48 protein-coding genes (2 of these 48 only partly in view) are annotated in these 57,671 nt (G+C 62.2%); 40 read left to right on the forward strand and 8 right to left on the reverse strand.

The window, feature by feature from the left end; genetic code table 11:
* The 24 genes from BJ917_RS00505 to BJ917_RS00625 form a co-directional block, all read left to right on the forward strand.
* On the forward strand, positions 1–516 hold the 3' portion of the coding sequence (locus BJ917_RS00505; protein ID WP_096511644.1) for an enoyl-CoA hydratase/isomerase family protein. Its footprint begins 276 nt before the window's first position; 516 of the gene's 792 nt are visible here — the last part of the coding sequence; the start codon falls outside the window, past its left edge; its stop codon occupies positions 514–516.
* A gap of 85 nt (positions 517–601) precedes the next feature.
* Positions 602–1,762, forward strand: a complete 1,161-nt coding sequence (locus BJ917_RS00510) for an acyl-CoA dehydrogenase family protein (RefSeq protein WP_121100942.1) — start codon at positions 602–604, stop codon at positions 1,760–1,762.
* Positions 1,763–1,780: 18 nt separating this feature from the next.
* Entirely contained in the window at positions 1,781–3,880 is a 2,100-nt protein-coding gene (locus BJ917_RS00515) for an acetate--CoA ligase family protein (RefSeq protein WP_121100945.1), read from the forward strand.
* Positions 3,881–3,890: 10 nt separating this feature from the next.
* Positions 3,891–5,498, forward strand: a complete 1,608-nt coding sequence (locus BJ917_RS00520; protein ID WP_121103063.1) for a 5-guanidino-2-oxopentanoate decarboxylase — start codon at positions 3,891–3,893, stop codon at positions 5,496–5,498.
* 30 nt (positions 5,499–5,528) lie between these two features.
* Complete coding sequence (locus BJ917_RS00525; protein ID WP_121100948.1) at positions 5,529–6,719, forward strand: pyridoxal phosphate-dependent aminotransferase; 1,191 nt, start codon at positions 5,529–5,531, stop codon at positions 6,717–6,719.
* The gene (locus tag BJ917_RS00530) at positions 6,712–8,127 is read left to right on the forward strand and encodes an aldehyde dehydrogenase family protein (protein WP_121100951.1); all 1,416 of its coding nucleotides are present in this window, start codon (positions 6,712–6,714) and stop codon (positions 8,125–8,127) included. The genes BJ917_RS00525 and BJ917_RS00530 overlap by 8 nt, the downstream gene beginning before the upstream one ends.
* Before the next feature lie 97 nt (positions 8,128–8,224).
* Positions 8,225–9,826, forward strand: a complete 1,602-nt coding sequence (locus BJ917_RS00535) for an ABC transporter substrate-binding protein (RefSeq protein WP_121100954.1) — start codon at positions 8,225–8,227, stop codon at positions 9,824–9,826.
* 172 nt (positions 9,827–9,998) lie between these two features.
* Positions 9,999–10,958: an ABC transporter permease gene (locus BJ917_RS00540; RefSeq protein ID WP_096511638.1), complete on the forward strand. Its 960-nt coding sequence runs from the start codon at positions 9,999–10,001 to the stop codon at positions 10,956–10,958.
* Positions 10,959–10,961: 3 nt separating this feature from the next.
* Positions 10,962–11,789 carry an ABC transporter permease gene (locus BJ917_RS00545; protein ID WP_121100956.1) on the forward strand — a complete coding sequence of 276 codons (828 nt, stop codon included), beginning with the start codon at positions 10,962–10,964 and terminating at the stop codon, positions 11,787–11,789.
* A gap of 2 nt (positions 11,790–11,791) precedes the next feature.
* Positions 11,792–13,435 (forward strand): ABC transporter ATP-binding protein, encoded by a 1,644-nt coding sequence (locus tag BJ917_RS00550; protein WP_096511636.1) that lies wholly within the window; start codon positions 11,792–11,794, stop codon positions 13,433–13,435.
* A gap of 9 nt (positions 13,436–13,444) precedes the next feature.
* Positions 13,445–14,155 (forward strand): NAD(P)H-dependent oxidoreductase, encoded by a 711-nt coding sequence (locus BJ917_RS00555; protein ID WP_096511635.1) that lies wholly within the window; start codon positions 13,445–13,447, stop codon positions 14,153–14,155.
* Positions 14,156–14,517: 362 nt separating this feature from the next.
* Complete coding sequence (locus tag BJ917_RS00565; RefSeq protein WP_254007531.1) at positions 14,518–15,447, forward strand: transporter; 930 nt, start codon at positions 14,518–14,520, stop codon at positions 15,445–15,447.
* Between the two features lie 67 nt (positions 15,448–15,514).
* On the forward strand, positions 15,515–17,242 hold the full coding sequence (locus tag BJ917_RS00570; RefSeq protein WP_121100963.1) for an FAD-dependent oxidoreductase: 1,728 nt from the start codon (positions 15,515–15,517) through the stop codon (positions 17,240–17,242).
* A 63-nt stretch (positions 17,243–17,305) separates the two neighbouring features.
* Entirely contained in the window at positions 17,306–17,695 is a 390-nt protein-coding gene (locus BJ917_RS00575; RefSeq protein WP_121100966.1) for a cytochrome c family protein, read from the forward strand.
* A 27-nt stretch (positions 17,696–17,722) separates the two neighbouring features.
* Positions 17,723–18,184, forward strand: coding sequence for a nuclear transport factor 2 family protein (locus BJ917_RS00580; RefSeq protein WP_121100968.1), 462 nt, complete (start codon positions 17,723–17,725; stop codon positions 18,182–18,184).
* Positions 18,185–18,392: 208 nt separating this feature from the next.
* Positions 18,393–19,322, forward strand: coding sequence for a LysR family transcriptional regulator (locus BJ917_RS00585; protein WP_096511631.1), 930 nt, complete (start codon positions 18,393–18,395; stop codon positions 19,320–19,322).
* Positions 19,323–19,576: 254 nt separating this feature from the next.
* Positions 19,577–20,071: a hydroxyquinol 1,2-dioxygenase gene (locus BJ917_RS00590; protein WP_121100971.1), complete on the forward strand. Its 495-nt coding sequence runs from the start codon at positions 19,577–19,579 to the stop codon at positions 20,069–20,071.
* Positions 20,072–20,119: 48 nt separating this feature from the next.
* On the forward strand, positions 20,120–21,139 hold the full coding sequence (locus BJ917_RS00595) for a hydroxyquinol 1,2-dioxygenase (protein ID WP_121100974.1): 1,020 nt from the start codon (positions 20,120–20,122) through the stop codon (positions 21,137–21,139).
* 89 nt (positions 21,140–21,228) lie between these two features.
* Positions 21,229–22,692, forward strand: coding sequence for an aldehyde dehydrogenase family protein (locus BJ917_RS00600; protein WP_121100977.1), 1,464 nt, complete (start codon positions 21,229–21,231; stop codon positions 22,690–22,692).
* A gap of 8 nt (positions 22,693–22,700) precedes the next feature.
* A complete protein-coding gene (locus tag BJ917_RS00605; protein WP_096511627.1) occupies positions 22,701–23,768 on the forward strand; it encodes a maleylacetate reductase in 1,068 nt (355 codons plus the stop codon).
* A gap of 25 nt (positions 23,769–23,793) precedes the next feature.
* Positions 23,794–24,666 (forward strand): dioxygenase, encoded by an 873-nt coding sequence (locus tag BJ917_RS00610; protein WP_096511626.1) that lies wholly within the window; start codon positions 23,794–23,796, stop codon positions 24,664–24,666.
* A gap of 3 nt (positions 24,667–24,669) precedes the next feature.
* Complete coding sequence (locus BJ917_RS00615; RefSeq protein ID WP_096511625.1) at positions 24,670–24,981, forward strand: YciI family protein; 312 nt, start codon at positions 24,670–24,672, stop codon at positions 24,979–24,981.
* Positions 24,982–24,983: 2 nt separating this feature from the next.
* Positions 24,984–25,331, forward strand: a complete 348-nt coding sequence (locus tag BJ917_RS00620; protein WP_096511624.1) for a Rieske 2Fe-2S domain-containing protein — start codon at positions 24,984–24,986, stop codon at positions 25,329–25,331.
* A 43-nt stretch (positions 25,332–25,374) separates the two neighbouring features.
* On the forward strand, positions 25,375–25,830 hold the full coding sequence (locus BJ917_RS00625; protein WP_096511623.1) for a YMGG-like glycine zipper-containing protein: 456 nt from the start codon (positions 25,375–25,377) through the stop codon (positions 25,828–25,830).
* 109 nt (positions 25,831–25,939) lie between these two features.
* Here BJ917_RS00625 and BJ917_RS00630 read toward each other — a convergent pair whose 3' ends face one another.
* Genes BJ917_RS00630 through BJ917_RS00640 form a run of 3 tightly spaced genes read right to left on the reverse strand, consistent with a single transcriptional unit; the run spans position 25,940 to position 29,628 of the window.
* Entirely contained in the window at positions 25,940–26,968 is a 1,029-nt protein-coding gene (locus BJ917_RS00630) for a DUF2955 domain-containing protein (RefSeq protein WP_121100980.1), read from the reverse strand.
* Positions 26,969–26,972: 4 nt separating this feature from the next.
* Positions 26,973–28,106 carry an HlyD family secretion protein gene (locus tag BJ917_RS00635; RefSeq protein ID WP_121100983.1) on the reverse strand — a complete coding sequence of 378 codons (1,134 nt, stop codon included), beginning with the start codon at positions 28,104–28,106 and terminating at the stop codon, positions 26,973–26,975.
* Positions 28,099–29,628 (reverse strand): efflux transporter outer membrane subunit, encoded by a 1,530-nt coding sequence (locus tag BJ917_RS00640; protein ID WP_121100986.1) that lies wholly within the window; start codon positions 29,626–29,628, stop codon positions 28,099–28,101. Before BJ917_RS00640 ends, BJ917_RS00635 begins: the two co-directional genes overlap by 8 nt.
* A gap of 611 nt (positions 29,629–30,239) precedes the next feature.
* Between BJ917_RS00640 and BJ917_RS32500 the strand changes: the two genes are divergently transcribed.
* The 6 genes from BJ917_RS32500 to BJ917_RS00670 all read left to right on the forward strand — a co-directional run bounded on the left by BJ917_RS32500 (position 30,240) and on the right by BJ917_RS00670 (position 36,661).
* A complete protein-coding gene (locus tag BJ917_RS32500; RefSeq protein ID WP_096511618.1) occupies positions 30,240–32,243 on the forward strand; it encodes an aminotransferase class I/II-fold pyridoxal phosphate-dependent enzyme in 2,004 nt (667 codons plus the stop codon).
* A gap of 26 nt (positions 32,244–32,269) precedes the next feature.
* Positions 32,270–33,058: a transporter substrate-binding domain-containing protein gene (locus tag BJ917_RS00650; protein WP_096511617.1), complete on the forward strand. Its 789-nt coding sequence runs from the start codon at positions 32,270–32,272 to the stop codon at positions 33,056–33,058.
* A gap of 152 nt (positions 33,059–33,210) precedes the next feature.
* On the forward strand, positions 33,211–33,924 hold the full coding sequence (locus tag BJ917_RS00655; protein ID WP_121100989.1) for an ABC transporter permease: 714 nt from the start codon (positions 33,211–33,213) through the stop codon (positions 33,922–33,924).
* 18 nt (positions 33,925–33,942) lie between these two features.
* A complete protein-coding gene (locus BJ917_RS00660) occupies positions 33,943–34,641 on the forward strand; it encodes an ABC transporter permease subunit (protein WP_121100992.1) in 699 nt (232 codons plus the stop codon).
* On the forward strand, positions 34,641–35,630 hold the full coding sequence (locus BJ917_RS00665) for a DMT family transporter (RefSeq protein ID WP_121100994.1): 990 nt from the start codon (positions 34,641–34,643) through the stop codon (positions 35,628–35,630). Before BJ917_RS00660 ends, BJ917_RS00665 begins: the two co-directional genes overlap by 1 nt.
* A 14-nt stretch (positions 35,631–35,644) precedes the next feature.
* Entirely contained in the window at positions 35,645–36,661 is a 1,017-nt protein-coding gene (locus BJ917_RS00670; protein ID WP_121100997.1) for a succinylglutamate desuccinylase/aspartoacylase family protein, read from the forward strand.
* A 23-nt stretch (positions 36,662–36,684) separates the two neighbouring features.
* Here BJ917_RS00670 and BJ917_RS00675 read toward each other — a convergent pair whose 3' ends face one another.
* Positions 36,685–38,001, reverse strand: coding sequence for a hypothetical protein (locus BJ917_RS00675; RefSeq protein ID WP_121101000.1), 1,317 nt, complete (start codon positions 37,999–38,001; stop codon positions 36,685–36,687).
* Between the two features lie 276 nt (positions 38,002–38,277).
* Between BJ917_RS00675 and BJ917_RS00680 the strand changes: the two genes are divergently transcribed.
* Positions 38,278–38,901 carry an NIPSNAP family protein gene (locus BJ917_RS00680; protein ID WP_121101003.1) on the forward strand — a complete coding sequence of 208 codons (624 nt, stop codon included), beginning with the start codon at positions 38,278–38,280 and terminating at the stop codon, positions 38,899–38,901.
* 129 nt (positions 38,902–39,030) lie between these two features.
* Here BJ917_RS00680 and BJ917_RS00685 read toward each other — a convergent pair whose 3' ends face one another.
* Positions 39,031–39,948, reverse strand: a complete 918-nt coding sequence (locus BJ917_RS00685; RefSeq protein ID WP_121101006.1) for a LysR family transcriptional regulator — start codon at positions 39,946–39,948, stop codon at positions 39,031–39,033.
* Positions 39,949–40,026: 78 nt separating this feature from the next.
* On the opposite strand from BJ917_RS00685, the gene BJ917_RS00690 reads away from it, so the two are divergent.
* The 5 genes from BJ917_RS00690 to BJ917_RS00710 all read left to right on the forward strand — a co-directional run bounded on the left by BJ917_RS00690 (position 40,027) and on the right by BJ917_RS00710 (position 45,865).
* The gene (locus tag BJ917_RS00690; RefSeq protein WP_121101008.1) at positions 40,027–41,262 is read left to right on the forward strand and encodes a 3-hydroxyacyl-CoA dehydrogenase; all 1,236 of its coding nucleotides are present in this window, start codon (positions 40,027–40,029) and stop codon (positions 41,260–41,262) included.
* The gene (locus BJ917_RS00695; protein WP_121101011.1) at positions 41,259–43,040 is read left to right on the forward strand and encodes an acyl-CoA dehydrogenase C-terminal domain-containing protein; all 1,782 of its coding nucleotides are present in this window, start codon (positions 41,259–41,261) and stop codon (positions 43,038–43,040) included. Before BJ917_RS00690 ends, BJ917_RS00695 begins: the two co-directional genes overlap by 4 nt.
* Before the next feature lie 244 nt (positions 43,041–43,284).
* The gene (locus BJ917_RS00700) at positions 43,285–44,148 is read left to right on the forward strand and encodes an MBL fold metallo-hydrolase (protein ID WP_177435556.1); all 864 of its coding nucleotides are present in this window, start codon (positions 43,285–43,287) and stop codon (positions 44,146–44,148) included.
* Between the two features lie 26 nt (positions 44,149–44,174).
* On the forward strand, positions 44,175–44,924 hold the full coding sequence (locus BJ917_RS00705; RefSeq protein WP_121101013.1) for an electron transfer flavoprotein subunit beta/FixA family protein: 750 nt from the start codon (positions 44,175–44,177) through the stop codon (positions 44,922–44,924).
* A complete protein-coding gene (locus tag BJ917_RS00710; protein ID WP_096511606.1) occupies positions 44,924–45,865 on the forward strand; it encodes an electron transfer flavoprotein subunit alpha/FixB family protein in 942 nt (313 codons plus the stop codon). Before BJ917_RS00705 ends, BJ917_RS00710 begins: the two co-directional genes overlap by 1 nt.
* A 242-nt stretch (positions 45,866–46,107) precedes the next feature.
* Here the strand turns inward: BJ917_RS00710 and BJ917_RS00720 are convergent, their stop codons facing one another.
* Positions 46,108–47,262: an iron-containing alcohol dehydrogenase gene (locus BJ917_RS00720; RefSeq protein WP_121101018.1), complete on the reverse strand. Its 1,155-nt coding sequence runs from the start codon at positions 47,260–47,262 to the stop codon at positions 46,108–46,110.
* Positions 47,263–47,355: 93 nt separating this feature from the next.
* A complete protein-coding gene (locus BJ917_RS00725) occupies positions 47,356–50,052 on the reverse strand; it encodes a LuxR C-terminal-related transcriptional regulator (protein ID WP_121101021.1) in 2,697 nt (898 codons plus the stop codon).
* Positions 50,053–50,350: 298 nt separating this feature from the next.
* Here BJ917_RS00725 and BJ917_RS00730 point away from each other — a divergent pair, with 298 nt between their 5' ends.
* Positions 50,351–51,094 carry an SDR family NAD(P)-dependent oxidoreductase gene (locus BJ917_RS00730; RefSeq protein WP_121101024.1) on the forward strand — a complete coding sequence of 248 codons (744 nt, stop codon included), beginning with the start codon at positions 50,351–50,353 and terminating at the stop codon, positions 51,092–51,094.
* Positions 51,095–51,264: 170 nt separating this feature from the next.
* Here the strand turns inward: BJ917_RS00730 and BJ917_RS00740 are convergent, their stop codons facing one another.
* On the reverse strand, positions 51,265–52,326 hold the full coding sequence (locus BJ917_RS00740) for an MBL fold metallo-hydrolase (protein WP_256658477.1): 1,062 nt from the start codon (positions 52,324–52,326) through the stop codon (positions 51,265–51,267).
* Positions 52,327–52,548: 222 nt separating this feature from the next.
* On the opposite strand from BJ917_RS00740, the gene BJ917_RS00745 reads away from it, so the two are divergent.
* The 3 genes from BJ917_RS00745 to BJ917_RS00755 all read left to right on the forward strand — a co-directional run.
* On the forward strand, positions 52,549–54,243 hold the full coding sequence (locus tag BJ917_RS00745) for a DUF1302 domain-containing protein (protein WP_121101029.1): 1,695 nt from the start codon (positions 52,549–52,551) through the stop codon (positions 54,241–54,243).
* Positions 54,244–54,342: 99 nt separating this feature from the next.
* Entirely contained in the window at positions 54,343–55,428 is a 1,086-nt protein-coding gene (locus tag BJ917_RS00750; RefSeq protein ID WP_121101032.1) for a glycosyl hydrolase, read from the forward strand.
* Positions 55,428–57,671, forward strand: the 5' portion of a protein-coding gene (locus BJ917_RS00755; protein WP_121101035.1) for an RND family transporter. It continues 249 nt past the right edge of the window; only the first 2,244 of its 2,493 coding nucleotides appear in the window; the start codon lies at positions 55,428–55,430; its stop codon lies off the right edge, out of view. Before BJ917_RS00750 ends, BJ917_RS00755 begins: the two co-directional genes overlap by 1 nt.

Here is a 57,671-nt window from a genome sequence, read left to right on the forward strand (position 1 = left end):
ATGACCCGCCTGCACAGCCTGGAAAAACCCACCATCGCCGCCATCAACGGCACCGCCGTCGGCGCGGGCATGGACCTGACCCTGTGCTGTGACCTGCGCATCGCCGGGCAATCGGCACGGTTCAAGGCCGGTTACACCAGCATGGCTTACTCACCGGATGCCGGCGCCAGTTGGCACTTGCCACGGCTGATCGGTGTCGAGCAGGCCAAGCGCCTGCTGTTTCTCGACGAATTGTGGGGCGCCGACCGTGCCCTGGACGCCGGCTTGGTCAGTGATGTCTGCGCCGACGATCAGTTGCTGACCGCCGCCAGTGAGCTCGCCTCGCGCTTGGCCGCCGGTCCGACCTTTGCCTTTGCCCAGACCAAGAAACTCATGCGCGAAGGCGCCGACCGCAGCCTGCCCGAGCAACTGCAGGCGGAACTGGCTGCCGGCCTGTTGTGCGGTCGCAGCGAAGACGGCAACGAAGCCCTGCGCGCCGCCATGGAAAAACGCCCGGCACGCTTCATCGGTCGATAAGCCAACACGATCCGTAGGAGCTGGCTTGCCAGCGAATGTTTTCAGCTCCGCCCCGATTCTCAGATAACGAACAACAGGTAGCACCATGAATTTCCAACTGACCCAAGAACAAGAAATGTTGGTGGACGCGGTACGCAGTTTTGTCGAAAAGGAACTGCTGCCCTATGAAGATCAGGTCGATCGCGCCGATGAAGTTTCCCCGGAGCTGGCGGCGCAGATTCGCGGCAAGGCGATTGCCGCCGGTTTCTACGCCTTCAACATGCCGGAAGAGGTGGGCGGTGGCGGTCTGGATTACCTGTCCCAGGCGCTGATCGAGCGTGAACTGTCCAAGGTCTCCTGGGCGCTGCACGTGTTCGTCGCGCGGCCGTCGAAAATTCTCATGGCCTGCAAGGGCGAGCAGATCAACGACTACCTGCTGCCGTGCATCCAGGGCGAGAAAATCGACTGTTTCGCCCTCACCGAACCCGGCGCAGGTTCCGATGCCAACGCGATCAAGACCCGCGCCGTGCGTGACGGCGACGACTTCATCCTCAATGGCAGCAAGCACTTCATCAGCCACGCCGGCCACGCCGATTTCGCCATCGTCTTCGCTGTCACCGACACCTACGAGCACAACGGCAAGAAGCGCAACGCCGTGACCTCGTTCTTGGTCGACCGCAACACCCCCGGCATGACCATTCGCCGTGGCCCCAAGTGCGTGAGCAACCGTGGCTATCACACCTTCGAAATGTTCTTCGACGACTGCCGCGTACCGGCCTCCAAAGTGCTGGGCGAAGTCGGCAAGGGCTGGGACGTGGCCAACGCCTGGCTGACCGCAGGCCGGGTGATGGTCGCCGCCAACTGCGTCGGCCAGGCGCAACGGGCGCTGGACGTGTCGCTGCAATGGGCGGCGGACCGCAAGCAATTCGGCCAGCCGATCGGCACCTATCAGGGCGTGTCCTTCAAGCTGGCGGACATGGCCACGCAAATTCGCGCCGCCGAACTGCTGACTTTGCACACCGCGTGGAAGATGGACCAGGGCACCATGACCGATGGCGAGGCCGGCATGGCCAAGCTGTTCGCCAGTGAAGTGCTGGGGCGCGCGGCCGATGGGGCGGTGCAAATCTTTGGTGGCATGGGCCTGATGGACGAAGGTCCGGTGGAACGCATCTGGCGCAACGCGCGGATCGAGCGGATCTGGGAAGGCACTTCGGAAATCCAGCGCCATATCATTTCCCGTGAGCTGCTGCGGCCGCTGCTGCGCTGATCGGTCCGGAGAATTCCCATGTCGCAAACCATTCGTGACAACCTCAAGCGCATGCTTGCCCCACGCCACGTGGCCTTCGTCGGTGGCCGCAGCATGGCCCGCGCCCTCAAGCGCTGCGCCGATGGCGGCTACCCTGGGCAAATGTGGCTGGTCAACCCGCAGCACGACGTCCTTGAAGGCGTGCCCTGCGTGCGCAACATTGCCGATTTGCCGTGCGGACCGGACGCGGTGTTCATCGCCACCAACCGCGACCTGACCCTGACCTGCGTCGCCGAACTCGCCGCCATCGGCACCGGCGGCGCCATCTGCTACGCCTCGGGTTTTGCCGAAACCGGCGCCGAAGGGCAGGCGCTGCAACAGCAATTGCTTGAAGCCGCCGGCGACATGGCCTTGCTCGGCCCCAACTGCTACGGCCTGCTCGACTACCTGCACAGCTCCGCGCTGTGGCCGGTGGCCCACGGCGGCAAAGCGGTGGAGAAGGGCGTGGCAGTGCTGACCCAGAGCGGCAACTTCGCTTACAACCTGTCCATGAGCGACCGCTCGCTTCCGGTGGCCTACATGGCCTCGGTGGGCAATCAGGCGCAACTGGGCGTGGCCGAACTGATGGACGTGCTGCTCGACGAGCCACGGGTCACCGCCATCGGCCTGCACCTGGAAGGCCTGAAGAACGTACCGGGTTTCGCCCGCGCCGCGCACAAGGCGTTGGAGAAGGGCATTCCGATCATCGCGTTGAAAACCGGCGTGTCGCAGATCGGCGCCGAACTGGCCCTCAGTCACACAAGCTCGTTGTCCGGCTCCGACGCGTTGTACGACGCGCTGTTTGCGCGCCTCGGGGTGATCCGCGTCAGTGGCCCGGTGAGTTTTGTCGAGACCCTGAAAGCCGCGGCCTGCGGTAACTTGCCGGCGGGCAACAGTCTGATCGCGCTGGCCTGTTCCGGTGGCGATGCCGGTTTCATTGCCGACTACGCCGAACGCAATGACCTGAACCTGCCGAAACTCGATGAAGGACAAGTCGGCGAACTGGCCCAGGTGTTGCCGAGCTACGCCAACCTGGTCAACCCGCTGGACTTCACCACGGCGATCTGGGGCGACGGTGAGGCCTTGAACGCCATGCTCGACAGCGCCCTGCGCACCGAAGCGGACGCGGCGATGCTGGTACTCGACTATCCGGCGGAGTTTACCGGCGAGCGCAAGGAATGCGACCTGCTGCTGGACCTGTACTGCAAGGCGCTGGAGCGTCATGGCAAGACCGGTTTCGTCACCTCGGCCTTCCCTGAACTACTGCCGCCTCACGCCCGTGAGCGCCTGCATGCCCAGGGCGTGGCGGCGTTGCAGGGGGTCGAAGACGGATTGGCGGCGTGGGGCCGTATCGCCGGTTACCAGCGTAATCGCCAGGCCTTGCTGGCCCTCGGTGAATCAGCACTGGTACCGCTCAGCCCGCAGGCACTGGAAGGCGAAGGGCAGTTGCTCAATGAATGGGATTCCAAACAGGCCTTGCGTGCCTTTGGCCTGCCAACGCCCAACGGGGTGTTGAGTACGCCAGACAAAGCGCTCAAGGACGCTAACGCCTTGGGTTATCCGCTGGTGCTCAAGGCGGTCAGCGCGCAATTGCCGCACAAGACCGAAGCCGGTGCCGTGGCACTGAACCTCAAGGACGACGCAGCCCTGAGTGCCGCGCTGGACAAGATGCGCGCCAGCATCAAGGCGTACGCGCCGCACGTGCCCTTCGATCAACTGCTGCTGGAACCGATGGCCAAGCCACCATTGGCGGAGCTGATCGTCGGCATCAAGCGTGAAAACGATTTCGGCCTGGCCCTGGTGATTGGCGCCGGCGGCATTCTGGTGGAGCTGCTCAAGGACAGTCGCAACCTGTTGCTGCCGACCACCGACGGCGCGATTCGCCAGGCCTTGTTGAGCCTGCGCAGCGCCCCGTTGCTGCAAGGCTTCCGTGGTCGCGAGGCGGCGGATCTGGATTCGCTGGTAGCAGCGATACGAGCGGTCGCCGATTACGCCTGCGAAAACGCCGCGCAATTGCTGGAACTGGATGTGAACCCATTGTTGGTCGGTGCCGATGGCACGACCGCGGTCGATGCGTTGATTCGCATCGCCCATGCGTGAGGACCTGAACATGCAAAGCAAAACCTTGACCGGTGGCCAGGCGCTGGTGCGTCTGCTGGCCAACTACGGCGTAGACACCGTGTTCGGCATTCCCGGCGTGCACACCCTGGAGCTGTATCGCGGCCTTCCCGGCAGCGGCATTCGCCACGTGCTGACCCGGCATGAGCAGGGCGCCAGTTTCATGGCCGACGGCTATGCCCGGGTCAGCGGCAAGCCCGGCGTGTGCTTCGTCATCACCGGTCCCGGCGTGACCAACGCTGCCACCGGCATCGGCCAGGCCTACGCCGACTCGATTCCGATGCTGGTGATCTCCAGCGTCAACCACACCGCCAGCCTCGGCAAGGGCTGGGGCATCCTGCACGAGTGCCAGGATCAGCGCGCGATGACCGCGCCGATCACCGCATTCTCGGCGGTGGCCCTGACCGCCGAAGACCTGCCGGAGCTGATCGCCCGTGCCTACGCGGTATTCGACAGCGAGCGTCCGCGCCCGGTGCACATCTCGGTGCCGCTCGACGTGCTGTCGGCACCGGTCGCCCGTGACTGGAGCAACGAAGTGGTGCGTCGTCCGGGTCGCGGCACGCCAGCGTCCGATGTACTGGACGCAGCCGTCGCCAAGATGCAAGGCGCCAAGCAACCGATGATCATCGCCGGCGGCGGTGCCTTGAATGCCGCAGCGCAGTTGCAGGAACTGAGCACCCGCCTGGCCGCGCCGCTGTTCACCAGCGTCGCCGGCAAAGGCCTGCTGCCACCGGACGCACCGCTCAATGCCGGTTCATCGCTGTGCGTGGAACCGGGCTGGGAGCTGATCGCCGAGGCCGACGTGATCCTGGCGGTCGGCACGGAAATGGCCGACACCGATTTCTGGCGCGAACGCCTGCCGCTCACTGGTGAAGTGCTGCGCGTGGACATCGATCCGCGCAAGTTCAACGACTTTTACCCATGCGCCGTGGCGCTGCACGGGGATGCGCAACAGACGCTGACCGCCGTGCTGGAGCGCCTGCCAACGGATGTCCGCAATGCCGACGTTGCCATCGCCAAAGTCGCGGCACTGCGTGAAGCCATTCAGGCCGGTCATGGTCCGCTGCAATCGATCCATCAGGCGATTCTGCAACGCATCGCCGCCGAACTGCCGGCCAACGCCTTCATCAGCACCGACATGACCCAACTGGCCTACACCGGCAACTATGCCTATGCCAGCCAGGCCACCCGCAGCTGGTTGCACCCGACCGGCTACGGCACTTTGGGTTACGGCTTGCCGGCCGGGATCGGCGCCAAGTTCGGCGCGCCGCAACGGCCGGGGCTGGTGCTGGTGGGTGACGGTGGTTTCCTCTACACCGCACAGGAACTGGCGACGGCGGTCGAGGAGCTGGACAGCCCGCTGGTGGTGTTGCTGTGGAACAACGATGCCCTGGGGCAGATTCGCGACGACATGATCGGCCTCGATATCGAGCCCATCGGCGTGCTGCCACGCAATCCGGACTTCGCCGCCCTGGGTCGCGCCTTCGGTTGCACGGTGAGCCAGCCGCAGAATCTCGCGGAACTGCAAACCGACCTGCGCCATGGCTTCAATCGCAACGGCGTCACCCTGATCGAACTCAAGCATGCCTGCGTTCGCTGATATTCAACTTTTTGAAGAGGGGATAGTGCGATGCGCTTTTCCGATCTGACCCAACGTATCGCCGGTGACGGCGCCGCCGCCTGGGATATTCACTACCGTGCGCTGGCCATGATGGAGCAGGGCAAGGACATTCTGCTGTTGTCGGTGGGTGACCCTGACTTCGACACGCCGCAACCGATCGTGCAGGGCGCCATCGACAGCCTGTTGTCCGGCAACACCCACTACGCCGAGGTGCGCGGCAAGCGTGCCTTGCGCGAAGCCATCGCCAGACGCCACCGGCAACGCAGTGGTCAACCGGTGACAGCCGACGAGGTCACGGTACTGGCCGGGGCGCAATGTGCGCTGTTCAGCGTGGCCCAGTGCGTGCTCAATCCGGGCGATGAAGTGATCGTCGCCGAACCGATGTACGTCACCTACGAGGCCGTATTCGGTGCCTGCGGTGCGGTGGTGGTGCCCGTGCCGGTGCGTTCGGAGAACGGTTTCCGTGTGCAGGCCGAAGACGTCGCCGCACGCATCACCCCGCGCACCCGTGCGCTGGCGCTGAACAGCCCGCACAATCCGTCGGGGGCAAGCCTGCCGCGCAGCACCTGGCAAGCCTTGGCCGAACTGTGCATCGCCCACGACCTGTGGCTGATTTCCGACGAGGTCTATAGCGAGCTGCTGTTCGACGGCGAACACGTCAGCCCGGCCAGTTTACCGGGCATGGCCGAGCGCACCGCGACCCTCAACAGCCTGTCGAAATCCCACGCCATGACCGGTTGGCGCGTCGGCTGGGTGGTGGCGCCGCCATCCTTGTCCGCGCACCTGGAAAACCTCGCGTTGTGCATGCTCTACGGCTCGCCGGACTTCATTCAGGATGCAGCCGTGGTGGCGCTGGAAAGCCAGCTGCCGGAGCTGGACGCCATGCGCGAAGCCTATCGCCAGCGTCGCGACCTGGTCTGCGAAAACCTCGCCGGTTGCCCCGGCGTGCGTGCCTTGAAACCCGATGGCGGCATGTTCGTGATGGTCGACATCCGCGAAACCGGGCTCAGCGCCCAGGCGTTTGCCGACCGCCTGCTGGATCGCCATGGCGTCTCGGTATTGGCCGGCGAAGCCTTCGGCCCGAGCGCTGCCGGTCACATTCGCCTCGGATTGGTGGTGGGGGCCGCGCCCTTGCGCGATGCCTGCCAGCGCATTGCCCGTTGTGCACAGGAATTGATGGAGGCTCAGGTTCATGCTTGATCACAAGACACTGTTTATTGATGGGCGCTGGCAAACCCCGTCTGGCCAAGGCGTCGCCGAAGTCATCAACCCGGCCACCGAAGAAGTGGCCGGCAGCGTGCCGCTGGGCGATGAGCGCGATGTCGATAACGCCGTGGCGGCGGCGCGCAGGGCCTTTGGGCCATGGTCGCGTACGCCATCCAGCGTGCGCGCCGGGTACATCCACGCCTTGACTGAACAACTGAAAGCCCGCGCCGATGAAATGGCGGCGGTGATCACCACCGAACTGGGCATGCCGGTGCAGTGGAGTCGTTCGGTGCAGGTAGACGGGCCGATCCTGGGCCTGGAGCAGTACATCGAACTGGCCGGTTTGATGGACGAAGTGCGCGAAGTCGGCAACTCGCTGGTGATCCGCGAGGCGGTGGGCGTCTGCGCGTTCATCAACCCGTGGAATTACCCGCTGCACCAATTGATCGGCAAGCTTGCGCCGGCACTGGCCGCCGGTTGCACGGTGGTGGTCAAGCCGAGTCAGGAAACTCCGCTGCACGCGTTTTTACTGGCGCAGATGATCGAAGACATTGGCCTGCCGGCCGGCGTGTTCAACCTGGTCAGCGGACCGGGTTCCAAAGTCGGCGAAGCCCTGGCCAAACACCCGGACGTGGACATGGTGTCGTTCACCGGTTCCACCGGTGCGGGCGTGCGAGTCTCCCAGGCAGCGGCACCCTCGGTGAAGCGGGTGTGCCTGGAGCTGGGTGGCAAGTCGGCGCTGCTGATCGCCGAAGATGCCGATCTGGACGCCGCGGTTCGCTATGGCGTGCAGGACGTGATGATCAACTCCGGCCAGACCTGCACCGCGCTGACCCGCATGTTGCTGCCGGCCAGCCGTTATGCCGAAGCGGTTGCAATTGCGCTGGAGGAAACGCTGAGCCTGAAGATGGGCGATCCGCTCGATCCACAAAGCTTCCTCGGCCCGATGTGCTCCGCCGGGCAACGCCGCACCGTGCTCGATTACATCAAGATCGGCCAGGAGGAAGGCGCACGCCTGCTGTGCGGCGGCGATGCGGCACCGGACTTCGAGCGTGGCTACTACGTCAGCCCGACGCTGTTCGCCGATGTCGACAACAGCATGCGCATTGCCCAGGAAGAAATCTTCGGCCCGGTGTTGTGCCTGATTCCTTACGACGATGAGGCGCAGGCGATCCAGATCGCCAACGACTCGCCGTTCGGTTTGTCCAGCGGCGTGTGGGCCGGCAGTACCGGGCGGGCGTTGGAACTGGGGCGGCAACTGCGGGCAGGCCAGTGCTTCCTGAATGGCGCGGCATTCAATTATCAGGCGCCGTTCGGTGGCTACAAGCAGTCCGGTAATGGCCGTGAATGGGGGGAAGAGGGGCTCAACGAATTCGTCGAAGTGAAGGCGATTCAGGTGTGACCGTCAACGATTCAAGTGTTTTGCGCACCGGGCCCTGGCCCGGTGTCTTGCGTGGCTTTGAACGGGTATTTCATTAGTCTTTATCAGGGGCAATGCAATGAGCGATAACAACAACAAGATTACTCAAGCGAACCATGAATTCAGCTTCCCGCGTCGCGACTTTTTAAAGTACAGCGCAGCGGCAGCCGCGGTGGCCGGGGCGTTCTCCATGGGCCTGCCGTTGGGTGCCTTTGCCGCAGAGGCCACGCCAAAACCCGGTGGCGTGTTGCGCCTGGGCCTGGCCGGTGGCAGCACCACCGACTCGAAAGATCCGGGCTCCTGGAGCGACACCTTCACCTTCGTCGGTTTCTCGGCGGTCTATAACACCCTGACCGAAATTGCCGTGGACGGCACCGCGATTCCCGAGCTGGCCGAAAGCTGGACCTCGACCCCGGACGCCCGTGTCTGGACCTTCAAACTGCGCCAGGGCGTGACCTTCCACAACGGCAAGACCCTGACCGCCGATGACGTGGTGGCCTCGATCCAGCATCACCTCGGGGAAAAATCCACCTCGGCGGCCAAGACCGTATTGGGCGACGTGGCCAAGGTCAGCGCCAATGGCAGCGACAGCGTCGTGTTCGAACTGCATTCGGGCAACGCCGATTTCTCGTATGTGGTCGCCGACTATCACCTGGCGATCATGCCGAGCAAGGACGGGGTGGCGGACTGGCAGGCCGGCGTCGGCACCGGAGGCTATCGCCTCAAGGATTTCGAGCCGGGCGTGCGCATGACCCTGGAACGCAGCCCCGATTACTGGAAAGCCGGCCGCGCGCACTTCGCCAGTGCCGAACTGATTGCCATCGCCGACGGCGCGGCGCGGGTCAATGCGCTGGTCACCGGGCAAGTGGACGTGATCAACAAGGTCGATCTGAAAACCGTGGCGTTGCTCAAGCGCAACCCGAACCTGGTCATCGAAGAAACCAAGGGCGCCCAGCACTACACCTTCCCGATGCTCACCGACAGCCAGGTGTTCCAGAACAACGACGTGCGCCTGGCGATGAAGCACGCGATCAACCGCGAAACCCTATTGGCTTCGGTGCTGTACGGCTATGGCCTGGTGGGCAACGACCACCCGATCCAGCCCGGCAGCCGCTTCATCAACACCGCTTTGGAGCAACGCAGCTACGATCCGGACAAGTCGCGTTTCTACTTGAAGAAGGCCGGGCTGGATTCGCTGAAGGTGCGCCTGCAAGCCTCCGACGCGGCGTACACCGGCGCTGTCGACGCCTCGGTGCTGTTCAAGGAACAGGCGCGTGCGGCCGGGATCGACATAGACGTCGTACGCGAACCTGCCGACGGTTTTTTCTCCAACGTCTGGATGAAGCAGCCCTTCACCACCTCGTTCTGGTACAGCAGCCTGACCGCCGACCGCATGTTCAGCATCGGTTACGCCAAGGGCGCGGCGTGGAACGAAACCCATTGGGACAACCCGCGCTTCAATCAGCTGCTCAACGCCGCCCGCGGCGAAATGAACGACCCGCTGCGCCGCGAGATGTACAACGAAATGCAGGCGCTGTGCCGGGATGACGGCGGGGCCATCGTGCCGCTGTTCGCCAGCTCCGTGGCGGCGCGCTCCAACCGCGTCATGCACGGCGGCCAGACCGCGCCCTATGGCGAGCTGGATGGGTTGCGGGTGATTGAGCGGTGGTGGCAGGCGTAAGGCCGGTCGCGGTTTTCAGGACAATGAAGATCCCTGTGGGAGCTGGCTTGCCAGCGATGACGGACTTAGGGTCGATAGTTTTGTCGACTGACACACCGCTATCGCTGGCAAGCCAGCTCCCACAGGTTATGTGTGCGTCTTCGTGAGTGTGCCCATTTCAAGGAATTGCGCGGTGAATAGTATTTTAAAGTTGCTACTTCAGCGTTTGGCATTGGGGCTGTTATCGCTGTTGGCGGTGTCAGTGATCATTTTTCTCGCGGTCGGCATGCTCCCGGGCGATATCGCCCAGGCCATGCTCGGCCAGTCCGCCACCCCGGAAACCGTGGCGGCGTACCGGGCGCAACTGGGTCTGGACATGCCGCCGCTGACCCGCTTCGGGCACTGGATCTGGCACCTGCTGCAAGGTGACCTCGGCGTGTCGCTGGCCAACCAGCGGCCCATCGCCGAACTGGTGGGCACGCGTCTGGGCAACACCTTCAGCCTGGCGCTGCTGGCCGCACTGGTGTCAGTGCCGCTGGCCTTGCTGCTGGGGATGCTCGCGGCGTTGTATCGCAACAGCTGGTTCGACCGCTTGCTCAATACCTCGGCCCTGAGCGCGGTGTCGTTCCCGGAGTTCTTCGTCGCCTACATCCTGATCCTGGTGTTCGCGGTCAAGCTCAACTGGTTCCCCAGCATTTCCAACCTGTCGCCGAATGCCTCGCTGGGCGAAGTCCTTGAGCGCTCGGTACTGCCGGTCGCAACCCTGAGCCTGGTGGTGATCGCGCAGATGATGCGCATGACCCGCGCCTCCCTGATCAACCTGCTGGCCAGCCCGTACATCGAAATGGCCCGGCTCAAGGGCATCAGCCAGTCGCGGATCATCTTCCGCCATGCCTTGCCCAATGCCCTGGCGCCCATCGTCAACGTGGTGGCGCTGAACCTGGCGTACCTGGTGGTCGGCGTGGTGGTGGTCGAAGTGGTGTTCGTCTATCCCGGTCTTGGCCAGTTGCTGGTGGACTCGGTGGCCAAGCGTGACATCCCGGTGGTACAGGCCTGCAGCCTGATCTTCGCCGCGACCTACATCCTGCTCAATACCAGCGCCGATGTACTGTCGATTGCCAGTAACCCACGCCTGATGCATCCGAAGGGGTAAGCCATGAGCCTGTTCAAACAATTAGTGCAGGCGCCGCTGAGCGCCAAATTCGGACTGCTGGTGATCGTGCTGTACATCCTGGTGGCCGTGTTCGCGCCGGCATTGGCGCCGTTCGGCGAAACCCAGGTGGTGGGCGAGGGGTTCGCGCCGTGGGGCGGGCAGTTCCTGCTGGGCACCGACAACCTGGGGCGCGACATGTTCAGCCGCCTGGTCTACGGCGCGCGCAACACCCTGGGCATTGCCTTCCTGACCACGGTGCTGGCGTTCCTGCTCGGTGGATTGAGCGGTTTGATCGCGGCGATCAAGGGCGGCACGATCGATCAGGGCCTGTCACGGGTGGTGGACATCCTGATGGCGATTCCACAACTGATCTTCGCCTTGCTGATTCTCAGCGTGGTCGGCACCACGGCGACGTCCCTGGTGCTGGTGATCGCATTGCTGGACGCGACCCGGGTGTTTCGCCTCTCAAGGGCGGTGGCGATGAACGTGGTGGTGCAGGACTTCGTCGAAGCGGCGCGCCTGCGCGGTGAAGGCCTGTGGTGGCTGGTGACCCGCGAAGTGCTGCCGAACGCGGCGGCGCCGCTGATTGCCGAGTTCGGCCTGCGCTTCTGCTTCGTGTTCCTGTTCATCAGTGCGCTGTCGTTCCTCGGCCTGGGCATTCAACCGCCCACCGCCGACTGGGGCAGCATGGTGCGCGACAACGCCGTACTGATCACCTTTGGCGACATCAGCCCGTTGCTGCCCGCCCTGGCCGTGGCGTTGATCACGGTGAGCGTCAATTTCGTCGTCGACTGGATGCTGCACAAATCCAGCGGCCTCAAGGAGTGCTGAACATGACGACCTCCAAACCTTTGCTGGTTATCCGCGACCTGCACATTGAAGGCCATTACGAAGATGCCTGGCATCCACTGATCAAGGGCATCGACCTGACCCTGCAACGCGGTGAAGTACTGGGCTTGATCGGTGAGTCGGGGGCGGGCAAATCCACCCTAGGCCTGTCGGCCATGGGCTATACCCGCGACGGCTGCCGCATCACCGGCGGCTCGGTGCACTTTGACGGTATCGACCTGCTCAAGGCCAGGCCTGAAGCCCTGCGCAAGTTGCGTGGCTTGCGCATCGCCTACGTTGCGCAAAGTGCGGCAGCTTCGTTCAACCCGGCCCATCGCTTGATCGATCAGCACGTGGAAACGGCGGTGAAGAACGGCGGCATGAGCCGCGAACAGGCGATGAGCGAAGCGGTGGAGCTGTACCGTGTGCTGCACCTGCCCAACCCCGAGAAGATCGGCCAGCGCTATCCGCATCAGGTGTCCGGCGGCCAGTTGCAGCGGGTCATGACCGCCATGGCCATGGCCTGTCACCCGGACCTGATCATCTTCGACGAACCGACCACTGCGCTGGACGTCACCACCCAAATTGAAGTGCTGGCGGCGATCCGCGACGCCGTGAAGACCTACGGCAGTGCCGCGATCTACATCAGCCACGACCTGGCGGTGGTGGCGCAAATGGCCGACCGGATCATGGTGCTGCGTCACGGCAAACTGGTGGAAGAGGCCGAGACGCGCAAGATGCTCGGCGACCCGCAGGAGGACTACACCAAGTCGTTGTGGGCGGTGCGCAGCTTCCGCACCGAACCCAAGGCCTGTCCGCACGAGGAAAAGCCCTTGCTGGAATTGCGCAACAGCTGCGCCAGCTACGGCCATCAACCGGTGCTGCACGACGTTTCATTGAAGCTGTACAAAGGCCAGACGCTGGCCGTTATCGGTGAATCCGGCAGCGGCAAAAGCTCTACGGCGCGCCTGATCACCGGCTTGTTGCCGCCGACTTACGGCGAAGTGCTGTACGACGGCCAGCCACTACCAGCGGACTTCCGTCAGCGCAGCAAGGAACAATTGCGGCGCATCCAGATGATCTACCAGATCCCCGATACGGCCCTCAATCCACGCCAGCGTATCGTCGACATCATCGGCCGGCCGCTGACGTTCTATCTGGGGCTCAAGGGCAAGGCCATGCGTGCACGGGTGGCCGAGCTGCTGGAGATGATCGAACTGGACCCGGCGACCTTCATGGAGCGCCAACCCCGCGAACTGTCCGGTGGGCAGAAGCAACGGATCTGCATCGCCCGGGCACTGGCGGCCGATCCACAACTGATCATTTGCGACGAAGTCACCTCGGCCCTCGATCAACTGGTGGCCGAAGGCGTGCTCAAGTTGCTCAACCGTATTCAGCAACAGCTCGGTGTCGCCTACCTGTTCATCACCCACGATGTCGCCACCGTGCGCGCGATTGCCGATGAGGTGCTGGTGATGCAACGGGGCAGGGTGGTGGACCACGGTTCGCGCAGTGCAATATTCACTCCGCCACACCAGGATTACACCGGGCTGCTGTTCTCTTCGGAACCACAGATGGACCCTGACTGGCTCGACCGCCTGCTGGCCAGCCGTGCTTCGAATTCAAACCCTACGCTGGAAAAAGTCTAAGGAACCACCATGAAAGTACTGATCGTTCACGCTCATCCCGAGCCGAAATCCTTCACCGCGGCCCTGCGTGACCAGGCTGTCGCGACCCTTGAAGCCCAGGGCCATGAAGTGCAGGTCAGCGACCTGTACAAAATGAACTGGAACCCGGTGGCCAGCGATGCCGACTTCTCCTCCCGGGAAAACCCCGAATACCTGGTGTATGCGCTGGAGCAACGCCTGGGGGTGAAAAGCCAATCGCTGGCGGCGGACATCCAGGCTGAACTGGACAAGCTGTTGTGGGCCGACCTGCTGATCCTCAACTTCCCGATCTTCTGGTTCTCCACCCCGGCCATGCTCAAGGGCTGGATCGACCGCGTGCTGGTATCGGGCATCTGCTACGGCGGCAAGCGCTTCTACGATCAGGGCGGGCTCGCGGGCAAGAAAGCGTTGGTAACCGTGACCCTGGGCGGTCGCGAACACATGTTCGGTGAGGATGCGATCCACGGCCCGTTGCAGGACATGCTGCGGCCGATCCTGCGCGGGACATTGGCGTACGTCGGTTTCGACGTGCTGGAGCCGTTCGTGGCCTGGCATGTGCCGTACATCAGCGACGAAGCGCGCCAGCAATTCCTCAAGGACTACGCCCTGCGCCTGCAACATCTGAGTGATGATCAGCCACTGGCGTTTCCGAAACTGTCGCAGTTCGACGAGCTGCTCTACCCACTGACCCAAAAGGCCTGATCAATACCGATACCTCCATTGTCTGACCCACCGCCTTCGCGAGCAGGCTCGCTCCCACAGGTTGAGTGTCGTGCACAGAAGCTGTGATCGACACAAAACCTGTGGGAGCGAGCCTGCTCGCGAAGAGGCCGGCAGCTTCAACATCTCCGTTACCTGCCCCACCGCTATCGCGAGCAAGCTCAGCGCCTACAAGTTGATACACCGTTCGCAAATCCCGCCCCCATTGTTCTGAATCCGCAAACACTGAAGTCGCCGAGATTGGAATTGTTGGCTGTCAGGGCGCGCCTTATCGTTCGCCCGTAGCCCGATGGCACTGTCGACCATCGAACACCCAAAACAATAACAATATCCGGAGTATTTCGATGAGAGCTGGACTCAGTCTCGCGATGAATGTGGCAGGTCTGGGCCTGCTTTTGGGTCTGTGCGCCCTGGGTGCTTCCCTGTATCCAAGCAGCGAGGCGCAAGCCTCGGGCATTCCCTATGCCAGCAACCGGCCGCAAAGCTTCCAATTCAGTTCGGACTTCACCGAACCCTACAACTCGGTGGGTCAGGAGTTTGAATACAACAACGACCGCCAGCGCTTCGACGATCATGGCAACAAGGTCGCCGGCCCCGGCACCGAAACCTGGGTCGGCCTGACGTCTTTACTGCACTACTGGAAGATGGACGGGCTGCCCAATACCGGTTTCATCGCCAGCATCACCCTCCCGGAGATTGCAGTTCGAGGCAACGGCACGCGGGTCAGCGGCCTTGGCGATCCACTGGTCGGCGGTTTGGTCTGGTACAACCCGACCCCGCTGCGCACCATCGGCATGCAGGCCTACGTGCAACTGCCGACCGGTGCGGACTCGGTCAGCAGCGACACCTACGCCCTGTGGCCTTCGCTGTTCTACAACGAGTGGCTGGGCAAGGTGAACATCGACCTGCTGGTCGGCGCGATCATTCGCGGCGAAGGCCCGCACCACACCGATCCCGGCGACACGGGCCACGCCAACCTGCGCGTGGGCTACAACATCGTCGATCGCCCGACGTACCAGGTCACGCCCTTCGTCAGTGCCGATTACCAGAAAACCTTCAGCTCTGAAGATCGCAACAACAACACCATCGAGTTCTCTGACTCCAACGAAACCGCGCTGGGTGCCGGTGTGCTGTTCCAGCTCAAGCCCGGTGTGCAAAAGGTGTTCAACCAGAAAATGTGGGACCAGGTGTCCATCCACTATTCCAAAGGCGTGGAAGGGCGCAACACCACGGTCACGGACGGCTTGTTTGTGCAGTTCTGGCACTACTGGTGAGTGATCGACCCCTGCCTGTGCCTTGTGATTTACCCGTGTGGCCGCTACCCGTTCCGGAGAATAAAAAATGAATGAAGAAAACGACAAACTTGCACTGTCACGCCGCAGCTTTATCAAGGCCGGCGCCGCCGGTACGGCTGTTGCCGCGCTGTCGGGCGTGGCTGGACGGGTGATGGCCAGCGACGAGCTGCCATTCGATAAAGAGCACGACATTGTCGTCGTCGGCGGTGGCGGCAGTGGTTTGCCGACGGCCTTGTTCGCCCGCTGGCTGGGCAACGACGTGGTCATCCTGGAAAAGGCCGGCAGCCCAGGCGGCACCGCGGCCAAGGCGGCGTTCTGGTACTGGGTGCCGAATAACAAGCCGATGCGTGACGCCGGCATCGTCGATGACAAGGCCGACTACATGCGCTATGTCGCCCGCCTGACGCGCCCGCAATCCTACGATGCCTCGTTGCCCAAGCTCGGTCTGTCGGATTGGGAATACGAGATGTGCGAAGCCATCTACGACAGCGCATCGCCTGCCGCCGAACTCCTGGCCGAGCGCGACGCACTGCCTTACCGTCACTGCCCGGACGTGCCGGACTACTGGTACGAGCTGCCCGAAGACAAGGCCAAGAAAGGTCGCGTCCTGCTACCCAAGGACGCTCGGCCGAGCATGTCCGACGGCGGTCGCGTGGCGATTCGCACGCTGACCGCGGCCGCCAAGCGTGACGGCATCCAGATCCGTACCGGCGAGCGTGTGGTCAAGGTCATCCAGAACGACAAGGGCGAAGCGGTCGGTGTCGAGGTCGAGACCGAAGAGGGCACCCGTGAACGGGTCAGGGCGCGCAAGGCGGTGATCTTCGCCACGGGTGGCTTCACCCATGACCCGGAGTTGCGTCGCAACTTCCTCAATGCCCCGGTCTACGGCGGCTGCGCGGCCCTGACCAACGAAGGCGATTTCATCCGTATTTCCAGTGACCTGGGGGTGCAGTTGCGCAACATGAACTACGCGTGGTCGTGCCCGATCCTGTTGGAGAAAGCCCTGGCCAAGGACGGTTCGATGTCCGGCATTTTCACCATGACCGGCGATTCGATGCTGATGGTGAACAAGTACGGCAAGCGCGTCGTCAACGAAAAAACCGTCTACAACGAAATGGTCCCGACCTTCTTCCAGTGGGATGGCGACAAAGCCGAATATCCGAACCTGGTGATGTTTTCGATCTGGGACCAGCAGGCCCAGGACAACTGTTTCAGCGACGAATACGGCTCACCCATCGTGCCCAAGGGCGGCAACGATCGCCATGTGGTCCGTGGCGAAACCCTGGAAGAGTTGGCGAAGAACATTGCCGAGCGGCTCGACAAACATGCCGCCGACATTGGTGGCATGAAGCTCAGCCCGGATTTCAACCTGAACCTGAAGGCCACGCTCAAGCGCTTCAACGAGCTGGCGAAGAAGGGCAAGGATCTGGACTTCCAGCGCGGCGAGCTGGTGATTCAGGGCGTGTTCACCGGTCCCGTCAAGACCGGCCGCAGCGGCAACCTGACGATGTATCCGCTGGCCGCGAAAGGCCCGTACTACGCGGCGCTGATCACCGGCGGCAACCTCGACACCAAGGGCGGGCCGAAAACCAACTCCCATGGCCAGGTGCTGAACAACACCAATGCGCCGATTCCGGGCCTGTACGGCGTCGGCAACTGCGTGTCGTCGGCTTCCGGTCGGGCCTATTGGGCCGGTGGTTCGACCCTCGGCCCGATCATCGCCTTTGCCTATCGGGCGGCGAATCAGGCGCATAAGGAACCGGTGCGCAGCTGAACCTGGCCGCAGCCGCGATCACCCGTGGCTGCGGGTAACCCGTGATTGCATGAGAACCAGACTATGAACCATTTCATCCCACGCACCGCGGCACTGTTACTGCTGACGGCAAGCATTGGTCTGGCGGGCAGCGCTCAGGCCGACGAGCTGGAAATCGCGCAGAAAATGGCGACCAACCACTGTTCGGTCTGTCACACCTTCGACAAGGGCGGGCCGCCGGGGCAGGGGCCCAACCTGTTCGGGTTGATCGGTCGCAAGGCCGCCAGCGAGAGCAACTTCACCTACAGCGATGGCTACCGCAAAGCCATGGACGGCAAGGTCTGGGACGAAAAAATGCTCGATGCCTGGCTGACCGATGCCCAGACCGTCGCGCCGGGCAGCGCCATGGTTTATTCCCAGGACGACCCGGCCAAACGCCAGAAGATCATCACCTACATCAAATCGCTGCATTGACAGACCTACAACGAATCGGAGACAGCCATGATCAGCACCCTGACAATGACCGACGAACAACGTAAATCAGTCGCCCTGGAATACCTCAAGGCCTTCGACAACGGTGGCGTCACCTCCACCGGTGGCAGCATTCTCGAGCTGTTCGCAGAGGACGCACAGGTGCTGTTTCCAAAGTGGGGCCTGGCCACCGGCCGCGAGCAGATCGGCCAGATGTTCGGTGACCTGGGCAGCCGCTTGAAGTCGATCACCCACGACTATGCGCACTTCAACTGGATACTCACCGGCACCGACACCCTGGTGTGTGAAGGCACCAGCTTCGGCGAACACATCGATGGACCCTGGCGCGCCGGCGTACCGACAGCGGCCGGCGCCGGTTACTGGGCCGATGTGTTCGAAATTCGTGATTTCAAGATCCAGCGCTGCTTTATCTATCTGGACCCCGACTATGGCAGCAAGGACACCGCACGCTACCCTTGGCTGAATCGCTGAATGGCTGTGTTTAACAGACACACATACCTGTAGGAGCGAGCCTGCTCGCGATGGACGTCAACGATAACGCGACCTGTCTGGATGATCGCGTTGTCCGGGCGTTTTTCGCGAGCAGGCTCGCTCCTACAGGGAAAAGCATTCACCTTGGGGCAGCAGCGGCTAATCTCGTTGTTCATATGAGAGCAAGAACCTCCAGAGTACCTGCCCCATGGATCGTTTACTCAGTGTCGAAGCCTTTGTGCGGGTGGCCGAAACCGGCAACTTCGCCAAGGCGGCCCAGCAACTGGGGGTGACCCGCTCGGTGATTACCCACCGCATCCAGCAGTTGGAGCAGTTCATCAATGCGCCCTTGTTCCACCGCAGTACGCGGCATGTGCGGCTCTCCGAGGTGGGGGAGACCTACTACAAGGAATGCGCGGACATGGTCGCGAGCTTCAACTCGCTGACCGAACACATGCGTGAACTGCGCGCCAAGCCCACCGGCAAGTTGCGCATCCAGATGCTGCCGGGGTTTGCCATCGGTCACTTCGGCCGGATGCTGGCCGAGTTCACGCGGCTGTACCCGGACATCGAGGTTGACGTCATCGTCAATGACCGGGTGGTGGACCCGATCGAAGAAGGCTTCGATGTCGCATTCCAGATGTTCCCGCCCATGGCCGAAACCCTGATCGAACGCAAGCTGTTCAGTGTTCGCCGGTTGTTCTGCATGTCGCCCGACTATGCCGAAGAGTTCGGCGTGCCCACGCATCCCCAGCAATTGCTGCAACACAAGATTGCCCTGTATGAGGGCTATCCGTCGCGCAACCGCTGGATATTCACCGGAAAGGACGAGCAAGTGGAGCTGAGTCTGCCGGGTCAGGTCCGCTCGAACTCTGTGCATTTGTTGCGTGATTACGCCTCCACCGGGGTTTGCATTGTCTGTCTGCCGACACTGGTGGCCAGCGAAGACCTGCTCAATGGCCGACTGATTCCGGTGCTGCCTGAGTACGCCTTGTCCTCCTTCAATTTCTCCGCGGTGTATCCCGCCACCCAGCGCCGGGCCTTGAAAGTGCGCACGTTGATCGATTTCCTGGTGGAAAACTTCGGTGAAGAACCGTGCTGGGACAAGCCGTTGCTGGCGCGTGGCTGGGTGCGCTGAGAGGACGGCGATCCAGTTGTGGGAGCGAGCCTGCTCGCGAAAAACGCCTGAACAATGCGGTCATTCAGGCAGGTCGCGTTTTCGTTGACGTCCTTCGCGAGCAGGCTCGCTCCCACAGTGGAACGGCGCAACAGTTAGGTACCGCAGTGTTTGCGTTTCGCGAACACTGTTGTCGCCGGCTCTCTAATTGTTCCGGCGGTAGACGCGTCGTACTGTTGGCTCACGGTTACTACAACAACAAAACGGTGAATTCCATGAGTAGCGCGGCAATCGAAACAGTCTTCGGCTCGCTGGAAAACTACAGCAAAGGCTCGGTTGAAATCGTCAGCGGCCAGGCCAGTCATTACGCCTTTTCGAACATTTTCGAAGTGGCACAAAAATCCCTTCCTTATGAAAAAGTCGTGGTCGGCCTGAATCTGGGCTACGTCGTGGAAACCCTGCGCGCCGAAGGGCAATCGCCCTGGTACACAGCGGCGCACGATGAATTCGCCATCGTCATGGACGGTGAGGTACGGGTGGATTTCCTCAAGCTCGATGCGCCTTTGACCGACGGCGAAGGCACTCGGCTGGCCGGTGAGGTGCCTGCCGGCAAACCGATGGGCTATGTGCTGCTCAAGCGCGGCCATCAATGCCTGTTGCCGGTCGGCAGTGCCTATCGATTCGAAGCCAGCCGTCCGGGCGTGATCCTGCAGCAGACGATCAAGGGGCCGTTGTCGGTCGAGAAGTGGGCAGACATCTGCTTCAAGTGATTTGTCCAGCCCGACCATCCAACCCACAACTACAAGAGGAATCCCGCCATGGCCATGCTTGAAACCGCTGCCCAAACCGCCCACTTTGCCGACGATGAAGTCCGGACCAGCGCTCCCCACGCCATCACCGGCTACCGCTCATTCAACCTTGGCGCCTTCGAACTGTCGCGCGACGAGTATTTCGCCCGCATCACCTGGCCGGCCAAAGGCCAGACCCGCTCGCACCTGATACCGGTGGATGCCTTTCTGCGTGCCCTGATGCGCGATGTGGCCTGGGGCTTTTTCTACGGCTGGGTCAACTTTGACCACGTCATCGGCACCCGCAATTACTACGGCAAAGTCGACCTGTATGCCGGCACCTTCAACGGCACGCTCAAGGCGGCCGGGGTCAACTACACCGAAAACTTTGAAACGCCGCTGATCATGGCCACCTTCAAGGCCATCCTGCGTGACTGGACCAATGCCACCTTCGACCCGTTCGCGGCACCGGAAGAAACCGGTTCGGCCTTCGGTCGCAAGAACGGCGACAACATCGAGGCCATCGAACGCTTCCGCATCGCCACCAAGCGTATGCCGGGCCTGCCGGATGACTCGCCGCTGCGCAACGATCTGCCGGTCAATCGCCAGTTCATCGACGTTCCCCAGGATGAGCCTGAAGTCCACGGGGCAGAAGGTTTCGAAGGCGAATTGCATGCCTTTAACCTGTTCAAGTACCTGTCGCGCTCCGACGTGACCTGGAACCCCTCGGTGACCTCGGTGTGCAAGGCGAGCCTGTTCTGCCCGACGACCGAAGAATTCATTTTGCCGGTGTTCCATGGCAATGACCGGGTCGAGTGGTTCTTGCAGCTGTCCGACGAGATCATCTGGGATGTCGGCGACAAGGACGACGGCAACCCTCGCGCCCGCATCACCATGCGCGCCGGTGATATTTGCGCCATGCCCGCCGACATTCGCCACCAGGGCTATTCCACCAAGCGCTCGATGCTCATGGTCTGGGAAAACGCCACGCCGAACCTGCCGCAACGCTACGAAAGCGGCGAGCTCAAGCCGTATCCCATCGAATTCTAAACCCTGGCGCCTGGCCCGGCCTGCGTCGGGCGAGGCACTCGAATCAAATCGTCAACACTGCGCCACAGGCGTGGTGCGAGGAAAATTTTATGCAAAATCAGCTCTATATCGATGGCCAATTCGTCGATGCAGTCGCCGGTGGCACCATCGACGTCGTCTCGCCCCATGACGGCTCCTTGATTACCCGCATCGCCGCCGCCGAAGCGGCTGACATCGATCTGGCGGTGGCTGCCGCCAAGCGCGCCTTCCCGGCCTGGGCGGCCCTGGGGGCTGCCGAGCGGGGGCGTCTGTTGCTCAAACTGGCGGACAAGATCGAGGCGTGCAGTGAGGAGCTGGCGCACCTCGAATCCCTGAACACCGGGCACCCGATCCGTGATTCCCGTGGCCTGGACGTGCCGCGCACGGCCGCTTGTTTCCGTTATTTCGGCGGGATGGCCGACAAGATCGAAGGTTCGGTGATCCCGGTCGAAGCCGGCTTTCTCAATTACGTGCAGCGCAAGCCGATTGGCGTGGTGGGGCAGATCGTGCCCTGGAACTTCCCGCTGATGTTCACCAGCTGGAAAATGGGCCCGGCGCTGGCAGCGGGTAACACCATCGTCATCAAGCCTTCGGAAATCACCCCGCTGACGACTTTGCGCATTGTCGAGCTGATGACGGAAGTCGGCTTCCCCAAAGGCGTGGTCAACGTGGTGCCCGGTTATGGCCATACCGCCGGCCAGGCGCTGGCGGAGCACCTCGATGTGGGCAAGATTGCCTTCACCGGATCAACGGCAACCGGGCGCCGGATTGTTCAAGCGTCTTCCAGCAACCTCAAGCGTATTCAACTGGAGCTGGGCGGCAAGGGTGCCAACATTGTGTTTGACGACGCCAACCTCGAGGCGGCGGTCAACGGTGCGGCCTGGGCGATCTTCCACAATCAGGGACAAGCCTGCATCGCCGGTTCACGTTTGATTTTGCATAAAGACATCGCCGACCGGTTCCTCGAGCGTTTCATCGCCTTGGCCAAGTCCATTCGCCTGGGCGATCCGATGGACCCCGAGACCGAAATGGGCCCGCTGACCTCGGCGCTGCACCGCGACCGTGTCATGAGCTACATCGATATCGCCATCGAGCAGGGCGGCAAAGTCCTCGCTGGCGGTAAAGCGCCGGACGACAAAGCGCTGGCCAACGGTTTTTACATCGAACCCACGGTGGTCGAGGCCAGGCCCGATGATCGGGTCTGCCAGGAAGAAGTCTTCGGTCCGTTCGTCACCGTGGTGCGTTTCAGCACCGATGAAGAGGCCCTGGCCATCGCCAACAGCACCGAATACGGACTGGGCAGCGGCCTGTGGACGCAGAACCTGTCCCGTGCGCACAAAATGGCCAATGCCATTCACGCCGGCATGTGCTGGATCAACTGCTACAAACGCGTCAGTCCCGGCAGTCCGTTTGGCGGTGTCGGCCAGTCGGGTTATGGCCGTGAAATGGGCTTCGAAGCGATCCACGACTACACCGAAGCCCGCTCGGTGTGGGTCAACGTCGACGCCAACATCGCCCCTTACTACTCGCGCTGAGGCCAGTCATGAATCCTTTCATTTACCAAAGCCTGCCGACCCGTGTGGTGTTCGGCTGGGGCAAACTCTCGGCGCTGGCTGAAGAGATCGAACGGCTGGGCGCCCGGCGTGCGCTGATCCTCACCACGCCGGAACAGCACGGGCTCGGTGAACAGGTCGCGGCGCTGCTTGGTGACCGTGCGGCGGGTGTTTATCCGCATGCCGTGATGCACGTTCCGTTGGAAGTGGCGCAGGCGGCGCGGGTCGAAGCGGCGCGATTGGAGGCCGATTGCTGCGTGGCCATCGGCGGTGGTTCGACCATCGGCCTGGGCAAGGCGATTGCCATGGATTCCGGGCTGCCGATCGTGGCGGTGCCGACAACCTATGCCGGTTCGGAGATGACCCCGATCTACGGGTTGACCGAAAACCGCCTGAAAAAAACCGGGCGCGATCCCAGGGTGTTGCCCAAGACCGTGATCTATGACCCGCAATTGACCCTGACCCTGCCAGTGCAGATATCGGCCTGCTCGGGCATGAATGCCATGGCTCACGCGGTTGAAGCGCTGTACGCCCAGGACGCCAACCCGATCATCGGCTTCATGGCCGAAGAATCGATTCGCTCGCTGGCGCAAGCGTTGCCGGGCGTGGTCAAAGACCCCAACGATGCGGATGCCCGTAGCCAGGCGTTGTATGGCGCGTGGCTGGCGGGCATCTGCCTGGGGTCGGTTGGCATGGCCTTGCACCACAAGCTCTGCCACACCCTGGGCGGGACCTTCAATCTGCCCCACGCCCAGGCGCACGCCATCGTTCTGCCCCACGCAGCGCATTACAACCGTGAAGCGGCGGCCGGGCCGTTGCAACGGGCCGCGCGTGCCCTGGGTGGCAACGACGCGCAGGAGGTGGGTGCTCTTTTGTATGCCTTGAACCAGAAACTGGGCATTCCACTGGCGCTGGCGGACATCGGCCTGCCAGAAAACGGTCCGGCCGAAGCCGCGCAAATTGCCTGTGCCAGCCCTTACTACAATCCACGGCCGTTCGAACAGGGCCCGATTGAAGCGTTGTTGACCCGCGCCCTGCAAGGCCTGGCGCCGGCCTGAACTCATCCTCGTCGGAATAAAAACAATGACCGATCAAGACAGAATTTTCGAATCACTGATCTCCGAAAAAGCGGTGAACAGTTTCAATGACGCGCCGAATGCGCGTTACAAACAGATCATGCAAAGCCTGGTGCGTCACCTGCATGCGTTTGTCAGTGACGTCGAACTGACCGAACAGGAATGGTTTGAAGGCATTGGTTTTCTCACCGATACCGGCCACAAGTGCGATGGCCTGGTGCGCCAGGAATTCATTCTGCTGTCGGACACACTCGGCGTGTCGATGCTGGTCGACGCGATCAACCATCGGCACAGTGCCAATGCCACCGAGACCACCGTGTTCGGGCCGTTCTACATCGAAGGCATGCCTGAGCGCGAATTCGGCGAAAACATGGCGTTCACCCCCGGCGAGCCGGCCCTGGTGCGCGGGCGTGTGGTCGACACCCGGGGCAATCCCCTGGGCGGTGCAGTGCTGGACGTCTGGCAAACGGCCGAAAACGGCATGTACTCAGGCCAGGACAGCGCACAACCGTTCGGCAATCTGCGCGGTCGCTACCGCACCAATGCCGATGGCTACTTCGCGATTCGCACGATCGTCCCGGTGTGTTACCCGATTCCCACCGACGGTCCGGTGGGGCGCATGCTCGAGGCCGCCAATCGCCACCCGTGGCGGCCGGCGCACCTGCATTTCATGATCGAGGTGCCGGGGTATCGCAAACTGGTGACCCACCTGTTCAATCGCGATGATCCATACCTGGAGTCCGACGCGGTGTTCGGCGTCAAGCAGTCGCTGCAGGTCATCTACGAAGACCGGCTCAGCCACGATGACGTGTCCGAACAGCTCGATATCCAGGTGCCGTTCAAGCGGGCGTGTTACGAATTCGTCATGGAAGCGGTGTGAATCATGGGCCAGTTCTTTGCGGTGTTCGCCACTGATCGTCCGGGTTCGCTGGCCTTGCGTCAGCGTCTGCGGCCCAGTCACCAGGCCCATTTGCGGGCGAGCGAGACGCACCGGGTCGTTGTGCGGCTCGGTGGTCCGACCCTGGATGACGCCGGCGCGGCGATGAATGGCACGTTGCTGGTGATCGAGGCGGGCAGCCTGCCGGAGGTGGAAGCGTTTATGCGCGACGACCCTTATGTGCAGGCCGGGCTGTTTGCGAGTATCCAGATCCGCCCCTGGCACTGGAGTCTCGGCAACCCGGAAATGCGTGGCTGACCATGACCCTTATCACGTTGTGCCAACTCGACGACATCACCGACGGCGGTGCCCTGGGCCTGCCCCAGCACCGACAACTGCATCCCGCCGGGCTGATTGCCGTGCGCCGGGGCGAGCAGGTGTGGGTCTACGTCAATCGCTGCCCGCATTTCTCGGTGCCGCTGGACTATCGCCCGCAGGAGTTCTGCACCTATCGCGGCAAGGTGCTGATGTGCGCGCATCACAGTGCAATGTTTCGCTTCGAAGACGGGCATTGCATCGACGGCCCTTGCAAGGGGGCTCAACTGGAGGCCGTGACGGTTCGCCGGGTGGAAAACAGCCTGGTCATGGAGGCGGGTGAGGAACGGTGATCTACAATCCTTGGGGGTGAACCACGCCCATACGGAGATCATCATGAAAAGGTTGTCACCCGTCAGCCTGTGCGTCGCATTGGCGGTTTTCAGTGCCCAGGGCTGGGCCGAAACCGTGGTGCCGATGAAAGGCCAGAGTTCGCAACAGACTCAACTGGACATCACCGATTGCCACAACATTGCCGCCAGCCAGGCGTCGTCAACCACGACCACGCCGTCCGGCGGTCGGATGAAAGGCGCCGCCGTGGGGGCCGCCGCCGGCGCCGCAGGGGCGCAAGTGCGCGGCCGTCAGCATGACGAGTTCTATGATCGCGTCGATGAGGACACCAAGCAGGATTACCGGCAAAACCAAGCCAAGCAGACCGCGGCGGCGGGCGCGGTGGTGGGTGGCGCGCGCCAGCGCCAGGAACGCCGGGCGCAAAACAAAACCGCTGCGTCCACCACCTCGACGGCCTATACCAGTTGCCTGCAAGGCAAGGGCTACCAGGTCAATCCCTGACAAAACACATCCCCTGTAGGAGCGAGCCCGCTCGCGATGGTCGTCAACGATAACGCGGGCTGCCTGAATGCCCGCGTTGCTTGGACGTTTTTCGCGAGCAGGCTCGCTCCTACAGGAGAGGGTACGGTTTCTGTTTTGGTCGCTGATCGAGCAGATGAACCATCAGGCAGGCATACAGCGTCACCGCGATAAACAGCCCCATGCGCACCGCAAACGCGGTGTAGACGTCCTTGCCCGCCGCGCTGTCCTGCACCGATTGTCCCAACAGGATGATCAGGGTGATCAGGGTGTTCATCCAGAAACCGGGGCTCCAGCGGCCGGGGCTGAGGCCGTAGAGCTTGCGCGCCAGCATCAGGCCGAACAGCAGCATCCACAGGAAGTACATCCACAGGTGCACGAACAGGCTCAGCGCACTCCAGAACAGGATCGCCAACAGACCGCCGAGCAGGGTCGATCCCAGCAGTTCGCGGCCGGCGCTGCGGGCCGAGGTGGTGGAACTCTGTTGCCCCAGATTGACCGCCTTGAGCACGATAGGCAGATAGCTGGCCGGGTCGATCAATGCCAACAGAAACGCCGGGATCACAATCAAGGTCGCACGCAGCGCCACCCGGTGGACTTCGTTTTCCGGCAAGGCCGAGGGGGCGGGTGGGACGGGGGCATTGGCCGGTTCGGGGAACAAACCGTGACTCACCACGCCGACCATGACCGCCAGCAGCAGGCCCGCGACCAGCGCCGTGATGACCGTCAGCGCCAGATCAAAGTCGGCAAATCCCGCCGACGAAATCATGGTCAGGCCGATCACCAGCAAGGTGACGATCAGGCTATTGCCGCCCCTCAAGCCAAAGCCAAACACCGCGAACAGACAAAGCCCGATCAGCAGCACGCCGCTGAACCCGAAGTGGCGCAATAGCGGAATCAGCAACAGGCCTATGCCAGTGGTCAGCATCGCCACCAGACCGAGCGCCAAGGCAGCCTTGAACGACAACGGTCGGTTGAGGGACACCAGCAACAGCGCGCACAACACCGGTGCCAGAAACGGAATCGGCAACGCCAGGCCATAGCTGGCGGCCAGGCACAACGCGGTGCCGGTGGCCAGGCGCGCTGCGCGCTGGACCCGCGGCGAACGCTTGGTACGCATGCTCTCAATAGGCATAGGAAAGCCAGCTCATCAGCCAGAGGAAGATCCGGCCCAGCGGATTGAGCACATTGCCCTCGGAAGGAAAGGCCATCACCTCGGCCTGGCCGCCGGCGCGAATGGAGCGGTTGTCCTTGAGCATGGCCAATGACTCGGCGGAAAACTCGATGATCACCGGGAAACGCTGGGCCGGTCGCAGCCAATCGCGACTGTTCTGCACCGTGGGCAAGGTGCCGGGGGCGGCGGGCTGGCCCACGCTGACCCCGTAGCCGAGACTGCGCACGCGGCCTTCGAATACTTCGCCGGGCAACGCATCGAGCACCACCGACACCGGCGTGCCGGTTTTGACCAGGCCGAGATTGTTCTCGGTCATGTCGGCACTGATCCACACGTCATGGATCGCGATCAGGGTCATGACCGGATTGCCGGCGGCCGCGAACTGGCCGACATCGGTGCGCAAGTCGGTAATCAAGCCGGCCGAGCGCGCCCGGACCTGGGTGTTGGACAGGTCCAGCTCGGCCTTCGACAAGGCGGTGGCGGCGCTGCGCAGTTTGGCGTTGTCATCCTCGCTGCCGCCTTCCGTTTCACGGGCGCGCTGCACTTCGGCGCGGGCCGCAGCGACCTGACTGATAGCGGCTTCGTGGTTGGCGCGGGACACTTCCAGCAGGCGCACGGAGATGGTGCCGGGGTCTTCGCGATACAGGCCTTCAAGGCGCTTATTGTCCTGGCGGGCCTTGAGCTCATTGGCCTGTGCCGCCCGCAGATTGGCCTGCGCCGAAGCGATGCCGGCGGTACTGGCGCCGATCTGCCGGCGGGTGGATTCAAGGTCTGCTCGTGCCCGGTCGACTGCAATCTGGTACGGCTGCGGGTCGATCTCGAAAATGACGTCCCCGGCCTTGACGTCCTGATTGTTGCGCACGTTGACGCGAATCACCCGGCCCGCGACTTCCGCCGCCACCGGAATCACGAAGGCGCCAACCCGCGCCTGTTGCGTGTAGGGCGTAAAACGATCCGCCAGCAGATACCAGGCCAGACTGAGGACGATCAGCAGCAATACCCCTTTCACGCCTTTTTTTGTCGGGTCGGCGGCAGGCTGCGCTGGCGGCGGGACGTCGGGGGAGGGAGGCGCGGCGTCAGTCATGGTGGCTTACCGGGTTGGGATAGGAGGCGGCGGGTTGGGGCTCGGACAGCAGGCCGTCCCAGTCGGTGCGTTGTTCCATTTGCCGGCGCGTGGCCGGGTCGACTTTGGCCTGGGCGCTGTACCAGCCCCCGCCAAGGGACTTGTATAGAGCAATCACGTTACTGACTGCGTCATTGCGGCTGACCAGGTAGCTGTCCTGGGTATCGAGCAGGGCGCGCTGGGCATCCAGCACTCGCTGAAAGTCCGAATAACCCTCGCGATACAGTGTGTTGGCCAGCTCCAGCGAGCGTTTCGCCGCGCCTTCGGCTTCACGCAGGATGCGCTCGCGCTGCAAGGCCTGGATCAGACCGTTGGCGGCATCGTCCGCCTCGCGCGCGGCCTGGCGCACCTTGTCGCGATAGGCCTCGATCAGCTGTTGCAAGCGCGCATCCTGCACCCGTACGTTGTTGCTGATGCGACCGTAATCGAACACATTCCAGCGCAGGCTCGGGCCGCCGATCAGGTCGAGGCTGCGGGAGCTGCCGCTCAAGGTATCGGTGGACCAGACGATGCTGCCGAGCAGGCTCAGCGACGGGTAGAAGTCGGTTTCGGCGACACCCACCAGCGCCGACTGTGCGGCGACATTCAACTCGGCGGCGCGCACGTCGGGGCGACGCAGCAGCAGTTGGGCCGGTACATCCTGCAGCACGGCGCGATCCACCAGCGGGATCAATCCGATGTTTTCGACCACCAGCGGCAGCTCACCCGGCGGCTGACCGATCAGCACCGCCAGGGCATTGCGCAAACGCCCCAGCTGATCCTGCAGGACGGGAATGCTGCTCAGGGTGCCGAGGTATTGGGTCTTGGCTTGTTGCAGGTCGAGTTCGGCGGTCTGGCCACTCTTGAACAGCTTTTCGGTGATTTCGTAATTGCGTTGCTGCTGACGGGCGTTTTCCTCCGCTACCCGCAGTCGGGCCTGGGTGGTGCGCAGGGCAAAGTAGCTGTCGGCCACCTGTGCACGAAGCAGGACCAGGGCGTCGTCATAGTTGGCCTCAGCCGCGAAATAGCTGGCATCGGACGCCTCGATGGCACGGCTGAAACGGCCCCAGAAATCCAGTTCCCAGCCCACATCGAAGCCGGCGCTGTGCTGCCAGAAACGGCTGTCTACCGGATTGCGTCCGCCGGATTGATCACGGTGGACATACACACTGTCGGCACTGATCTGCTGCAGTTGCGGGTAACGGCCACTTTCAGCGATACCCAATTGCGCGCGAGCCTCCATGACCCGCAGGCCGACAATCTTGAGGCTGGAATTATTGGCGTCGGCTTCAGCGATCAACTGGTCGAGGGTCGGATCGGCAAAAATCTCCCACCACTGGCGTATGTCCGGTTGCAGCGCACGTTGGCTGGCGTGATCGAGGTTCGGTGTATTCCAGTGATCGACCCATGGCTCGGCGGGCGATTGGAAATCCGGTCCCAGCCGTACGCAGCCGCCGAGAGCAAGCGCGGCACACAACAGAAACCGGTTCAGATCTGGACGCATCGTGCGTTTCCGGCCAAGGAATATCACAGCAGCATAGACGGCTGGATGGTGGGTGGTGCTGTTCACTTCAGGTTGGGGGTTGTAGACGTCTATTGGGATTGGATTGGGGGTATATCCATTGCTGCGGTAACGGCTGCTAATGGTTCCGCCCTTACGGCGGGTTACTTGGAAAAGCGCCAAAAAAGCCAAAGCGAGGCGGCCTGACAGCCGACCTGATTTCGCGGTTGTGCTCGTTCCCCTGTGGGAGCAATGCTTGCTCGCGATGAACGACCAGGCACCGCGTTTATTCAGGCAGGGCGCGTAATCGTTGACGTCCTTCGCGAGCGGGCTCGCTCCCACAGGGGATCGGGGCATTTGCCAAAGCCAGGTCGGCTGTCAGGCCGCCTCGCTTTGGCTTTTGATTTAGGCGCCCAGTAAAACCACGATGGCCCAGCGCGGCGACCCACAACGCAAAAAACGCCGCGACTGTCGTAAAAACGACCTGTTTACGCTGAACGCGAACCCCAATCAGTTTTCTGTTGAACGACTGTTCAGCCTGGACTATGTTCGTTCCACCTTCTTTCCCGGCTGGTTGCGGGCTTGCGTTTCTTCATTTCGAACGAGGCACTGGCATGCGGTTTTCACCCTTTGTTGAGCGGATATCAGGCCAGGGCGTCGACGCCTGGGATATTCACTACGCGGCCTATGAAGCGCGACGCCGGGGCGAGGATGTGATCATTCTCAGTATCGGCGACCCGGATTTCCCCACCCCCGACTTCATCACCGATGCCGCCATCCAGGCCTTGCGCGAAGGTGACACCCACTACACCGAAATTGCTGGCCGCCCGGCCTTGCGCGAAGCCATCGCGGCACGTTGCGGCAAGTTGTTCGGCCGCGAACTGCAAGCCGACAATGTGATTGCCGTGGCCGGGGCGCAGAACGCGTTGTTCGTGACGTCGATGTGCCTGCTCAGTGCCGGCGATGAAGTGATTGCCCTTGATCCGATGTATGTCACTTACGAGGCGACGCTCAAGGCCTCCGGCGCCACGTTGGTGCGGGTGCCGTGTTCGGCGGACGATGATTTTCGCCTGGATGCGGCAGTGCTGGCCAAAGCCATCACCCCGCGGACCCGGGCGATTTTCCTGTCCAACCCGAATAACCCCACCGGCGTGATGCTCAACCGCGAAGAGCTGCAAGCCATCGCTGAGCTGGCCATTGCCCATGACCTGTGGGTGGTGGTGGACGAGGTCTATGAAAGCCTGGCCTTCGAGCGCGACCATCTGAGCCTGGCGGCCTTGCCGGGCATGGCCGAGCGTTGCGTGGTGATTGGCAGCCTGTCGAAATCCCACGCCATGACCGGTTGGCGGATCGGCTGGATCGTTGCCCATCCGGCCCTGGTCGCCCATGCCGAAACCCTGGTGTTGAGCATGCTCTACGGTTTGCCGGGGTTCGCCATGGAGGCCGCGTTGAAAGCCGTCGAGGCCCACGACGAAGTCACCCACGGCATGCGCGACATCTATCGCCGGCGTCGCGATCGGGTGGTGGCGGGGCTGTCGGATTGCCCGGGCATCTCTGTGCTCAAGCCCGATGCCGGCATGTTCGTGCTGGTGGACGTGCGCGGCACCGGCCTGACGTCCCTGGAGTTTGCCTGGCGTTTGCTGCGCGAGGCGCGGGTGTCGGTGCTGGATGCCGCAGCCTTCGGCGAACCGGCACAAGGCTTCGTGCGGCTGTCATTCACCCTGGGTGAAGAGCGACTGGCCGAAGCCTGCCAGCGTATTCGCGATTTTGTCCTGGTACTCAATGGCGAAGCGCCACGGCCGGTTATCAGCCGTGTCACCAGCGAAGCGCCAGCCGCACCGATCACGGCCCGGACCATGATCGAAGTCGAGCAACTGCACAAACGCTTCGGCAACATCGAAGTGCTCAAGGGCGTATCCCTGACCGCCCGCGAAGGTGAGGTGATCTCGCTGATCGGCGCCAGCGGCTCGGGTAAAAGCACCTTGCTACGTTGCATCAACATGCTCGAAGTGCCGGACCAGGGGCGCATCCTGGTGGACGGCGAAAGCATTCACCTGAACCACTCCCGCCCCGGCGCGCCGCTGGTGTCCGATGCCAAACAGTTGGTACGCATCCGTTCCAGCCTGGGCATGGTGTTCCAGAACTTCAATCTCTGGCCCCATCGCACGGTGCTGGAAAACCTCATCGAAGCGCCGACCCAGGTCCTGCGCGAGAGCCGGGCGGAGGCCACCGAACGGGCCGAAGCCTTGCTCGAACGCGTCGGGCTGGCGGCCAAGCGCAACGAGTACCCGGCGTTTCTCTCCGGGGGGCAGCAACAACGGGTGGCCATCGCCCGGGCCCTGGCCATGCGGCCCAAGGTCATGCTGTTCGATGAACCCACCTCGGCACTCGACCCGGAACTGGTCGGGGAAGTGCTGCGGGTGATCCGCTCGCTCGCCGAAGAAGGCCGGACCATGATCCTGGTGACCCATGAAATGGCCTTCGCACGCGATGTCTCTTCCAAGGTCGCCTTCCTGCATCAAGGCCTGATCGAGGAAACCGGTTCGCCGGACGAAGTGTTCGTACACCCACGCAGCGAGCGTTGCCGGCAATTCGTCAACGCTCATCAGACTCGCTAAAAACAACAAAAGACGGGGCAAAAACCATGGGAAATCGACGTTTGGCAAACTGGTTGACTGGCGCGGCCTGCTTGATGCTGGCCGGGATGAGTGCGGCCCAAGCGCAACCGATCAGGTTCGCGGTGGCGGCCGAACCCTATCCGCCGTACACCGAGAAACAGGCCAACGGTGAATGGAAGGGCTTTGAGGTCGACCTGATCCACAAGCTGTGCAGCGAAATGAAGGCCGATTGCGAAATCAAGGAAGTGGCATGGGACGGGATCATTCCGTCGTTGCTGGCGAAGAAGATCGACGTGATTTTCTCCTCGATGTCGGTGACCGAAGAGCGGGAAAAACAGATCGCCTTCAGCAAGGCCTACTACGACTCGGTGGTGGCGATTGTCGGGCCGAAAGACGCCGTCGTTAAAAAATACCCCGACGACCTCAAGGGCAAGACCATTGGCGTGCAGAACTCGACCGTAAGTGCCAGCTACCTGAAGACCTACTACGAAAAAATCGCCGATGTTAAGTATTACGACACCCAGGACTCGGCCAACGCCGACCTGATCGCCGGCCGCCTCGACCTGATGATGGCCGACGGCACGGCCATGGCAGCCTTTGTCCAGACCCCGGATGCCAAGAACAGCAACCTCGAATACCTGGGCGCCGTTCCGTACGACCCGATCTTCGGCAAAGGCGTGGGTGCCGGCTTGCGCAAGGACGACACCGAACTCAAGGCCAGGCTCGACAAGGCGATCCAGGAATTGCTGGCGAGCAAGGACTACGACGACCTCTCCCAGAGCTACTTCGGTACCAGCGTAAAGCCGGCATTCTAACGAGCTGAACACAAAACTGCTGTAGGAGCGAGCTTGCTCGCGATGGTCGTGAACGATGACGTGGGAAACCTGATGCCCCGCGTCGTTTTCAAATTCATCGCGAGCAAGCTCACTCCTACAGGGGGATGGTGGTGCTTTGACTGGAGAGTGAAATGCCAGCAATGTTCGATTTGATCAATTTCAGCGAACAAGGATGGGGTGGGGCGCTGCTCAAGGGGCTCTGGATGACCCTGCAGATCTCCGCCGGGGCCTTTGTGCTCGGGCTGGCCATCGGTCTGGTGGTGGCCTGCCTGAAATTGGGCGCGCCAAAACCGATTGCTGCACTGGCCCGTGGCTACACCACGCTGTTTCGCGCGGTACCGGAGTTGTTGCTGATCCTGTTGCTGTACTACGTCGGTTCCATGTTGCTCAACTCATTGATGACCTCGCTCGGCTACGGCGTGGTGAATGTCAGCGGACCGCTGGCGGCCATTGTGGTGCTGGGCCTGGTGCAGGGCGCCTACGCCTCGGAAATTTTCCGCGCGGCGATCCAGGCGATTCCCTTTGGTCAGATCGAAGCGGCAAAGGCCTTCGGTCTGCACGGTTTCGCCCTGTTCCGTCGCGTCACGCTGCCGATCATGGCGCCCTACGCGATGGCCGGGATGGCTAACCTGTGGATCAACCTGATCAAGGACAGCGCCCTGATCAGTGTGGTCGGCACCAACGAGCTGTTGTACACCGCCAAGCAAGGCGCGGGTTCGACGCGTCACTATCTGTTGTTCTACCTCACGGCCGCCGCGCTGTATTACGTGGTGACGCTGGTGTCCAACTATTTGTCGGGACGGCTGGAGCGACGCATTCGTCGCTGGATGCCTCTTGTTGATTAAACCGGCAGAGAGAATGAAATGATTCCAGCATGGATCGTTGAATATGCGTCGCTGTTGCTCCGTGGGTTGCAAACGACTATCGCCATTCTGGTGATTTCCAGTGTGTTCGGTTATGCCCTGGCGGTATTGGTGGCATTGGCGCGGATTTCGAAAAACAGGGTGATGGCCAAGGTCAGCCTGTTCTATACCAGTGTGACGCGCGGTACGCCGTTGCTGATCCAGATCTACATTTTCTACTACGGGATCGGCAGCCTGTTTGCCCAGTTCCCGCTGATTCGCGGCAGCTTTCTCTGGCCCTATCTGCGCGACGGTTACTGGTACATCGTGTTCGCCCTGGTGGTGTCGATGGGCGCCTATGTCGGTGAAGTGATTCGTGGTGGCTTGCTGGCGGTACCCAAAGGGGAAATGGAAGCGGCCTCGGCCTTTGGCATGACCGCGCGCCAGGCCCTGTTGCGGGTGCGGTTGCCCCGGGCGCTGCGCCTGCTGTTGCCGACCCTGGCCGGCGAAACCGTGATGCTGCTCAAGTCCACGGCACTGGCCTCGACCATTGCGGTGATCGACCTGCTGGGCGCGGCCAACGTGGTGCGGGCGCAGACCCTGCAAGTCTACGAGCCGTTGCTGCTGGTGGCCGGTGTCTACGTGTGCCTGACATTCCTGATCGAAGGGCTGTTTGCCTTCGCCGAACGGCGCGGAACGCCGGTGCGCAGGTCCGCGTGATGAACAAGCCAGTGGTCGATCGTTCGCTGCAAGGCATCGGCCTGTGCACCCTGGGGTATGCGTTTCTGTCCTTGCAGGACGCCGGTATCAAATGGCTGGTAGCCGATTATTCGGTGTTCACCATCCTGTTCTGGCGCGCCCTTGTGGTGGCGGTCGCCTGCCTGCTGGTGGGGCGCCTGCAACTGGTGCAGCGTGCCTGGCGTTCCTCCAGTCGACGCTTGCTGGTGGTGCGCGGTTTGCTGTCGATCGCCGCCTGGCTGCTCTATTACACGGCAGCGAGGGACCTGACCCTGGCGGAGATGACCACCCTGTATTTCTCGGCACCGATCATGGTCACGGTATTGGCAACGGCGATTCTCAAGGAGCGCGTCAGCGGTTGGCAGTGGTTCACCCTGATCATCGGGTTTGTCGGTGTGGTGATTGCCTGCCGTCCCGACAACATGACCGATCCGTTGCCGATTGTGCTGACGTTGCTGGCGGCGAAGTGCTGGGCGTTCACCTATATCCAGTTGCGCCAGGTCGATGAGCAGACCTCGGTGCTGGAGCAAATGCTGATCACCAATGTGGTCTTCGTCATTTGCATGGCGGTAGCGTTGCCCTGGACCCACACCCCGGCACCGACGCCTGCCTGGCTGGGCATGCTTGGCGCCGGGCTGATGGGCGGTATCGGGCAGTTCCTGTTGTTCGCCAGTTTCCAGCGCGCCACCGCGACCGTGCTGGCGCCGTTCGAGTACACCGGGCTGATCTGGGCGTTCCTGCTGTCGAGCCTGATCTGGGGCACGCTGATGGACGTGTCGTTGATGATCGGCGCTGGCCTGATCGCGGTCAGCGGCACCCTGGCGATGATTTTTGGTCGGCATGCCTCACAGGACGTTGTCGGTGCCGAATGCTCCGTGTCGCAACCCCTTTATCCGGCAGCAGATGCACAGGACGTTGGTGGGGCACCACACGAACCCGAGGCCATCGATCATCGCCAAAGACAGTCATAAGGGAGGGCAAGCGCATGGTGCAGGATGTTTCGTTCAACATTCTCAATAATAACGGCGATGCGGTGCAGGTTGGTGCCTGGCGTTTTGAGGGCGATGGCCAGGGGCCGAAGGTGCACTTGCAAGCAGGGGTGCATGCCGATGAAATCGCCGGGATGTTGGTGCTGCACCTGTTGATGCAGCGTCTTCAGGTCGCCGAGTCCGAGGGCAAGCTAAAGGGCAGCGTGACCGTGGTGCCGCAAGCCAATCCCCTGGGCATCGGCCAGTTTCGCCAGGGACGGATTCTCGGCCGATACCATGATGCGACCGGGCATAACTTCAACCGTGGGTTCGACCAGTCGGCGGCAATGGAACAACCATCGACCGTCGTCCAGCAATGGCAACAGAAACTGGTGCAGCTGGCGTCATCGGCGGATGTGATGCTCGACCTGCACACCGACGATGAAGCGCTGCCCTACCTCTACGTTCACCGCAGCTTCTGGCCCCGTGGCCGCGAGCTGGCGGCGGCGATGAAAATGGACGTGGCGATCATCTGGGACGACGGCGGCGACGGCTCCTTCGAGGAAACCCTCATTGCGCCCTGGTTGCGCGACGGTACCACCGACGGGCGCATGGCCGCGACCCTGGAGTTGCGGGGGCAGGGCGACGTCAGCGACCGGCTCGCCCAACAGGACGCCGAGGGACTGTATGCCTGGCTCTGCGGCTATGGCGTCATCGACGATTCGGTGTCGCCCATTGACTGGCCTGTCGAGGCCGTGGAAATGGGCCACATGGAGACCCTGCTGGCGCCGCAGCCGGGGGTACTGATTTTTGAAAAGGAACTGGGCGATCTCGTCGAAGAAGGCCAGCGCTTTGCGCGAATCCTGCGACGACCGGGCGATCCGTCCTCGGAAGTGGTGCTGTATGCCGAGCAGACCGGGCGACTGGTCACACGCTATCGCGATCGGTTGATCTCCCAGGGCATGGGGGTGGCGAAGTTCACGGGCCATCGGCTGTCGCGCAATTGGAGTGGTGGATTGCTGGACCCGAACTGAATCGAATTGATGAGAAAACACGGTCAGTGCTGCCTGGGCGTCTGACCACCTACCCTTAATTTGGTGAAGAACCGATCCTCTATCACTTTACTGTCGAGAACAGGATAAGGCATGTTTTCTGGCCTTTGCGGTGTGGAAATCATCAGGTCCTGGCCTTGTGAGTGTTCAAGTCTGACATCGGTAATGCCTTGCTGAAGGAGATGAAGCTCAATAGAGCGAAATTTTTCCCGACGGTAATCTTCTCCTCGATTTTGAATGTTCTGCCATGTGATTGTTCTGTTTGTCTTGTGTTCGCGATAGGCACCTTGGGTATGAATGTTCTCAAGTAGAGAGCTTGCATTGCTGTCAACGATTTTGGCTTTTTCCGCGTCCATGAATATCAGTGCGTTTTTCATGTCGAGCCGACTGTTAGGGGGCATGCCAATACTGTCTTGATCGTGGAAGCTAACTTGTCCATAAACTTCCATGTGGGTGATACTTGAAATTTTTTGTGTTTCGTCACGGAACTTATCAAGGATATTGTCTTCATGTCGAATTTTGCCCAGTGGAGAATATCCTTCTCCGCCAGCAGAAAATGTGCCTGGATAAAGAATTTGAAGATTCTGCCCGCCCATTCCCAATAAAATTGCGTTTGTGTCGGCGTTTTCCTCAAGTAGACATTTGGCAAATACTTCCATTGTCTGGTGCAATACATTGGATTTCACATCATCTTGCCTGACTGCCAGAGTCCCAAGCATGATATTACCCTCTGTATCTTTCCAGACGTTGATATGACCTACGTACTCTCCGGCCCGCAGGATCCTGCAGGACGCTCCGTCAGATGATAGATATTCTGCCAAGGGATAGTTGCCGCCAAACCCACCGACAAAATCACAATGTTGGGTTTTGCAACTCAACAAAAAAGGCAGGCCGGCTTTATAGTCGTCCGCCGTTAATGGTTCAATTTGCATGTCATGAAAGGTTGCGGTTGGTATTGAGAAATTTGTGGTCTTTTCGCTGTGCTTGTTGTTTAAAATCCTTGTCAGTGTATTTGTTTTGTCGTGATCAATTATATAGGTGGTGTCGGTTTTCAGGTCGTTGAACTTGTATTCGCCTCTTATTAGTTTTTTAGTGTCGTAGTGAAGGTTTTCGGAATTGCAAGCATCCTGAGGGGGTGGCGTGACTTCGGCGCGCAATAGTTGCTCGCGCTCAGCTTTCGTTATGTCGATGTTGTTGATGTGAAGGGTGTTTATTAGTTGTTCGATATTGAAGATCGATTGGCGGCAATGAACTGTTTTCGATAAGGGTTCGAACGATTGATTGATTAGAGAAGGAGGAGGGCAGAGTGTAATCGGTTTCAATTTTTGAGTTTCTCAATGTGTTTAAGGATTGTGTCGCTGTTCCCGTGAATGTTCATTCATCAAAAGAAAGTAAAGCTTTCACAAAACGCTCAATGGGTTGAGATGTGCGCGTAGCTGGTTTTGCCAGCTGTATGTGCTGAGCCCGTATAAAGAAACCACCTAGCGGACTACGGTATTTGCCGTAACCAATGGTGATCACTTGAATACTCTGTCGCCGGGCCTTGCCATAGGCTGTCGGGCTCCAAAGCCTGTGGCTGTTTATTGTCGGAGCACTTCATGCGTTTTTTTGATTTGATCACCTTCACGGTGCGGGTCCGCACCGTCGCGCAAGCACTGACGCGCATTGAAGCTTCACTGGCCGACCCCAAGGTCGGCGGAACCCTGATGGGCTGCTGGGCCTCCGAGATCGGCCGGTTGAACCAGATTGTCGTGTTGCGGGGTTATTCCGATGAAAGCGCGCGACAAGCAGAGCGCGAGCGGTTCTTGCTCGAAGGTACGGCATTCGGCATCAACGAGTTCATTACCGATCTGCGGATCGAAAACTACAGCCTGTTTCCGTTCCTCAAGCCCTTGAGTGCTGGCCAACACGGGCCATTCTACGAAATGCGAGTCTACGACCTGATCAGTTCCGGGTTGCAACCGACACTTGATGGCTGGGCCAAGGCCATCGAACCGCGTACCGCCGAACAGTACTCACCGGTGTACGCCGCGTTTTATGCCACTGACGGCGCGCTGCCGCGTTACCTGCACATCTGGCCCTGGACAAGCCTGGAGCAGCGTCTGCAAGTGCGAACCCAGGCGGTGGGGGACGGCGTCTGGCCACCGGAAAACTCAGGGCCGCAATTGCGCGACATGTGTTCGACGATTTACCTGCCAGCGGTGTTTTCGCCGTTGCAATGAGGAGGGTGGGGTGGGTGCCGCCGCATCCCTTGTAGGAGCTGGCTTGCCAGCGAAGACGTTCTTCCAGGCGATGAACAAGTTGCCTGACCCAGCGTATTCGCTGGCAAGCCAGCTCCTACAGGGTGCGGATCAGCCTTTGCCGACCCGCAAAATTTCCCCCACCAACCAGTCCAGTGCCGGGTCCTGTCCGCGTTGCGCCAGGTACACCAGGTCCAGCTCGAACGCTTCCAGGGCAAACGGCAAATCATGCAGCTGCAAGGGCAGCAAGCTTGCGAAGTTACGCGCCAGCCGGGTCGGCAACACCACGCAAAGATCGGAAGCGGCCACCAGATGGGCCGCTTGCAAATAGTTGGGGGTGGTGTAGACGATTTGCCGCGACAACCCTTGTTCGCCCAGCCATTGATCGACCATGCCACGGGTCTGGCCGCCGTGCACCCAGAGATGGCGCAGGCGCAGGAAGGTCTCCAGATCCAATCCACCGGTAATCACCGGATGGTCCCGTCGCAACGCGACTTGCAGGGTTTCGCTGCGCCAGAGATGACGGGCGAAGCGTGCGGGAATTTCATCGAAACGGCCCAGCACCAGGTCGAGCTGGCCGCGATCCAGGGCATCGATTGGCAGACTGGGCGCCAGTGGGGCGATGTCCAGGCGCAGGTTCGGGGCGCAGTCCTGCAGACGTCGCAACAGGCTGGGCATGCACAGCTGCTCGACGAAATCGGTCATGGCGATACGAAAGCTCTGGCGGCTGTAGCGCGGGTCAAAGCTTTCGTCGACGTTGAGGGTCTGTTCGATCTGCTGCAAGGCCGAGCGAATCGGACCCTCCAGCGCCAGGGCCTTGGGCGTCGGTTGCATGCGCCGGCCGATGCGCACCAGCAATGGGTCATCGAGCAGCTCGCGCAGGCGCGCCAGGGCGTTACTCACGGTTGGCTGGCTGAGGGCCAGGCGCTCGGCGGCGCGGGAGACGTTCTGTTCACGCAGCAACACATCGAGGATGCGCAGCAGATTGAGGTCGAAATTAGTTGTATTCATATTCCAAATATCACACATATGAAAATGAAATTTCTCAAATAGTAGGCAGCTGCTTAGGGTGTCGGCAATCCTTCTTTTCAGTACAGGGGTGTCGGTGTGAACAACGGATTTAACGTACAACAGGCCGCGGTGGTAGGCGCCGGAACCATGGGCCGGGGAATTGTCATCAGCCTGGCCAGTGCCGGCATTCCGGTGTTGTGGCTGGACGCCAACCCGCAGATGGTCAGCGCCGGCCTGAAGATGGCCGCCGACACCTGGGCCCATCAGGTGGTCAAGGGACGCATCAGCGAAGAGCAGGCCGAGCAGAATCTGGCCCGTTTGCAGGCGGTCGACAGCTATGCGGCACTGGCCGATGTCGACCTGGTGATCGAGGCGGTGTACGAAAACCTTGAACTCAAGCAGGAAATCTTCCGCACCCTGGACAACACCCTCAAGCCAGACGCGATCCTGGCCAGCAACACCTCGGCGCTGGATATCGACGCCATTGCCGCCGTCACCGCGCGTCCCGGGCAGGTGCTGGGCCTGCATTTCTTCAGCCCGGCACACATCATGAAACTGCTGGAAATCGTCCGTGGCGTCCAGACATCGCCGGCCGTGCTGGAAGTGGCCAGGCAACTGGGGCAACGACTGGGCAAGGTGGCGGTGGTGGCCGGCAACTGCCGTGGCTTTATCGGCAACCGCATGCTCAAGACCTATGCCGACGAGGCCCGCAAGATGCTTCTTGAAGGCGCGCTGCCCCGGCAGGTGGACGGCGCACTGCAGGCCTTCGGCTTTGCCATGGGGCCGTTTCGCATGTACGACGTGGTCGGTGTCGATCTTGAGTGGCGCGCCCGTCAACTGGCCGGGCAGGGCATGGACAGTCCGCTGGTGCAGGTCGACAACGCCCTGTGCGAACTCGGCCGCTTTGGCCAGAAGGCCGGTCGTGGCTATTACCAGTATGCCGAAGGCAGTCGCGAGGCCGGGCATGATCCTGAAGTCGATGCGCTGATCGAACGAATCAGCAGCGATTTGGGCTATCGCCGCCGCGTGATCGATGACCGGGAAATTGTCGAGCGCAGCCTGTTGGCACTGGTCAATGAGGGCGCGAAGATCCTCCAGGAAAACATCGCCGACAACAGCCAAGACATCGATCGGGTCTACCTCAATGGTTATGGCTTCCCGGCGGCGGTCGGCGGACCGATGAGCTGGGCCGATGGCCAGGGGCTGGCGTCGATCCGGGAACGTCTGGAGCGTTTGCAACAATTGCACGGCGCACACTGGCAGCCGGCGCCGCTGATTGCCCGGCTGATAGCGGCAGGTAAAGGCTTTGCCGATGTGGAGGGCCAGGTATGAACTATCAGGCGCCGCTGCGCGATATGCGTTTTGTCCTGCACGAACTGTTTGACGTGGCCGGCCATTGCCGGCAACTGGACAACGGCCTGGATCGCGACACCATTGACGGTGTGCTCGAAGAAGCCGCGCGGTTTACCGCCGAGGTGGTGGCACCGCTCAACCGCAACAGTGACGAGCAGGGTTGTCGGTTGCAGGACGGTGAAGTCACCACGCCGGATGGCTTCCCCGAGGCCTACAAGCTATTCGTCGAGCAGGGCTGGGCGAGCATGACCGGGCCGGCAGATTTCGGCGGCCAGGGCTTCCCGCAAATGCTTTCGGCGAGCTTCCACGAGATGCTGATGAGCGCCTCGCTGTCGTTCCGGGTCTACTCCGGGCTGACCGAAGGCACGGTGGTGGCGCTCAATCGCCACGGCAGCGACGAACTCAAGCGGCGCTATCTGGCGCAACTGGTCAGCGGCGAGTGGACCGGCACCATGTGCCTCACCGAACCCCAGGCCGGCACCGATCTGGCGCTGCTGCGCACCCGTGCCCAACCCCAGGCCGATGGCAGCTACCGGCTCAGCGGCAGCAAGATCTTCATCAGCGGCGGCGAGCAGGACCTCAGTGACAACATCATTCACCTGGTACTCGCCCGTTTGCCCGACGCACCGCCCGGGGTCAAAGGGATCAGCCTGTTCCTGGTGCCCAAGCGGCTGGTCAACGCCGATGGTTCATTGGGCGAACGCAACGCCCTGAGCTGTGGTGCGTTGGAGCACAAGATGGGCATCAAGGGGGCGTCCACCTGTGTGATGAACTTCGATGGCGCCACGGGGTGGCTGGTCGGGCAGCCGAACCAGGGACTGGCCTGCATGTTCACCATGATGAACGATGCACGGTTTCAGGTTGGATTGCAGGGCCTGGGCATTGCCGAGGCCGCGTTCCAGGGCGGCCTGGCTTATGCCCGCGAACGCTTGCAGTCGCGCTCGATCAGCGGCCCGGTGGCGCCGGATAAACCCGCCGACCCGATCATCGTCCACCCGGATGTGCGGCGCATGCTGCTGATCCAGAAAACCCTCAGCGAAGGCTGTCGCATGCTGGCGGCCTACGCTGCCCGGCAGCTGGATCTCGAACACGGTGCCAGCGACGAGGTGCAGCGTGACGCCGCGACCCGTCGCGCCGCGTTGCTCATCCCGATGATCAAGGCGTTCTTCACCGACTGCGGCCAGGAGGTGGCCAGCCTGGGCGTGCAGCTGTACGGCGGCCACGGATATATCCGCGAGTGGGGCATGGAGCAGCTCATGCGCGACAGCCGCATCACCCAGCTTTACGAAGGCACCAACGGCATACAGGCGCTGGACCTGATCCGCCGCAAGCTGCTCGGTGATGGCGGCAGCGAACTCAATGCACTGATTGACGAATTGGCCACCCAGGTGGCACTGGCTACATCGCAACCCGAGATGGCCGAGCGGGTCGGGCAGCGCCTTGCAGAATGGCGAAAGCTGGGGGATTCGGTGCTGCAAGCCTGTCGCCGCGATCCCGAAGAGATCGGCGCCGTGTCGGTGGATTTCCTCGCCTACTCGGCTTACGTGATGCTGGCCGCCCTGTGGTTACAGGCGGCCGTGCGTGCCAGTGAGGCCCTGGCGGCCGGCACCGGGGAAGTCGCGTTCTACCAGGCCAAGCTGCAATCGGCGGACTTCTACCTGCGCCGGGTGCTGCCACGGGCCGGCGCGCATCGTGAGGCCTTGCTGGCCGGTGCCGGTTGCCTGATGGCCATGCCTGAGAGCGATTTCGCGTTCTGATCCCGCGCAATCTCACACCGACAAAGGGTCCAACAACCCGCGCGGTCGATGCCTTGGCCATCGACCGCGCGACTGCTCTACAGCCCCCATCTCCCGCCATCCCCCAAAAAGGGGTGGGTGCAGTTCGGACGTGCAGACCACCCATTCAAGGGAGGGTCATGCATGACCTTCTTTGGATATGCTCCCCATACCCCAACCCCCTTGCAGGCAATCGGGGTGGAACGTGTTCAGAGAGGTGCATTGGGTGTATCGCAAATTATTTTCGGTGACAGGCAAGCCGCGCAGGCTGGATGGCGGCGCGCTGTTTGGCACGACGCCGCGCAGCGCCTGGATGGAGTGGCTGAGTCCCGACCACGACAACGAGGTCGAACTGGCCTCGCGCGCGCTGCTGGTTCAACAGGACGGCCTGAACATTCTGGTGATGGCAGGCACCGATGCGTTGCTGGCGCCGCTGGCGCGCACCTGTCGCTGCCAGCGTCCAGCCGTGGGCCTGCTGGACAGCCTCGCCCGGGTGGGGGTGGAAGAAGGGCAGGTACACATCGTCGTGCTCACCCACCTGCACGCGATGCTTGCCCCGACACTGCGCCAGGCGGTCAGTGAGGGTGATACGCCCCGGTTGCTGTTCCCGGCCGCTCGCTATCTGGTCGGCCGCCAGCACTGGACGCGCGCCAACCATCCGCACCCGCGGGACAGGGCACTGTTCGTGCCGCAGATCATCAGCCAATTGCAAGGCAGTGGGCGCTTGCAGCTGATCGACGAACGCGCGAACGGCTTGCTGGGTGAAGGCTGGCGCTTTCATGTCAGCGATGGCTACACGCCCGGGCAGTTACTGCCTGAGATCGAAATGCCTGGCGGCCCGATCGTCTTTGCCGGTGACCTGGTGCCGGCCAGGCAATGGCTTGCACTGGATCTGACCACGGCCTTCGACCGCAATCCGGAAAGCCTGATCGATGAGAAGGAGCGCCTGCTCGACCACCTGGTGGCCAACGGTGGACGGCTGTTCCTGCCCCGCGACCCCGGCGTCGCATTGATCAAGGTCGCCCGCGACAAGCAACATCGTTATCAACCTTTCGATCATCACCCGGTTCTGCATCGACTGGACAGTTGAAACAACCCGCTCAAGAGGAGTCCCCAATGAAAATAATGGTTGCGGTAAAACGCGTGGTCGACTTCAACGTCAAGGTCCGCGTCAAGGCGGATGGATCCGGCGTCGACCTCGCCAATGTGAAAATGGCAATGAACCCGTTCTGCGAAATCGCCGTGGAAGAAGCCGTACGCTTGAAAGAGAAGGGTGTGGCGACTGAAATCGTCGTCGTCTCCGTCGGCCCGTCCACCGCCCAAGAGCAACTGCGCACCGCGCTGGCTCTGGGTGCCGACCGCGCCATCCTCGTCGAATCCGCCGAAGAGCTGACTTCCCTGGCCGTTGCCAAACTGTTGAAAGCTGTGGTCGACAAGGAGCAGCCGCAACTGGTGATCCTTGGCAAACAAGCCATCGACAGCGACAACAACCAGACTGGCCAGATGCTCGCTGCATTGAGCGGCTATGGTCAGGGCACGTTCGCTTCGAACGTCGCCATCAGCGGCGACAGCGTGGCCGTCACCCGTGAAATCGACGGCGGCGCGCAGACCGTTTCCCTGAAACTGCCGGCCATCGTCACCACCGACCTGCGTTTGAACGAGCCGCGCTACGCGTCCCTGCCAAACATCATGAAAGCCAAGAAAAAGCCGTTGGAAACCGTCACTCCAGATGCACTGGGTGTTTCCATCGTATCCACCTGCAAGACCGTGAACGTCGAGGCACCGGCTTCACGCAGCGCGGGCATCAAGGTCAAGTCGGTGGCTGAACTGGTCGAGAAACTGAAAAACGAAGCGAAGGTGATCTGATGACTATTCTGGTAATCGCTGAGCACGACAACAAGGTCGTGGCTGCGGCCACATTTAACACCGTGGCAGCCGCCAGCAAAATCGGTGGTGACATTCACGTGCTGGTGGCCGGCGCAGGCGTAGGGGCTGTGGCTGAAGCCGCCGCCAACATCGCGGGCGTGGCCAAAGTGCTGGTGGCCGACAACGCGGCCTACGCCAATCAACTCCCGGAGAACGTCGCCCCGTTAGTCGCCAGCCTGGTGATCGAGCAACATTCGATTTACAGCCACGTCCTGGCGTCGGCCACGTCCAGCGGCAAAAACATCTTGCCGCGGGTTGCCGCGCAGCTGGACGTCGATCAGATCTCCGAGATCATCGCGGTCGAAAGCGCCGACACCTTCAAGCGTCCGATCTACGCTGGTAACGCCATCGCTACCGTGCAATCGAACGCTGTGGTCAAGGTGATCACTGTGCGCGCCACCGGTTTCGACCCGGTCGCTGCTGTCGGGGGCGCGGCCAGCGTTGAAACCGTGGATACGGTCTATGACGCCGGCACTTCCAGCTTCGTCGGTGAGGAACTCGCCAAGTCCGACCGCCCCGAGCTGACCGCGGCAAAAATCATCGTTTCCGGTGGCCGCGGCATGCAGAACGGCGACAACTTCAAGCACCTGTATGCGCTGGCCGACAAACTCGGCGCGGGCGTCGGCGCTTCGCGCGCGGCGGTGGACGCAGGTTTTGTCGCCAACGACATGCAGGTCGGTCAGACCGGCAAGATCGTCGCACCGCAGCTGTATATCGCGGTGGGCATCTCCGGGGCGATCCAGCATCTGGCCGGCATGAAAGACTCCAAGGTGATCGTGGCGATCAACAAGGACGAAGAAGCGCCGATTTTCCAGGTGGCCGATTACGGCCTGGTGGCGGATTTGTTCGAAGCTGTGCCGGAGCTTGAGCGGCTGGTTTGATCATCTCCGGGAAGGTTGAAGACCGCGGGATTGGGCATATATCCATTCCTGCGGTAACCCTCACAGATGTACCCGGTCCACTGTGGGAGCGAGCCTGCTCGCGAAGGCGGTCTGGCATCTGACATTGATGTTGACTGACACGCCCTCTTCGCGAGCAGGCTCGCTCCCACATTTGGATCTTTGCCAAGCTCAAAGCGGTCGCCCGGAACCAGGCTCCGCATTCGATGCACTGGCCCCAACACTCAGAACACCTGCTGGTAGATCGCCCGAATATCGTCCAGGCTCAGCTCGCGGGGATTGTTGCCGAGCAGGCGTGTCTGTTTGGCGCCGTCAGTGGCCAGCGCATCGAGATCGTCCAGCGTGATGCCCATGTCCCGCAGGCGGGTTGGCAGGCCAAGGCGGCCGGGTAGTGCCTCCAGATGGTCGATCAGGGCGATGGCTTTTTCAGTCACCGTGCCTTGTAGCGCCGGCAGCAGGATAACGGCCAGTTCGGCGTAGAGCGGCGCGGCGGCTTCCAGGTTGAAACGCATCACCGGCGCCAGCACCAGGGCGTTGGACAGCCCGTGGGGAATATGGAAGCGGGCGCCCAATGGATAGGCCAGCGCATGGACGGCAGCGACCGGGGCATTGGCGAAGGCCATGCCGGCCAGGCAAGCACCTAGCAACATGTGCTCGCGCGCTGCTGCGTCCTGGCCGTTGTCGCAAACGCGCTGCAGATTTTCCCCAAGCAGACGCAGCGCCTCCCGGGCCAGGCAATCGGAGATGGGGTTTTTCAGGTGCCTGGAGGTGTAGGACTCGATGGCGTGCACCATGGCATCGATGCCGGTGGCCGCCGTCACGGAGCGGGGCAGTCCCAGGGTGAGGTCCGCGTCCAGCAAGGCGATGTCAGGCAATAGCGCCGGTGAGATGACCACGTTCTTCTGGCCTTCGCCGGTGGTGATCACCGACACGGCGGTGACCTCGGAGCCAGTGCCCGCCGTGGTCGGGACCAGGATCAGCGGCAGGCGTCGGCCATTGGTCTGGTCGATGCCATAGATCTGCGCCAGGGTTTCCTCGCTACGTGCCAACAGCGCCGTCAGCTTGGCCGCATCCAGAGAACTGCCACCGCCGAAGCCGATCACGCAATCGGCGCTGCACTCGCGGGCGGCTTGTACGGCTTGGAGGATCACGGATTCCGGTGGATCGGCCTGTACGTCGCTGAACACCTGCAGCGCAATACCCAGTTGGGCGAACCCGCGTTCGACCGGCGCCAGCAGGCCGGTAGCCAGCACCCCGGCATCGGTGACCAGCAGCACGGAGCGATGGCCCATGGACTGGACCTGTTCGGCGAGGCGGGCAGCGGCACCGCGTTCGATGATGATGGAGCGGGTGGTTTTGAATAGCAGGCGGCGCGTCATGTCGTCTTCCCCGTGGATTGGCCGTTGGATCGGCAGTGTCCTGCGAGGTTAAGTGCCTGATACCGAGGTTTCCCCCCCTCCGGAAGAGAGGGGTCAGTCGATCAGTTTTTGATTGCGCGCCCAGACCATGGCGTCGTAACGGCTGGAAACCCCCAGCTTGGCGAAGATATTGCGCAGGTTCCACTTCACCGTGTCCAGGGTGATGTCGAGCGTGAGGGCGATACGCTTGCTCGACATGGCCTGGGCGACGAGGCTGAGGATCTCGCGTTCCCGTGGCGTCAATTGCGGCGCTTGCCCGGGTGTCGGGGTCCGCCGCATCCGTGGCGTTGCCGGGGACGGCGCGCAGGGACCGGTGAGCTTGCCGATGAGTTCGTCCACGTACTGGCGCACAGGCGCTTGCAGGTCGCCACCGGCCAGGCGAGGCAGCAATTTTTCACTCAAGGCGCCCTCGTCCAGCATGGTGCGAACCAGACCCAGGCGCTGCCCGGTTTCCACGGCTCGACGTAGCCGTACGAGGGAGTCCTCGGGGCGCTTGAGATCTTCCAGAACCCCGGCCGCCAACAGGTCGACGAGCACGCCCAGGCGCCCGCGGTGGAATTCGTCGGCGTAGTCCTTCACTTCATTCAACGCCTGCAGCGCGGCCTGGGAGTCTTCGCTGCTGAGCACTCGTGCGCGGGCCAGGGTGGCAATGACCGGCAATTCCGCCCGTCCTCCACGTTCGCTGCCGTGCTCGCGGGCCAGCGCTTCGAGCGATTGCAACAGTTCCATGGCGTGACTGCGCTGCCCCTTGATCAGGCACACGCGGATCTGTTCGCCCAACAGCTGGGCCACCGGGCGGATCTGTCCCAGACAGCGCAGGTGGGCGATTTGCTGGCGCAGAAAGGTCAGGGCGACATCCGGGCCTTTCTGTAGCAGGTCGAGACGGCTGCGACTGATGTTGGTGCGCACGATCACGTCAGGAACAGAGGAGTGCAGCAGGCCGAAGCGGTTGGCGATCAGTTCGCGCGCGTCATCGATCCGGTCAAGTTCGTAGAACGCATCGGCCAGCAGGCTGGCACACAGGTTGGCGCAGATCGAGCGAGGACCGCCTTCACGGGTGGAGCGCTCCAGCAATTCGGACACCAGCGGTTCTGCCACGCCCATCTCACCGGCGGCGATGTAGGTGGTCAAGCGAGCGGATTCTGCCACCAGCGCCATGTCGTTGCCGCGATCCTGCGGCGGGATCGGATGGATGTCGAACAGGCGCCGGGCATCGGCGTAGCGACCCGCCGTGGTATAGGCCACGGCCAGTGCTGCCAGCAACACATAGCGCAAAAAGGGGTTTTCCATCGGTGCATCGCGCACCGGTTCCAGCAGGCGGATGGCACGTTCGCTGTCGTCGTCCTGTACGGCGATGGCACCGTGGATCAACGGCAGGCCGCTGGCCAGCTCGGGATGTTCGCTCAGGTCGCTGGCCTGCAATCGACCGAGCCAGGATTTCGCCCGGCCTGGGCGCGAGGTCAGCGACACCGTGAGGCAGGCCAGAAACAGCAGGCGTTGATGGCGAAACAGCACGTCCTCGGGCAAGCGCTCCAGCAGGCGCAAGGTCGGGGCGAGGTAGTCCAGGGTCCAGGTCGCCGGGGCGGTCCGTTCGATCACCTGGATGGCAAAATCGACATCCTCGGCCAGGCAGGCATGACGAACCGCCTCGGTCAGGCAGTCATGGCCGGCGAACCAGTGGGCACCCAAGCGATGCAAGGCGCGCACATCCCGCATCCGGTGCTCCAGGCGTGCGGTGAGGAATTCGCCGAACAGGGGATGGAAGCGATACCAGATCAGGCGGTCATCGGAGTCAACCCGATAGATCAGCAGGTTCTCGTCTTCCATGCGCTGGATCAGATCGCCAGCCCCGGTATTGCCGGTCACGGCCATGGCCATGGGGGCGTTGAAGCGACGGAAAATCGACAGCGTTTCGGCGACCTCCACCAGCTCGATGGGCAGGTGTGCCACCACCTCTTCGCGCAAGTAGGTCTGCAGGTCGCTGGAGCGCCACACCAGGTCATTGAGGATCGAGCGGGTATTGGGACGGTTCTTGAGCATGATGACGATCAGTTGCAGGCAGGACGGCCAGCCGCTGGTCAGCTCATGAATCAGGCTCAGTTCATCGGCGTTGATCTTGTCGGCACCGAGGTTTTCTTCCACGAAGGTGCGGGTTTCGGCCAGGTCGAATGGCAGTTCGGCACTTTCGATTTCGACCACCTGGTCCATGACCCGCAGGCGCGACAGGCTCAGTGGCGGGTTGACCCGCGAGGCAAGCACCAGGTGCAGATTGCCCGGACTCTGGTCGAGCAGTTTCTGGATGAGTTTGTGGGCATGGGGGGCTTCCACATGATGGTAGTCGTCGACAATCAGGTACAGCTCCTTGCTCAGCATGGCGGCCGCATCGACGATGATGGCGACCGAGGCTTCTATTGCGCTGAGCGTGTTGTCTTCGCGCAACAGGTTGATGTCGACCTCGATGCCCAGGCGCCGCATGCCTTCGAGAAATGCCGTGCAGAAGGCCGTGTAACCCTTGTCGTCGACTGTCAGCGAAACCCAGGCGACTTCCGCACCGGCCTTGAGGCGATCCTGGCGCCACTGGGCCAACAGGGTGGTCTTGCCATAACCGGCTGCGCCGGTGACCAGCGCCAGGGTGCAGTGATGCATGCGTTTGAGTTGCGCGAGCAGGGCGCTGCGCGCCACATGGCGGGTGCCGATGCGCGGGGGTGAAAACTTGGTGGAGACCAGGTGTCTGGCGGGGGTGTCCGGCAACTTTTTATCCTCGCGCCACGGTCACGGCGACTCTCGCGCCGGGCGAAACTAGCCAACCTGTCGATGCAGGTCAAGATCTTACGATAGTGCCATTTGAGCCCCTGTGGGAGCGAGCCTGCTCGCGATGGCGGTGTGTCAGCCGCCGAAAATGTTAAATGTACTGGCGCCTTCGCGAGCAGGTTCGCTCCTACAGGGGGCTCGTGGTGTTTGGCCATCCGCAAAGGGAGGGACGCGAAGGTGGTCTTGTTTTCTAAGATCTGGCCAAGCCCCCATTCCGGGTGCCAACGAAGGAATCACGATGAAACTGGATAATAAAGTAGCCGTCGTCACGGGCGCGGCATCGGGGCTTGGCCTGGCCACTTGCAAGGCGCTCGCGGCAGCCGGTGCCAGGGTGGTGGGTTTCGACCTCGATCAGCAACGGCTCGACGCGGCGCTCGATGGCATTCCCGGCATCGCCGTCGACGTTTCGAACGAAGCCAGTGTCAAGGCGGGTATCGAGACGGTGGTGCAACGCTTCGGTGCGGTGCATGTGGCGGTGAACTGTGCCGGCATCCTGGGGCCGTGCAAGACCCTTTCCAAAGGCCAGTTGTTTCCCACGGATCTGTGGAACCGGGTGCTGGGCGTCAATCTGACGGGTACGTTCAACATGATCCGTCACGCCGCATTGGCCATGTCCGCGAACGATCCCGAGGCAACGGGCGAGCGCGGTGTCATCATCAATACCGCCTCGGGCGCGGCTCGCGAGGGCCAGATGGGGCAAGCGGCCTACAGCGCCAGCAAGGCCGGCGTTATCGGCATGACCCTGCCGATCGCCCGCGACCTGGCCGAACATGGCATCCGCGTGGTGAGCCTGGCACCGGGCCTGTTCGAGTCCGGGATGTCCGCCGGTATGCCGGCAAAAGTGTCCGAAACCATCGTCAACGGGTTGCTGTTCCCGCGTCGCATGGGCCACCCGCAAGAGTTCGCCGCGTTGGTGCAGCATGTGGCGGAGAATGCCTATCTCAACGGGCTGACCCTGGATATCCAGTGCGGCACCCGTTGATCTGATGGGGTAGTTCGCGACCCCCATGTGGGAGCGAGCCTGCTCGCGAAAGCGGTGGGTCAGTCAGCATGGATGTTGGATGTGAGGGCCTCTTCGCGAGCAGGCTCGCTCCCACAGGGAATCTCGGTCGCTCAGATGCTTTCCTTCAACCATGGAACCTCTCACATTGATCAGGTCACGCTTCGATACCAGGCCACGCCTTGTTCGTCGAGGCTGGCGCTGACCTCGCCGCGTATTAACAGGTGATTGAGGCACGCCAGGGTCTCGCCGGTCGCCAGGGTGAGTCGAGAGGGATCGTCGTTGCGCACGGCTGTACTGAACAGCAGCTCAAACAGGTCGACAACGCGCTTGGGCTCATCCAGGCCCTTGCGCAGAAGCTCCAGCGCGCCAAGGGCATCGGCTTGCAATTGCCCGATCCGCGTGTGCAGGCCACGAAATGGCTTGTTGTGCGACGGCAATACCAGCACGTCGTCCGGGACACGGCGGCGTAGCGTGCTCAACGACTCGAGCCAGTCGCTCATCGGGTCGGCATCCGGTTCGCTCGTCTGTACCGACACGTTGGACGAGATGCGCGGCAACACCTGGTCGCCGGATATCAGCAGCTTTCGGTCCGCGTCGTACAGGCAGGCGTGTTCCGGCGAATGACCGGCGCCCACCACCACTTCCCAGCCATGTCCGCCGATGTCCAGCCGCTCGCCGTCGCGAATGCGCCGGTAGCTGTCGGGCAAGGGCGAGATCATGCGACCGAAACGGCCGAAGCGCTGGCGATAAAGCTCCAGGGTCTGTTCGTCCCAACCGGCGCGCTGGTAGAACGCCAGCGTCTCTTGCGGTGCCGGTCGCCCGCTGTCGCTGGCAAGCATGCGGCATTGCAGGTATTCCAGGCGCGTCATCCATAAGCGGCTGCCGGTCTGGCGGCTCAGCCAGCCGGCCATGCCGACATGGTCGGGATGCAAGTGGGTGGCGATGATCCGGGTCAGTGGTGCGTCCTGCAGGGCATCGGCCAGCAGGGTGTTCCAAAGGGCGACCGTCTGATCATCGTAAAGGCCGCAATCGACCAGGGTGGTGCCAGGCCCGTCGCCCAGAAGCCAGACGTTGATGGCCCCCAGCGACACTGGCAGCGGCAACCTGAGCCAATTCACGCCCGGAACAATCTGCTCAGGCACGCCAGGCGACGGCAAGGTGGCGCAGGGGTAACTGATCGGCGCGCCGGGGCTGTTCGAGGTGTCGTCCATCATTTTTCTCCTGAGTGTTTTATCGCCGACGCGTCCGGTACAGGCCTGCATTCAGCTCCATGTAATCGACTTTACCGGGAGGGGGGTAGGGGAACACCCCCCTTTCAGAAAGGGGGGGGAGGACAGCGGCATGACGCTGGCACCCTTCGGGGCAATCGATCACTGATCGAGCGGCTTGCGAACCTGGAGGTCCAGGTTCAACCCAGGGGAGGAGACACCCAGATGAATAACAAAAACAAATCCAATCAAAGTCATCCCGCCAATTCTCATGCACTGCGTGCAACGGTCGTGGCCATGTGCGCGATCGCCTGCGGCAGCGCCGGTGCCGTCGAGATCGATACCGGCAACGAAGACCTCCAACTGCGCTGGGACAATACCCTGCGCTACAACCTGGGGATGCGCACCGAAGGGCAGGACAAGGCGATCCTGGCCAACCCGAACAACGATGACGGCGACCGCAACTTCGACAAGCACCGGCTGGTCAACAATCGCCTGGACGTTCTCAGCGAGTCGGACCTCATCTACAAGGGCAAGTACGGCGCGCGTGTCAGTGCCGCGCTGTGGTATGACGCCGCCTATGCCGGGGACCTGGACAACGACAGCGTTGCCACTTCCAACCACCTCGACTCCAACGGTCACCCGGCCACGGGCCTGAGCCGTTACACCAACCGCTACTATGAAGGTCCGTCGGGCGAATGGATGGACGCCTTCGTTTTCGGCCAGTACGACCTGGGCGACATGCCGCTCAAGGCGCGGCTGGGTCGTCATACCATCAACTGGGGCGAATCGCTGCTGGGGGCCGGCGCCATTCATGGCATCTCCTATGGCCAGGCCCCCCTGGACCAGGGCAAGGCGCTGGCCTTGCCGGGGATCGAGGCCAAGGAGCTGTACCTGCCGCGCAACCAGATTTCCGCGCAGTTACAGGCCAGCCCCGAGTGGTCGTTCGCGGCGCAGTACTTCTTCGAATGGCGGCCATCGCGGGTGCCTGAGGCCGGCAGCTACCTGGGCTTCGCCGATATCTACCAGCAAGGTGGCGAGTCGTTCATCCTCAGCCCGACCCTGCGCGCCACCCACGGCGATGACATCGAACCGCGCAACGCCGGCGACTGGGGCGTGATGACGCGCTGGAGCCCGGAATGGCTGGACGGCACCCTGGGTTTCTATGTGCGCCAGTTCTCCGACACCTTGCCGCAGGTGATCCTGCTGGCTAACGCGCACCCGCAGTACTTCCTCAACTACGCCGACAAGATCGACATGTATGGCATCAGCCTGTCCAAGCAAATCGGCGGGGTCAGTGTCGGTGCCGACCTGGACTACCGGCACAACATGCCGCTGGTCAGCTCGGCGGCACGGGTGACCTCGACGGCGCAGTTGCCGGACGACGGCGACATCCTCGGCGCCCGTGGCGACACCCTGCACGGTGTGCTCAACGCCATCGGCACTGTCAGCCCGACGCCGCTGTTCGACAGCGCCAGTTGGTCTACCGAGCTGACCTGGAGCCGATGGGTTTCGGTCAATTCCGACCCTCTGAACCTGTTCAAGGGCTCGTCCGCCTACAAAGCGGTGCCCACCAACATCGACGATGTGTCCCGGGATGCCTATGGCATCGCCGTCAATTTCACACCGACCTGGTACCAGGTGTTTCCCGGCGGCGACCTGTCGATGCCGGTCAGTTACTCCCAGGGCCTCTCCGGCAACTCGGCCGTCGCCTCCGGGGGTAACAAGGATGCCGGCAGCTATGCGGTCGGCCTGGGGCTCGATCTCTATAGCCGCTACCGCTTCGACCTGAAGTATGTGGACTATTTCGGTGATTTCTCGACCAACCCGCTGACCGGCGCGGCCCTGACCCCAAGCGGCAGCCAGGCGCTGCTGGAAGACCGCGGCACGGTGTACTTCACCTTCAAGACCACGCTCTGAGCCGCGCTTGCCGCCATTGCAAGCCCACCGATGGTGCTCCCGTTGCGGACCCCCATCGGTGCCATGCGCGTTCGCGCGCAACTGATGTGAGGTGACAAGGTGTTCAAACAACGCTTACTACCCCCCTTGGTGATCCTGATCGCGCTGGTGGCCGCACAGGCATTCGCGCAGCCGGCGTTTGTCTCGCCCCTGGACGCTCCTGCTTTGCAAAGCACCCAGGCGATCCATGCGCCACTCAATGGGCTGGCCCAAGCCGGCGGACGGCTGATTGCGGTCGGCCAGCGTGGGCATATTCTCTTTTCCGACGACAACACGACCTGGGTCCAGGCCCAGGTGCCGGTCAGTTGCGACCTGACCGCGCTGACATTCCCCAGCGCCAGCCAGGGCTGGGCCGTGGGGCACGAAGGCGTCGTCCTGCACAGCAGCGATGCGGGCAAGACCTGGCGCAAACAGCTCGATGGCCGACAGATCGCCGAGCTTTTGCTCAAACACTATGGCAACCCGGCCAACCCGGATGACCCCGAGGCGCAACGCCTGAAACAGGATGCCGAGCTGTTCGCCACCCAGGGCGCTGACAAACCGCTGCTGGATGTGTGGTTTGCCGACGAGCGCAATGGCTTTGTGACCGGTGCCTTCAATCTGATCCTGCGCACCGGGGATGGTGGCCAGAGCTGGGTGCCCTGGCTGGATCGGGTCGACAACCCGCGCAGCCTGCACCTGTACGGCCTGCGCCCGGCCGCCGGCACGTTGTTCATGGTCGCCGAGCAGGGGCTGGTGCTGAAACTGGACGCCGCACGCCAGCATTTTGTGAAAGTCGACCTGCCTTATGACGGCACGCTGTTTGGTTTGCTCGGCGATGACCATCTGCTGTTGGTCTACGGCCTGCGTGGCAACGCCTGGCGCAGCCTCGATGGCGGCACAACCTGGAGCAGGGCCGATACCGGGATCAGCGACGGCATCACCAGCGGCCTGATGGTCGACGACGGCTCGATCGTGCTGGCCAGCCAGACCGGTCAACTGCTGCGTTCCACCGACCGCGGGGCGACTTTCAGCCGCGTCCCGATGGACCGCGTGGCGCCCAACTTCGCAGTGGCACCCGCCGCCGACGGGGCCGTCGCCCTGGCCGGGCTAGGGGGCGTGCGTGTGCAAAGCCTGCAACAGAACAAGAAAGCCGGAGCGCAGTAATGGCTACCCACAACACCCGCGACAACCTGAAGTCCATCAGCAATCTCGATGACTTCAATCACCAGTCGGGCAGTCGCCTCGAACGGTTGATCTTCAACCACCGCCTGCTGGTGATCCTCCTCTGCACCCTGGTCACGGTGGTGCTGGGCTGGGATTCGACCCGGCTGACACTCAATGCCGCGTTCGAAAAAACCATTCCCCTGAACCAGCCGTATATCCGCAATTTTCTGGACAATCGCGCCGAGCTCAAGGGGCTGGGTAATGCTGTGCGCGTGGTGGTGCAGAACCGTTCGGGGGATATCTACGATCCCGCTTACCTGCAAGCGCTCAAGCAGATCAACGACGAGCTTTTCCTGACCCCCGGTGTCGACCGGGCCAACGTCAAGTCGTTGTGGATGCCGGTGGTGCGCTGGAACGAAGTCACCGAAGAGGGGTTCGCCGGCGGTCCGGTGATGCCCGACAATTACACCGGTTCGCAAGCCAGCATCGACGCACTGCGCCAGAACATCGGCCGCGCGCAGTTGCTGGGCAACCTGGTGGGCACCGACTTCCGCTCCAGCATGATTTTCGTGCCCTTGCTGGACAAGGACACCGCCACCGGCCAGCCGCTGGACTATTGGGAATTGTCCAAGCGCCTGGAGAGCATCCGCGCCCAGTATTCCGGCACCCAGGGCACTGCCGACCTGGACATCCGCATCGTCGGCTTCTCCAAGGTGGTGGGCGATCTGCTCGATGGCCTGCAGCAGATGATCCTGTATTTCGCCGTGGCGGCGGTGATCGCCGCGCTGATCATCTTTGCCTGGACCCGTTGTGTGCGCAGCACCGCATTGGTGCTCGGTTGCTCCTGCATCGCGGTGCTCTGGCAACTCGGTCTCATCGCCCGGATGGGCTACGCGCTGGACCCTTACTCGATCCTCGTGCCGTTTCTGGTGTTCGCCATCGGCGTGTCCCATGGCGCGCAGAAAATGAACGGCATCATGCAGGACGTGGCGCGCGGTACCCATCGACTGGTCGCGGCGCGCTATACCTTCCGCCGCCTGTTTTTGGCAGGGGTCACCGCACTGGTGGCCGACGCCGTGGGCTTCGGGGTGTTGAGGCTGATCGATATTCCGGTGATCCAGGACCTGGCGATCACTGCTTCAATCGGCGTTGCCTTGCTGGTGTTCACCAACCTGATCCTGCTGCCGGTGATGCTGTCCTACACCGGGGTCAGTCCCAAGGCTGCCGCCAGAAGCCTGCGCGCAGAACAGCGCCAGGCCGGTGGCCTCTGGCGGCTGCTCGAGCGCTTCACCGAGCGCCGCTGGGCGGCGGCGTTGCTGGTGGTGTCGGCCATTCTCACCGTGGCAGGCTTTGTCGTCAGTACCCAGCTCAAGATCGGCGACCTGGATGCCGGGGCCTCGGAATTGCGGCCTAACTCGCGCTACAACCTGGACAACGCCTACATCAACAGCAAGTACTCGCTGTCTTCGGACCAGTTCGCGGTGATCGTCAAGACCAAAGCCGAAGGCTGTCTTGAATACCAGACGCTGGTTGAGGCCGATCGACTGGGCTGGGTCTTGCAGCAAGTGCCGGGGGTGCAGAGCACGGTGTCGCTGGCCGATGCGGTGCGCAAGATCACGGCGGGTTCCTACGAGGGCAGCCCCAAGTGGATGTCGATCTCGCCCAATCAGGACGTCCTCAACTATGCGGCGCGCACCGCGAGCACCAGCAACCCGGAGCTGTTCAACAACGATTGCTCGGTGATGCCGGTGGTGGCGTACCTCACCGACCACAAGGCCCGGACGCTGGACCAAGTGGTGCAGGCCGCCGAAGCCTTCGCCACCGCGCACAGCACGCCGGAGCGGCAGTTCCTGTTGGCCGCCGGCAGCGCCGGGATCGAAGCGGCGACCAATATCGTGGTCAGGAAAGCCAACCTGACCATGCTGATGTACGTGTACGTGGCGGTCATCGTGTTGTGCTTCATCACGTTCCGCAGCTGGCGGGCGGTGGTGGTGGCGGTGGTGCCGCTGGTGATCACCTCGATTCTCTGTGAAGCGTTGATGGTGTTGCTGGGCATGGGCGTGAAGGTCGCGACCCTGCCGGTGATCGCCCTGGGCGTGGGCATCGGCGTGGACTACGCGCTGTACCTGCTGAGTATCCAGCTGGCGCGCCAGCGTGCCGGCGACACCCTGGCCGAAGCTTACCGTCATGCCCTGCGCTTTACCGGCAAAGTCGTGGCGCTGGTGGGTGTGACCCTGGCGGCG

The sequence above is a fragment of the Pseudomonas sp. WPR_5_2 genome (genome assembly GCF_003634475.1).
In the GTDB taxonomy this organism is placed as follows: Bacteria; Pseudomonadota; Gammaproteobacteria; order Pseudomonadales; family Pseudomonadaceae; genus Aquipseudomonas; species Aquipseudomonas izuensis.

What these genes read in the sequence shown, in the direction of transcription:
- BJ917_RS00555 (WP_096511635.1), top strand. Translation starts at nt 13,445, where the DNA reads ATGAAAGTACTGATCGTTCACGCTCATCCCGAGCCGAAATCCTTCACC.
- BJ917_RS00515 (WP_121100945.1), top strand. Translation starts at nt 1,781, where the DNA reads ATGTCGCAAACCATTCGTGACAACCTCAAGCGCATGCTTGCCCCACGC.
- BJ917_RS00535 (WP_121100954.1), top strand. Translation starts at nt 8,225, where the DNA reads ATGAGCGATAACAACAACAAGATTACTCAAGCGAACCATGAATTCAGC.
- BJ917_RS00665 (WP_121100994.1), top strand. Translation starts at nt 34,641, where the DNA reads ATGAACAAGCCAGTGGTCGATCGTTCGCTGCAAGGCATCGGCCTGTGC.
- BJ917_RS00605 (WP_096511627.1), top strand. Translation starts at nt 22,701, where the DNA reads ATGAATCCTTTCATTTACCAAAGCCTGCCGACCCGTGTGGTGTTCGGC.
- BJ917_RS00655 (WP_121100989.1), top strand. Translation starts at nt 33,211, where the DNA reads ATGCCAGCAATGTTCGATTTGATCAATTTCAGCGAACAAGGATGGGGT.
- BJ917_RS00630 (WP_121100980.1), bottom strand. Translation starts at nt 26,968, where the DNA reads ATGCGTACCAAGCGTTCGCCGCGGGTCCAGCGCGCAGCGCGCCTGGCC.
- BJ917_RS00740 (WP_256658477.1), bottom strand. Translation starts at nt 52,326, where the DNA reads ATGGACGACACCTCGAACAGCCCCGGCGCGCCGATCAGTTACCCCTGC.
- BJ917_RS00615 (WP_096511625.1), top strand. Translation starts at nt 24,670, where the DNA reads ATGGGCCAGTTCTTTGCGGTGTTCGCCACTGATCGTCCGGGTTCGCTG.
- BJ917_RS00565 (WP_254007531.1), top strand. Translation starts at nt 14,518, where the DNA reads ATGAGAGCTGGACTCAGTCTCGCGATGAATGTGGCAGGTCTGGGCCTG.
- BJ917_RS00695 (WP_121101011.1), top strand. Translation starts at nt 41,259, where the DNA reads ATGAACTATCAGGCGCCGCTGCGCGATATGCGTTTTGTCCTGCACGAA.
- BJ917_RS00510 (WP_121100942.1), top strand. Translation starts at nt 602, where the DNA reads ATGAATTTCCAACTGACCCAAGAACAAGAAATGTTGGTGGACGCGGTA.
- BJ917_RS00730 (WP_121101024.1), top strand. Translation starts at nt 50,351, where the DNA reads ATGAAACTGGATAATAAAGTAGCCGTCGTCACGGGCGCGGCATCGGGG.
- BJ917_RS00635 (WP_121100983.1), bottom strand. Translation starts at nt 28,106, where the DNA reads ATGACTGACGCCGCGCCTCCCTCCCCCGACGTCCCGCCGCCAGCGCAG.
- BJ917_RS00580 (WP_121100968.1), top strand. Translation starts at nt 17,723, where the DNA reads ATGATCAGCACCCTGACAATGACCGACGAACAACGTAAATCAGTCGCC.
- BJ917_RS00745 (WP_121101029.1), top strand. Translation starts at nt 52,549, where the DNA reads ATGAATAACAAAAACAAATCCAATCAAAGTCATCCCGCCAATTCTCAT.
- BJ917_RS00650 (WP_096511617.1), top strand. Translation starts at nt 32,270, where the DNA reads ATGGGAAATCGACGTTTGGCAAACTGGTTGACTGGCGCGGCCTGCTTG.
- BJ917_RS00680 (WP_121101003.1), top strand. Translation starts at nt 38,278, where the DNA reads ATGCGTTTTTTTGATTTGATCACCTTCACGGTGCGGGTCCGCACCGTC.
- BJ917_RS00720 (WP_121101018.1), bottom strand. Translation starts at nt 47,262, where the DNA reads ATGACGCGCCGCCTGCTATTCAAAACCACCCGCTCCATCATCATCGAA.
- BJ917_RS32500 (WP_096511618.1), top strand. Translation starts at nt 30,240, where the DNA reads ATGCGGTTTTCACCCTTTGTTGAGCGGATATCAGGCCAGGGCGTCGAC.
- BJ917_RS00660 (WP_121100992.1), top strand. Translation starts at nt 33,943, where the DNA reads ATGATTCCAGCATGGATCGTTGAATATGCGTCGCTGTTGCTCCGTGGG.
- BJ917_RS00710 (WP_096511606.1), top strand. Translation starts at nt 44,924, where the DNA reads ATGACTATTCTGGTAATCGCTGAGCACGACAACAAGGTCGTGGCTGCG.
- BJ917_RS00595 (WP_121100974.1), top strand. Translation starts at nt 20,120, where the DNA reads ATGGCCATGCTTGAAACCGCTGCCCAAACCGCCCACTTTGCCGACGAT.
- BJ917_RS00585 (WP_096511631.1), top strand. Translation starts at nt 18,393, where the DNA reads ATGGATCGTTTACTCAGTGTCGAAGCCTTTGTGCGGGTGGCCGAAACC.
- BJ917_RS00590 (WP_121100971.1), top strand. Translation starts at nt 19,577, where the DNA reads ATGAGTAGCGCGGCAATCGAAACAGTCTTCGGCTCGCTGGAAAACTAC.
- BJ917_RS00545 (WP_121100956.1), top strand. Translation starts at nt 10,962, where the DNA reads ATGAGCCTGTTCAAACAATTAGTGCAGGCGCCGCTGAGCGCCAAATTC.
- BJ917_RS00600 (WP_121100977.1), top strand. Translation starts at nt 21,229, where the DNA reads ATGCAAAATCAGCTCTATATCGATGGCCAATTCGTCGATGCAGTCGCC.
- BJ917_RS00640 (WP_121100986.1), bottom strand. Translation starts at nt 29,628, where the DNA reads ATGCGTCCAGATCTGAACCGGTTTCTGTTGTGTGCCGCGCTTGCTCTC.
- BJ917_RS00620 (WP_096511624.1), top strand. Translation starts at nt 24,984, where the DNA reads ATGACCCTTATCACGTTGTGCCAACTCGACGACATCACCGACGGCGGT.
- BJ917_RS00670 (WP_121100997.1), top strand. Translation starts at nt 35,645, where the DNA reads ATGGTGCAGGATGTTTCGTTCAACATTCTCAATAATAACGGCGATGCG.
- BJ917_RS00685 (WP_121101006.1), bottom strand. Translation starts at nt 39,948, where the DNA reads ATGTGTGATATTTGGAATATGAATACAACTAATTTCGACCTCAATCTG.
- BJ917_RS00625 (WP_096511623.1), top strand. Translation starts at nt 25,375, where the DNA reads ATGAAAAGGTTGTCACCCGTCAGCCTGTGCGTCGCATTGGCGGTTTTC.
- BJ917_RS00525 (WP_121100948.1), top strand. Translation starts at nt 5,529, where the DNA reads ATGCGCTTTTCCGATCTGACCCAACGTATCGCCGGTGACGGCGCCGCC.
- BJ917_RS00550 (WP_096511636.1), top strand. Translation starts at nt 11,792, where the DNA reads ATGACGACCTCCAAACCTTTGCTGGTTATCCGCGACCTGCACATTGAA.
- BJ917_RS00575 (WP_121100966.1), top strand. Translation starts at nt 17,306, where the DNA reads ATGAACCATTTCATCCCACGCACCGCGGCACTGTTACTGCTGACGGCA.
- BJ917_RS00610 (WP_096511626.1), top strand. Translation starts at nt 23,794, where the DNA reads ATGACCGATCAAGACAGAATTTTCGAATCACTGATCTCCGAAAAAGCG.
- BJ917_RS00520 (WP_121103063.1), top strand. Translation starts at nt 3,891, where the DNA reads ATGCAAAGCAAAACCTTGACCGGTGGCCAGGCGCTGGTGCGTCTGCTG.
- BJ917_RS00705 (WP_121101013.1), top strand. Translation starts at nt 44,175, where the DNA reads ATGAAAATAATGGTTGCGGTAAAACGCGTGGTCGACTTCAACGTCAAG.
- BJ917_RS00570 (WP_121100963.1), top strand. Translation starts at nt 15,515, where the DNA reads ATGAATGAAGAAAACGACAAACTTGCACTGTCACGCCGCAGCTTTATC.
- BJ917_RS00530 (WP_121100951.1), top strand. Translation starts at nt 6,712, where the DNA reads ATGCTTGATCACAAGACACTGTTTATTGATGGGCGCTGGCAAACCCCG.